Here is a 56,505-nt window from a genome sequence, read left to right on the forward strand (position 1 = left end):
GAGCTGCGGGAACTCCTTCTTGATGGCGGAGAAGTGCTTCTCGTAGTACTCGACGCCGTAGTCCGGGTGGTGACCGCCCTGGAACATGATCTGCGTACCGCCGAGTTCGACGGTCTCCGCGCACCGGCGCAGGATGTCGTCCAGGTCGCGGGTCCAGCCCTTGGCGGTGTCCTTGGGGGCCGCGTAGAAGGCGCAGAACTTGCACGCCGTGACGCACACGTTCGTGTAGTTGATGTTGCGCTCGATGATGTACGTCGCGATGTGCTCGGTCCCCGCGTACCTGCGGCGGCGTACGGCGTCGGCGGCGGCGCCGAGCGCGTGCAGCGGGGCGTCGCGGTAGAGGTCGAGCGCCTCCTCGGGGGTGATCCGTCCGCCGGCCGCGGCACGGTCGAGCACTGACTGGAGGTCGGCCTTCTCGGTCACCGGGGCGTCCCTTTCGTAAGGGTTGTGGACAGACCGAACCAGCCTACGCCAGGCGTTTTACGGGACGGACGTCAGGCCGCGCACGCGCCGCGACGTCAGGCCATGCACGCGCCGGGGCATCACGCCGTGTAGGCGCCGATGAGAAGCCCGGCGTACGCGCCCGCGATCAGGAAGGGCCCGAACGGGATGGCCGTCTTGCGCCCGGCCCGCCGCGCGACGACCAGGGCGCCGCCGTACAGCGCCCCCAGCAGGAACGCGGCGAAGGTGCCGAGCATCACCGTCGGCCAGCCGTACCAGCCGAGGACGGCGCCCAGGCCGAGCGCCAGCTTCACATCGCCGAAGCCCATGCCACCGGGGTTGATCAGGAACAGCACGAGGAAGCCGCCGCCGAGGGCGAGGGCGGCGAGAAGCGCGGTCAGCCAGTCCCCGGCATGCTCAGGAAGCAGCGTGACCAGGCCCAGCAGCACCAGCGCGGCGGCCGCGAGCGGCAGGGTCAGCATGTCCGGCAGCCGCTGCACCCGGAAGTCGACGACGGCCAGCAGCACTCCGGCCGGCGCGAGCAGCAGCCAGACGGCGACTTCCGGCCGGGGCCCGGTGGCGGCGGCGAGAGCGGCGCAGAGCAGGGCGGTGACCAGGGCGAGGAGGGGCGTGCTGGGACCGTACGCGCCTCTCGTCCCCTGCTCGGGTACTACGACGGCTCCGCTGTCCTCGGCCGGGAGCGCACCGCCGCACTCCCCGCACCGCGCTCGGCCGACCCAGCCGACGACCGGATGCCCGCCCGGGCAGGTGTCCCGCCAGCCCTCCCCCGACGGGACGGAGAACCGGTAGGCCGCCCGGGGCAGCAGCGTCCCCGCCGCCGCGCCCCACAGCGCGGCGGCGGTCACGAGGAGGCCGGTCATCCGGCCGCGGTGACGCCGCCCCGCCACGTCGGCAGCAGCTCGTCGAGCAGCGCCTCGGTGCGCGGCGGCAGGCCGCGGGCCCCGCCGCGGCCGACGAGGTCGGCGGCGAGGGCCTGGAGCCGGTCGGTGTCGTCGGTGGAGTGGGTGGCGCGCAGCAGCTCGTTCCACAGCCGCTCGTCGTCCGGGGCGGTGCGCACCGCCGCGTTCAGGGCCTCGATCGCCTTCTCCGCGCGGTCCTTCTCCAGGTGGAACGCGGACAGCGCGAGCCCGATGTCCGCGACGAGCAGCGGGAGTTGGGCGTCGACGATCTCATGGGTGAGCCAGCGGTAGCGGCCCTCGGGGCGGTCGGCGAGCAGCGGCCCGCGCACCAGCACCAGCGCGTCGGTGAGCAGCCGCCCGCGGACGGCCCGGTTGTCGACGCCCCTGCCCTGGGTGGCCTCGTGGTACAGCGAGCGCAGCACATCCAGGTCGGAGACGACGGACTTGGCGAGGGTGAGCCGGCCGGACGCGTCGGCGGTGAGCCGGGGCGAGCCGTCCGGGTCGGTGCCGAGCCAGGCACGCAACCGTTCGAGGAGTGCCTCGCGCACATCGTCCGTCACGCCGCGCGGCCACAGCGCGGAGGACAGCACCCGCGGGTGCACGCCCTCGCGGTGCAGGAGCAGCAGCGCCAGCGCCTCGTGCAGCAGCGCGCTGCGCTCGCCGTCCGGCGTCTCCAGGCCGATGATCTCGTACGGGCCGACGAGACGCGCGTACACCGCGGGCCGCCCCTGCTCGCTGATGTCGACCAGGAACGGCGGGGTGTTGGTCGGCCCGTCGGGCCCCTGGTCGGGGTCGGCCTGGACGAACAGCTCGACGACGGCCTGCTGCTGGGCCGCCGGCAGCAGCTGGGCGTCGAGTTCGAGCCCGAGGAGCGGGGCGAGCAGCTTGCCCTGGCCGGTTATCTCCATCTCCCAGGCCGCGCCGGGCAGATCGCCGGTCTCGGTGCCGACGAGGTAGCCGATGCCGAGGCGGGAGGCGTCGGCGGCGAGTTCGGCGAGCTTGACGGCGTCCTCGGCGGACGGCTGGGCGGCGAGCAGGACGAGGTGCGGGGCCCAGCGGGTGTGCTGGGCGGGCCCCGTACGGCCGGTGAGAACGGAGTCGTGGCCGGCGGCCCCGAGCGCGCCGCGCCGCTGCCGCGTCTCGGCCTCCATCGTCTCGAGGAGCGCCTCTGTGTCGTCGAGGTGGCGCAGCCGGTTGGGCGCGAGCGGAGTCAGATCCTCCCCGAACCCGACGAGCGTGATGGTCATACGGTCCGACCAGCCGTTGGTGGCGAGTTCGGCGGCGACGGAGGCGAACACGGCGGCCCGGTCGGCCTCGCGGCCGCTCAGGGAGACGATGCCGGGCACGGCCTCCAGGTTGAGCAGCAGGCGCGAGTCGTCCATGGTGCCGAGGCTGACGAGGCCGGGGTACGGGGCGGCGGTGTCGGTGTCGCCGTACTGCTCGGCGTCGCTGCGGGCCAGCAACCAGAACGTCTGGTCCTGCCCGAGCTGCCACGGAGCCGGCGGCTTGCCGGACGGCTGGGCGAGCTGGAGGTGCAGATCGCCGTTGCTCATCCAGGCCGCGTAGACGGTCGGCAGCGGGCGCGACTCGGCGGCGAGGGACGCGGCGAGCCCGCGCAGCGACCGGTCGAGCAGTCGTACGCCCTCGGGGTCGGCGCCGACCAGCAGCGCGTCCTGCACATCCAGGGCGTCCCCGGTCGGCGTGGGCGGCTCCATGCCGCGCCGCCCGCCGACGGCCCCGAGCGCGGACTGCCAGAGCGCGTGCCGCCGCCGGCGACCGAGGGCACCGAGGAGACCTGCGGCGAGGAGGGGGGCGCCGATGAGGGCTTGGGGCAGCCCGAAGGCACTGCTCTCCTGCGCGCTGCCGGCGTGCTGCTGATTCTGTTGCTGACTGTTCTGCTGCCGGTTCTGCTGCTGGTGCTGATCGGGGGCGGGCCGCTGCTGGGGCAGGGAGACATGCGAGGCGCCGGCGCCTGCGCCTGCGCCGCCCTGCTGACCACCACCGCCCTGGGCGTGATCCCCGGTCTTGGCATAGTCGTGGATCTGCTGCTGCACCTGCTGCGAGACGTTGGGCGCCTCGTCGGGCATCTCCACGAGCTCGCCGCCCCGCGCGTCGCCGGGCATCTCCATGATCCAGCCGGGCCGGATGAGGCTGGCCTCGGACAGCCGGGAACCGTCCGGCTGCACACGGTCCTTGTTGAGCTGGAAGATCTCCTTGTACCGGCGCCCGTCACCGAGGTGCCGGTCGGCGATCTCCCAGAGGGAGTCGTGGTGACGCCCCTCGGGCGGCTGGATCCGGTAGTACTTGGTGTCGCCCTTGGCGGTGCCGGCCCCCGCGTCGGCGTGGGCGGCGGCCTGGGAGGCCTGCTCGGCAAGCGCGGCGGCGGTGCTGGCGGCCTGCTCCTGCTGCTGGGCGAACAGACCGGGAGTCTGCTGGGCCGCGGCAACGGTGGGCTTCTGATTCCCCTCCAGGCTCTGCCCGAGCTGCGACAGCCCCGGAGTCAGGCTCGCGGCGGTGGCGCCGACCAGCAGCAGCGCGGCGACGAGCTGCCGGGCGAGCAGCTGACTGGGCCCGGCCCCCGGAACCCGCCCCGGCACGCCCACACCCGACAGCGCGGCCTTCACCTCGACGAGCACACACGCGGTGAACTGGGCCCACGCACACCAGACGACGACGGTGAGGATATGCAGGAAGGTACCGACGGTGACGTCCTGCTTGAGCCAGTCCATCGGCGTGAACTCGCTCGGCAACGGCCACCCGACGAGCACGGCGAGCGCCCCCGGCACACCGATGACCAGAACGAGCAGGGCAACGAAGGCGAAAAACGCCTTCACGAAGTCCCCGAAGCTGCGCCGCCGGACACTGACCGGCTGCGGTGTCCGGTTCCTCGGGCTCGCCGAGCTTCCCGTCGAGCTTGAAGTGCTGCGTCGCGCCATGGCGGGTGTCCTGGGTCGTGTGTGGAAGGGGTGGGTCAGGGGGGTGTGTTGAGCCTACAGAGATCTTAGGGACTGCGACTGACAGCGTCGAAGGTTGGGCGGGGACGGGCCTCGCAGCCACGCCCGCATCCTCATCTTCTGCCCGAGAAGCCCGAGTTGCCCCTGAAGTCATCGCGCCTGCACCCGCAGAATCCCGCCGTTCGCACCCGCGACGCCACACCTCTCACACTCCCCACACATTCCCCCGCGGTTGCTCAACGGCCCCTCTACCGTGCCCTGATAGCTTCGTTCCCTGTCGCATACACGAACCACGGGGGGGAGATCGACTGTGGCCTGCCGCGCCCAACACCGTCGTTGCGAGTGCTGCGGCGTCGGCATCGACACCGTCCGGCGCGAAGCGTCCGGAGATCACTCTCCCCGACAACTTCCAGCTCACCGGCTGCTAGCGATGCGGGCTCGTCGCGAAAGTCAGGGCGCCTCCGGCAACTGCGACGAGGACTGCCAGTAACCCTTCACACAGGGCTCACCACTTCACGCCTCCAAGGAGCGAACCCCGTCATGCCCCGCCCCGCCCCCACCCGCGCGACCCGCAAGAACCTCATAGGCCTCGCCACCCTCGGCATGGCTGCTTCGGCCGCCGCCCTCACAGGGTGCACCGGCGGCACCGACGACGCGGCCGAGCCGACCGCCTCGCCGAGTGCCGCTCCCAAGGGCGCCGTAACCCGCCAGCAGGCAGCGAAGATCGTCGACTTTACCGACTGCTGCGCTGTCCGCAGCGATAGTGAACACCGTTCCGTCCAGTCCGCCTCCCGGGCGCGTCCGCAGCACGAGACGGCGATGGGACACCCTGGTAGGACCAGAGCTGGAAGGGCCGCTTGAAGTGGAGGGAAGCTTCCCCTCTCGGCCCAAGACTTGCGATTGCACTGCGGCTCGCCCCCCTCGAAGGAACTGGCGACGACTTTTCCATTCTTGCGCTAGATGACCCGGGCTTGCACGGAGACGGGGGCGTTCTTGATCTGCGAACAGTTCCTTCATCACCCCAACTGGCATCCTCTGGACCCTGCCAACCTCACCCGCTGGTTCCGCAGCTTCCTCGACCGGGCCACTTCCCTCAGCGGTAACCGGCCACTGACGTTGCCACCAACGTTACCGTCAAAGCACCAGGATGCCCGCCGAGAGAACCATCGGCGGGCTCCTGTATTAGCTATTCGGAGGCGACCATGAAAGCCACGACGCGGCCACTGGTCGGCACACTTTCGGCGAGTGGCCCGAGGGAATCTCCCTTGATAATGACCGTCTTCCCGTTCTTTGCAGTAACGACTCCACGAGCAAAAACAGTCAGAAACACCTCTACTGTCACCGCATTCCGCCCATCTCCGCGAATAGGCGCAAACTGATGGAATGCATCCTCTTCTAGACCGGAAAGCCAGTCACTCTCGGAAGCTACAGCAATCCAGTCACCTTGCCGCGTGATTTGCACACCGGAAACGCCGAGTAGAAGCGCCTCCAATGCTATTTGTGAGGCAACCTCCACGGGGTTATAAACCCCACCTCTAAAGAAACGAGACTGCTCTCGCCGGATATACTCCAGCACGTCAACAGTGACCAGATCCTCAGGGTGAAACACGGACACCACCACTGGCTCGCAGCTGATTGAATAGATCGAATGCTGATGTCGGGATGTGAAACTCCTCGCCCGCGAACGATGGCGATTTCGGACTCGTTGGGATGGATCGCGTAACAGCACCCGCGTCCCGCAACTGAGCCATCGCATCATCAGTGATGGTGACCCTAACCATGGCTCCACGACCATTCCTCACGGCGAAGAACTCGGCATCACTAGCATGTGTCGCCACGAAGAAACCTCCCGGGCCATCCGTGTGCTTGGCAGCTGCTTTACTCGCGTCCAAGCCATTATTCAGAATGTCGACGAGGGAACTGAGGTTTTCGCTTCGGGGTGACGTCATGGCGGGGCCAGGGTGAGGCCGGTCTCGGTAATGAAGCCGTCGAGGAGGTCGGCCCGGTACTGCATCTTCTTCAGCCGGGTGCGGGTCAGGTCGGCGAGGGCGTCGACAGTGCAGGCTGCAAGGTTGCCCAGGTCGTTCTTCAAGTTCGCCCACACGCCTTCAGCCGGGTTCAGGTCCGGGGCGTAGGCCGGCAGGCGGAAGACGGTCAACCACCGCTGCCGGGCGGCCAATAACTCGCGCATCAGCGTGTGCTTGTGCTGAGTGGAGTTGTCCCAGACCAGCACGATCTTTCCGCCGAGCTGCTGGTGAGCGGCCTCCAGCAGGTCAGCGAAGTCCTGCTCCCTGAAACCGTTCTTCTCACGGCGCCGTCCGGGGTGGTGAACGAGCATCCGGTAGATCAGGCGGGTCCGCTCGCCCGGCTTCGCGCAGACCATCCCGGCCACCGACACCCTCCCCGATCCCTTCCCTGACACCCTGACCTGCGGCGACACTCCGATGCGGGACCAGGTGCGGGCCTTGGGCGGACGCAGCGCCTGGCCCGACTCGTCCTCGAACACCAGCCACGCGTCCTGCTCCCTCACCTTCTTTCCACGCGCGCCCACGTCTCCTCCCGCCACACCCGCACCTGCTCCTCGTCCCGCTCCGCGGCCCGGTGCACGGGGACCTGGACGGAAAAGCCCATCTGCCGCAGGATCCGGGACAGTTGCGGCTGGCTGAAGCGCACGTGGAAGCGCCGGGCGACCAGCACCGAGATCCTCGCCAGCGTCCAGCGCTGGTCCTCACTCCAGCCGTGCACGGCCGGGCCCTGCTCCAGCGCGCGGGCCAGCCAGGCCCGCCAAACCGGCTTCATCCGCGAGGCGACCCCCGAGGGGCCCTTGGACCGCAACGCGTCCATTCCGCCCTCCCGCCAGGCCGCCTGCCAGGCGTACGCGGACTTCCGCGACACCCGTAAGGCCCGCGCGACCTGCGGAGGCTTCAACCCCACAGCTAACAACTCGGCGGCCTGGAACCGCACCTGCTCCCGCCGGGCCCGCTCCACCGCGGTCAGACCGCCCCCATCGGGATACCTCATCCCACCGGCATACACCCACTGCCGAAGTCACCCCACTCAAAGCCGCCCGCGACCACAGCCCCGCCGCCTGCCGTGTCCAGCACCCTGGCCATCCCGCAGGCCCGATGCACCGCGACACGAGGCACGCCGGACCGCCTACGTCAACGGTCGACCTGGCGAATCGGCCTGGTGAGTTTTCCCAGGGCCTCGTCGGGTGTGGAGGCCAGGAGCCTGACCGAGTCCATGCCTGCGTAGACCGCGCCGTCCTCCGCCATGGCCACGTACTGGTTCCGGCGGTCGATCATGCCGAGGGGATAGAGATCGGCTCCCGCCTGCTCGCCGAGGTCGTCGAGGATCTCGGCGTCCCACATCGCCAGGAGCGGGTCCAGCCGGAACTCCGCCCATGGCATCGAGTCCAGTGGTGCACGGAACGGGACTCCCACGTAACCGAATTCCGCGAGAAATCTCCGTGCGGCGTCGTGGATCTCGTATTCGCCAGTCTGCAGGAGAATGTTCTCCCACGTCCCGGTGGGGATCGACCGGCCAGGGGCCCAGCCTGCTGCCCGCAACACACGATCCGTGTCCGCGGGCCAGCGCCGCCCGGCATCGTCACCGGTTTCCACGACATCGAGCCGCCGCCAGAACGCGTGCGTACCCACCGGTGCGTGCAGTACCCCGGAGGTGGCAGAGGCGCTCTGGGTCGACACCAGCCGGTCCAGGGCCTGATCCGGGGTCTTGGCCAGCAGTTCCACGCGATCGCGGGCGATATAGAGCGCGCCGTCCTGGGCGATGCCGAGGTGACTGCTTCCTTCGTCCGCCGTGCCCACGGGGTACAGGGGCGTTCCCGCGTCCCGGCTCATCCTCGCGAACGTCTCGTCCTCCCACTCGGCTTGGAGGGGATCGAACCTGACGGCCGACCGGGTGGTGACCGGGTCGGCGGGCCAACCGTACGTGATCAGCCCACCGAATTCGGAGAGGAACCGCCGAGCGGCCTCGTGGGGCACGAAGGTCCCGCGCTCGCGCAGGATCCACTCCCACGCCTCCGTCGGCACCGACCGACCGGGCCGCCAGCCGGCCCGACGCAGCACACCATCGGTCTCCGCGGACCAATGCTGCATTTGATCAGGGCTCATCACATAACCGCCCGAACACCCAACTCATCAAGAACATGTTGACAGGACGCGCAAGGCGCCTTCGGAACACCGTGCATGGGATTGCCTTCTCGCGCACGTTCACGGCCGCCATGACCCCGCCTCGGGGGTCCACCCCGGCCTTCATGGCCTTCGACAGCGCTTCGGCCTCGCCGCACTTCGAGTGTGCTCCGCCGACGCTCTCCTTGACGGCCTCCGGGACCCGATCATAGGCAGCTTGCACGTCAGGGTGCAGGTCATGACTGCCACCGCCCTTGATACTCGCACCGTGGAACGGCTCGCCATGCCCCGGCACCGACAGCCTGCCGTGCTCGTCGGCCTGGTCTTCTTGTTGGAACACCGCTGCGGACTTGCCCACCCACTCCAGCATCGCGTCCTCACCGGTCGTGTCCCGCGACGTGGTGTAGGGGATCAAGCACTATGCATTCCGGTTCAAGGCTCATGTCGAAGTGCGTGGGGCGGCAGCCCACGAAGCCTCCTGGTAAGGGGAGTTGGACACCCGATCGGGCCGAGCCGCCGTCCCTGACCTGCGGATTCCGCTGTCTTGATCCCCTGCACCACCTGGCGGGACGCCATCTCCTCACCGGCCATCCCATTGACCAGACCCAACGCCTCCGACACATCGTCCGCGAAGTCATGCAGCCGTCTTCGCCAGCGACCGCACCCGGTCCGGATCACCGGGCGTCGGATCCCCCTCCAGATCCAGCACATGCCAATCCCGCGGCCGATACCCCGCCATACCCCAACCCCCGTCACACGCGCACCGTCAACAACCGTATGCACACGCGAACTTACAAGGCACACCCGTTAGACGGAAAGGTCAATGTGCACAACTGCCGGTCGACACGCCCGCCGTCCACAGCCACCAGCCCTGCCGAGTGCCAGTGGCCCGGACACCTCGGCCGGCGGTCGCTGATCGGGCGCTCGATCGCATGCGGCCCGGCCAGCGGATGAGGCGGCGCCCCTACTGCAAGAGGTCGTCCGAGAAGGGGTCGGCCTGCTCTCCCCATTGGAAGCTGTAGTTCCCCCTGGTCTCGTCAAAGGCAACATTCAGTCCACGATCCGGGAGTTCGAACTCACGCCTGAGCCAGCCGTCCATGGCCAACGCTGCAACTTCTGATCGGAAGTGGGCGAGCGGGAAGGTGAGCGAAGTGACTTTGACGAGCAGACCCTCGGGATTCCGCGAAACAAGATCGGAGGCGTGGGCCGCCAGCCCGAAAGAAAGCCAGGCTGCGTCCCGCCAATTTACGCCCCTGGGCAGAGCCAGGCGCACATTCCGGTCAACCTGCAGGAAGAACTCCTCGGCAGCGCCCAAAGAGACGGACTCGGCTGCCAGGTCTGCAGCGAGACCGCCCAGTGGACTCCGGAAGCGATATTTGAACGTGCTGCTCACGTAGACCCATCCTAGAACTTCAATAGGTGGAACACCGACTTGCTGAAGATATTCTCCGCCTGCCCCATTCCCGTGGGGGCTCGGACATAGTCATAGTCATGTGGAAGTCCATCACCCCAGAGTCGGCTGTGTTTGTCCGCGAATTCCGTCGCGGCGTCCTCCCCGATCTCATGGAGGTCGATCTTCTTCATGTTCTCAAAATCACTCGCACTCACCCTGAACGGCATGACTTCCACTACGGCGCCCCGCCCGCGCAGCCGTTCAGCGTATCGCTCGGCATCCGCACGAGACTCCCATGAATAGACGCCTTCTCCGTAGTGTCCACGGTTCTCGGCCGTAGGCCACGGCGTACCGTCACCGCGTAGACGCGCGGCATTCTCGGCGTCTTGCACGGTGTAGAACTCATGGTAGTCGGGCGCCAGTCCGAGGCTGTCGGACCGGGTGTGCGGTGTGGTGACGTAGGCGATCGGGTTCGGCGCAGGTTCGAGGCCAAGCGGATCAGGGGACAGGTATCGGGCACTCTCAGGGTCGTAGTGCCGGAAGTAGTTGTAGTGCAGTCCGGTCTCGGGATCGAAGTACTGGCCGGGAAAGCGGAGTGGGGTGTAGGTAGTGCTGTCGGCCGCCCAGGCCGTACTGCCCCATACCGTGCTGCGCATCCGCCATGCGATCTCGCCTGCCTCGTCAATGAGCTCTCGCGGTGTACCTATCAGATCGGTGACGATGGCGAAGAAGCGCACGTCGACGTCTTCCTGCGAGCTTGCGGCGCCCGCTGCCGCCGTGATGCGCTCCGTCTGGCCAATGGGGCGGCGGCCTTGATGGTCCCAGGTGAGCGTGATCCGATGAGGCAACTCATCACTGGTGGTGGTCTGTTCGCAAAGGGTCGTTCCGTCCCAGGTGAAGTCGGTGCGCTCGGTGACTGTTTCGCCGTCGGCGGCCATGCGCAACTTGGCCGTTCGACGTCCCAGGGGGTCGTAGGTGTAACGCCAGGTCGTTCCGTCAGGTGTGCGGATCACCGTCAGACGGTCCTCCGCATCCCATCCGTAATGCCAGGTGTCGGGCTTGCGGGACAGACGGGTCTTCTGCCGCAGGACGACGCGGCCAAGTGCATCGTGTTCGTACCGTACTCGGCCGGCACTGGTAATCCTGGTTCCGTGGTAGGAGCGCGGGCCAGTCGCCTCGTGATTGGGGTGCGCGGCCGGCCACATGGCGTGCGTCTGGTTGCCAGCCTCGTCATAGGCGTACGTCTCCGACCAGTTCGACGCGTGAACCGCCGTAACTCGGCCCGTCGCGTCCAGATCGAAACGTTGGCGACCGCCGAGCAGATCATCGATGCCTGCCAAATGGCCGTCCGTGCGGTACGTGTAGGACCGATGCTGAACCGATCTGCCGTCACGTCCAGTCACTGACTGGGCGGTGATCCGCCCCAGCGAGTCAAACGTGTGCGCCAAGGTGACCGCATCACCGATGTGCCGGGTGATCTCGCGGCCGACAGGGTCGTACGCGAAGTCGATGCTGCGGCCCGACGAGGTCAATCGGACGGGATGGCCGACCTCGTTGTAGGCCCACGAACTCGTCGCCCCCGTCGGTGTCGTGCGGTGGGTGCGACGTCCCAACTCGTCGTGGATGTAGGTGACGGTACGGCCGTCCACGGTCTCGGACACGAGGCGGCCCAAGCGATCGCGCTGCAGCACAACCGTTGCATCGGGGCCCACCGCTTCGACGAGTTCGCCGAAGGGGTCGTAGGTGAATGTCGTCACCAGACTGTCCACGTTCTTGCGGGTGACCCGTCCCATGACATCGCGCTCGTAATGGACGGTCTGGCCCAGGGTGTTGGTTCGGGTGGACAGGCGGCCGGCGGCATCGTGCGTATAGGTCAGGACCCGGTCGTCGAAGTCCTTCTCCGATATCAGGCGCCCGACCGCATCGTAGGTATAGGTCCACGTCAAACCGTGCGGACTGGTGACCTTCGTCAAGCGCAACCCGGCGTCATAGTCGAACTCGTGGCGAACGCCGTCCGGGCCCGTGCGGGCGGAGAGAAGGTCAAAATGGGTGTACTCGTATCGGGATACGGAGCCGGTCGCGTCGACGTGGACGGTGCGGTTGCCTTCTGCGTCGAATTCCCATGCCTCAGCCGAGCCGTCCGGGGCAGTACGTTGCACAAGACGCCCTTCCACGGTCCACTTCAGCCGGGTCACAGCGCCCGTCGCGTCGGTGATGGCGGTAGGTCTGCCGAAGGCGTCTCTCACACAACTTGTCACCCCGCCCAACGGATCGATGGTCGACACGGGCAGTCCCGCCGGGTCGCAACGAACCGCCGTGACGTTGCCCAGCGGATCGATGACCGAGGTGAGGCGCCCGTGAGGGTCGTACGTGAAGCAAGTCGTCTTTCCTGCGGGGTCGGTCACTGATGTCCGGTTACCACAGTCGTCGTATGTCAGGCGATGGGTTAGGCCGTCGAGGCTGACGACCGCGATAGGACGCCAGAGTTCGTTGTACTCCACACTGGTTTCGCAGCCGTCAGGACGGAGGACACTGACGGGTTGATCACTCTCGTTGCTCACGATCTGTGTGGTGTGACCAATGGCGTCCGTCCAGGACAACAGACGGTGGTGCTCGTCGCGTTCGGTCGTGGTCACTGCTCCCAAGGCGTCGATTTCGGCGACTACCTGGCTGTTGTCGTTGACTACGAAGCGGGTGACCGCCCCTTCGGCGGTCGTCAGGGTGGTGACTCGGTAGCCGGGCCATGCGGAGTCGATGCCGTCGTAGTCGAGGCTGATCGTGATGTGCCCCGCCTCGCCGCCCTCGGCGATACAGCGGTCGTGGTGATCGTAGGCATAGGCGTAGCGGCTGTTGTTCGTGTCCGTCCAGGACGTGATGCGCAGGCGCTCGTCATAGGTGAACCGCAGCGGGAGCCCACTGGAATTGACAGTCTCGGTGAGATTGCCGTCGGAGTAGCCGTAGCGCTTGATGATGACGTCCGAGCCGTCCTCGGCTGCCCCGGTCAGGCTCAGGGCCTTCACGCGGCCGTCGCCCGTCGCGAGCTTGAGGTGGTAGCCGCCGGAGTGGCGGATGGCGAGGGGCGTACCGTGCTCATCGTAGTCGAAGGTGATCGTGTGCTGGTTGCGATCGGTGATCCGGGCCAGCAAAGCGATGCCCTCGGCGGGGCGCGTGAAGTGGCGGGCGTGACCCGTCAGCGGGTCGTCGATACGGTAGCCGCCGTCATCCAGGCGGATCAGCGGCAGGCGCGGGCCGGTCTGTGGCAGCACCTCGCTCTCCGGGGTCGTGGGATGGGGGTAGGCGAGCAGCAGGCCGTCTTCGGTGACGAAGACGATGCCCTCGGCGTCGATCTCCAGGCGCTGGTCGATGGTGGAGGCCCAGGTGGGGCCGAACCACCAGCCGCACCGGTAGTCGGAGGCGACGCGACGGGTGAAGGCCAGCGACAGCAGGCCCGGCAGCTCCACGTCAGTCTGCGGCAGGTACATGGCACCAGTAGCCATGTCGACCGGGTCGCTGCCCTTGGAGCGGACGACGCTCTTGACCCGGTTGTAGGCCCCCTTGGCGCCGTCGGCGAGCATGCCCCGGGCGTTCTTGCCCAGCCCGCGCACCGCCAGGCCCATGCCCTTCAGGCCGCCTCTGATGCCCTTCATCGCCGCCAGGCCGCCCTTGAGCCCCTTGGCAAGGCCGCCGAGCGTGGTCAGGCCCTTCATGCCCGGGATGCAGTCCAGGGCGGCGAGTCCCACGTCCCACAGGGATGCCCGGCCCTTGGAATACTTGTAGAGCGTGTCGGCCAGGACCACGAGCGCGGCGATCAGCACGATCGCCCCCAGGATCGGCCCACCGATGATCATCGCGACGATCCCGACCACCGCCACCACGATCTTGCACGCCGCGACGATGGTGTCCCAGTTGTCGCTGAACCAGTCCCCCACCTCCTCCCACCACGACCGGTTCTGGATCCCCGCATCCGACGCCTCGTCGATCTTCGACTTCGCGTCCCGCGCCGCCTCCTCCCGCATCATCCGCGCATCCGCAGCCATCTTCTTCGCGGCGTCGAGAGCGTCCTGCGCGTCGTTGACGTCCGACTGCGCCTTGGCGTGCGCGGAGTTGGCCTGCTGCGCATCCCGGGTCGCGGCCCGCACCTTCACCTCGTCCGGCTTCTCAGCCGTGGACTTGCTGCCGGTCGGATCGTCCTTGTACTTGTCCGCCTCCTTGTTCGCCCGCGTCACCCACGAATCCGCCGACGACAGACGGGACTGGGCAGAGGACAGATCCGCCTGCGCCTCCCGCGCCCGGGCCAGCGCCCGGTCCGCCAACGCCTGCGCCCGCTCCAGCTTCGGCCAGAAGTCCGCCAGAGCGTCCCCGCACAACTCATAGGACTTCTTCAGCTTCTTCAGATTCTTCGGCACCCCGGAGAACTCGTCCTGGAACACCGCAGCGGACTTGCCCACCCACTCCAGCATCGCGTCCTCACCGGCCATCCCGTTGACCAGACGCAACGCCTCCGACACATCGTCCGCGAAATCGTGCAGGGTCTTCGCCAGCGACCGCACCCGGTCCGGATCACCCGGCGTCGGATCCCCCTCCAGATCCAGAACATGCCAATCCCGCGGCCGATACCCCGCCATACCCCAACCCCCGTCACACGCGCACCGTCAACAACCGTATGCACACGCGAACTTACAAGGCACACCCGTTCAGCGGGAAGTTCATTCGGTGAACCGGAACGTCGAAGTGATCGCGTCGAAGATGTCGAAGAACGACTCCGCCAGGTCCAGCACCTGGCTGCTGCCCGCCACCAGTGCCACCTTGCCCTCCTGCCCGGGCACCGGGATGAACGTCTGCATCAGCACAGCTCGGATCGTGCGGTTCAGCTCGTCCCCGGGTACGACGATGTCCTCGATGCCGTACGTCCGCGCCGCCGGCCCCACCCCGGGAATGTCGACGGTCGTCACCTTCCGCCACGCATCCCCCTCCCGCTTCGCCTCCTTCACCGCGAGCTGACTCGCGATCACGGCCGGATCCGTCGACAGCGGCTCGCCCCGCTGCGTCCGGCCTCCGACCAGCGACACGGTCACCGAGCCGGTGATCGGCGTGTCCCCGCCGAAGCTCTCCGCCATGCAACCGCAGTACAGCGCGCCCGACTTCCACGCGTCCGCCGCCGCCTTCTGCAGGAAGGAGGTGTAGAGGTCCCGGTACTGAGCCAACTCCGGCCGCTGCTTGAGCCGTTCGTTCACCATGCGTCGTATCGAGTCGTCCCGGGACTCCGGACGGACGTCGAACTCCCACCAGGACTCGGGCACCTTGATCCGGAAACCGCCGCGCTCGACCGTGAGCGCCTCCATGTAGCGGGCCATGACGTCGACCTTCCCCCTTCGTCATTCGCTCGATCACCCGTACTCACACCGATCCGTTGTACGGTGCCGATCAGACTACGAGGCACGGACGGGGGACGGACACATGGGCAAGGGCAAGAGCGACCTCTCGCTGCCGCTGGGCGAGCTCGAAGGCTACGGCCGTCGGCTGCGCTCCCTCAAGACCCGGCTGAATCACACCAAGAAGCTCTTCGATTCATACAAGGACGACGTCGGCCACGGCAGTGTCAACGACGCGCTCGACGACTTCGAGTCCAACTGGGAGGACGGCCGCGAGGACATCACGCAGCAGCTCGATGCCCTGGCCGACATGTCCGACGCCGTCGTCCGCGAGTTCAAGAAGCTCGACGACGAACTCGCCAAGCAGGTCAACGAGAAGATGAAGACGGAGGACAAGCGGGGCGGCAAGGGGGGCAAGGGAAGCGGCAACGGCGGCGGCAAGTAGGCCGCCCGCGCCCCGCTCAGCCCACCTCGTTCTCCGCCACAGCCTGCCCGTGCACGACCACGTCCCCGCCGTAGAACATCCCTGTGAACACCGGCGAGTACGTCAACTGGACCTCGACCTCGACCTGTTGGGCGTCGGCGACCACGCAGTGGGTCGCGGCGATGTCCGCGCCGGACATGTCCATCTCGCGGGCGAAGGTCTTCACCCGGGCGTTGCAGTTCTGGAAATTGATCGGCGCGGGGCCGCCCTCGTTGTCGTAGAGGGCCTCCCTGTCGATGTCCTGGGCGGCGAAGCGCGCCGCCTGTTCGGCGATGTCCGCCGCACGCTCCCGTTTGGAGATCGACAGCCCGCCGTCGATGACGAAGGCCGAGAGGGACAGGAAGACCAGCGCGAAGATGATGACCGCGCCGGCGCCCGAGCCGCGGTCGTCCAGCTGTGTGCGGCGGGCGCGCCACCAGGTCCGTACGAGATCCCTCACGCCGTCCTCCGGTACGGGTCCAGTGGCGAACTGAAGCTCGCCGTCAGCCTCGTGGGGACGTCCAGTCCGAGCATGGCGAGGCCGCGCACCTGGCAGCTCACCTCGACGGTGAAGATGGTGTCGGGCTCGAAGCCCGCGCTCGTCTGCGTCACCGACACCGGCCCCGTGCACACGTCCTCGAGATTGGCCTCGGCCGCCTTGCGGGCCTCGGCCATCGCCGTCGCGTGGTCCTTCTGGATCGAGCCGGCGCGGGCCGCGTCCCGGGCCGCGCCGTCGAGCGCGCCACGGCCGTCGACGAGCTGCCCGAAGGCCACCAGGACCAGGATGAACAGGATCATCACCGGGGCGAGGATCACCACCTCGACGGTGGACAGGCCCCGGTCGTCGCGCCGCCGGAGAAACCTCTCCGCACGGCCGTTCATGTACGAGAAATCCATCAGTCCTACCTGTCCCGCACAAACCGCTCCACCGGCCCCGACGACTGCGCATGCACCGTCAGGTCCAGTCCGGGAAACACCGACGGCACCCGTGCCGTGATCTCGACGCCCACCGTGTTCTGCTCCGGCTGCAGCGTCGTCACGTTCGGCGACAGCACCAGTTGCGGGCCCAGTTGGCTGATGTAGCTGTCCACCACGTTCCTTGCCTCGCCCCGCCAGGCCCCCGGCTGTTCGTCGGCCGTCGCGCGGGCCTTGCGGGCGCCCGCCTGGGCCGCGGCCTGGGCCACGTGGTCGGCGAAGAAGTACAGCGCGAACTGCACCGTAGCGAAGATCATGAAGAAGAGGACGGGAGTGAGCAGCACGAACTCGATCGCGGTCATGCCGGAATCACCGCGGGTGGCCGCCTCCTTGCGTGCGGTCTCCACCCTGCGGCGTACCCATTTGTCTCCGCGCACGAGCAACCCCGTCAACCCCCGTCAGCCCCGTTGTCCGTGCGATCAGCAGGTGCCGCTCGCCTTGGCGCCCTTGATGCAGTCGCCGACCTTGTTGGCGCCCTCGCTCAGCGCGGCGTTGATGATCGCGGCCACCACGCCGACGATCGCCACGACGACCGCGGAGATGATGACCCACTCCACCGCGGAGGCACCGCGGTCGAGTTCGCCGGAGCGGGCGCGCTGCACCCGGCCCTGGAGGAAGGTGATCAGGAAGTCCACCCCCGGGATCCCGGTGCTGAAGTTCCGTCCGTTCATGGTGTGTTGTCCTCTCGGGAAGAAGGAGTCGTCGACATCAGACCTGGAAGACCCGCATCGCCGCGGGGAAGATCAGGAACACCAGGAAGCCCGCGCACAGCAGGAGCTGGGCGACCAGCATCGACTGGGACTTCTCGCCCGCGCTGCCCTCGATCTCGGCCAGTTCGCGGTGCCGCATCGTCTCGGCGCGCGAGGCGAGCGACTCACGCACCTTGGCGCCGTCGTCGGCGACCAGGGCCAGGGAGGCGGAGAGGTCCTTCAGCTCCTCCACACCCAGCTCCTCGCCCAGCGAACCCAGCGCCTGCCACTGGCTGATACCGGTGATACGGGCGTCGGCCAGGGCGTTGCGGATACGGCCGGTCGCCCAGCCGTCGGAGACCTCCGCGGCGGCCATCAGCGCCTCGGGCAGACCCCGGCCGCCGGCGAGGCTCATGGAGACCAGGTCCAGATACGCGCCGATGACGCGCCTGAGGTCGCGTCGCTTCGCGGCCGCGTCCCGCCGTACCTCCAGGTCCGGCAGGAAGAAGAAGATGCCCGCGCAGGCCAGCGCCAGCCAGACCGGGATGATCGGGCTGCTGCCGAAGCCGAGCGTCCACACGACCGCGAACAGGAACGGGCCGAAGAACAGGCCGGCCGTGCCCAGCAGCACCTTGGTCGCCAGGAACTTCTCCCAGCTGCGGTCCAGGACCGCGAGGTCCGCGCGCAGCGAGCGCTGCTCCCAGCCCTGCTGCAGGTAGAACTCGGCGACCCGCAGGCCGACTTCGGCACGGAAGGAGCCGAAGCGGCCCTTGTCCCGCGCCCCGCGCGACGACTCGTACGCCGCTCCGCGCGCCCGCATCGCGTCGATCCGCGCGACCTGCGCGACCGCGCTGCGCTTCGACGGCATCAGAGCGCGGACGAGGACGTAGACGCCGAGGCCCAGCACGGCGCCGACGACGATCGGCATCGTCAGATCGTTCACCGTCGTACCCCCTCTTCCTGCGAAGCCGCCCCCTGCTGCTGAGGCATCCGGGGACGTACGAACTGGACCGACGACTCGTCGCGCACCAGGAAGCGTTCGGGCGTCTCGATGGTGGACAGCTTGCGCAGCCACCAGAAGCCGAGTGCGAACAGGCCGCAGACGACGGCGAGGACCAGCTGGCCGACTGCGGTGCCGTACGGCTCGACGAACTCCCGGTTGAAGACGGACAGTCCGAGGACGAACGCGATCGAGACGGCCACGACGATCTGCACCGACCGCCGGGTCGACGCCCGCTGCGCCATCACCCGCTGCCGCATGTCGACCTCCTCGCGCGCCGACTTGGCCAGCGCGCCGAGGACTTGGCGCAGACCCGGGCCGCGCAGCCGTGCGTTGAGGATCAGCGCGGCGACTATGATGTCGGCGGACGCGTCGTCGATCTCGTCGGCGAGCAGCTGGAGCGCTTCGGGGAGCGGGGTGCGGGAGCGCAGCCGGTCGACGAGCGCGTCCAGGTGCGGCCTGAGGACGGGGGCCGCGGCCCGCGCCGACGCCGGGATGGCCTGCTCCAGGCCGACCGCGCCGGCGATGGTGTCGCGCAGCGACTCCGTCCAGGAGGCGAGGGCCTCCACACGCCGCATGGCGGCCCGCTCCTCCGCGGCGCCGCCGAAGAGGCGGTCCCAGAAGAAGACGAGGACGCCGGCCGCAACACCGGCCACCGCCCAGCGGGTGAGCAGCAGGACGACGAGGCCGACGATCGCCGCGAGCGAGCCGCGCTGTCCGGCGAACCGGATCAGTTCGTTCGCGCGCTCGCTGGCCTTCTGCTTCTCATGGTCGGGCTTGGCGGGCAGTCCGCGTACGGCGACCATGAACAGGGCGAGTCCGCAGCCGACGGCGACGCCGCTCGCGATCGAGTACAGGACGGTGGCGGAGAACAGGCCGCCCATGGAGCCGAGCGAGCCGAGAGCGATGGGCATCATGGTCACCCCCACGTCCCGGCCGGCCGGTAGCCGTGGGCCATCAGGTCCTCCACGCTGGCTATGGGCGCGTGCGGCACGATCCGGCCGTCCGGCGCCTCGGCGAACACTTCGCTGGACAGGACGCGGCCGTCGACGCCGTTGACCTCGCGGACCGAGGTGACCATGCGTTGAAGGCGGCCGCCCGTCTGGTAGTTGTTGCGCCGCTGGATGAAGACGACGAAGTTCACCGCGCCGGCGATCAGCATCTGGCTGGCCTCGATGGGCAGCCGCTCGGACGCCTGCAGCGCGTAGGTGGAAATACGGTTGAAGACTTCGCTGGAGCTGTTGGCGTGGATCGTGGACAGCGAGCCGTCGTTGCCCTGCGACATCGCGTTGAGCATGGTCACGATCTCGTCGCCGAGCACCTCACCGACGATGACACGGGAGGGGTTCATACGCAGCGACCGGCGGACGAGTTCGGCCATGCTGATGGAGCCCTGCCCCTCGGAGTTGGGCAGCCGCTCCTCGAACGCCACGACATTGGGGTGGAGTTCGGGGAACGCGTCGAGACCGAGCTCCAGCGCGCGCTCGACGGTGATCAGACGCTCGTGCGGAGGGATCTCGTTGGCGAGCGCGCGCAGCAGTGTCGTTTTACCGGCGTTCGTCGCGCCCGCGATCATGATGTTCTTCCGGGCGCGGACCGCGCAGGCCATGAAGTGGGCGACCTCGGGCGTCACCGTGCCGTTGCCGACGAGGTCGGAGATGAAGACCTTGCCCATGCGCGCTCGACGGATGGACAGGGCCGGGCGCCGGGCGACGTCCATGACGGCAGACAGACGCGAACCGTCCGGCAGCCTGAGGTCGAGCTGCGGGTTGGCGGAGTCGAAGGGGCGGGAGGACAGACCCGAGTAGGCGCCGAGCACCTGTATGAGCTCGATCAGCTCCTCGTCGGTCTCGGCGACCGGATCCCCCTTGACCTCCCGTCCGTCGGCATAGCCGACGAACACCTGGTCGCACCCGTTGATGTCGATGTTCTCGACCTCGGGGTTGTCGAGCAGCGGCTGGAGCCGGCCCACGCCGAACAGCGCGGCGTGCACGGCGGCCGCGTACTGCTCCTCGGTCTCCGCGTCCAGCGGCGTACGCCCGGAGTTGATCTCCGTACGGGCGTAGTCCTCCAGGATCTGGGCGATGACCGCGCGGGCGTACTGCCGCTCGTCCTCGCTGGACATCGGCGTGACGCCGTTGACCTGGTCGAGGCGGCGCTGCTCGGCGATACGGTCACCGGCGTCCTGCCGGAACCGCTTGACCAGCTGGTGGTCGACAGCGGTCATCGGCCGGCCCCCGCATGGCCCTGCTGCGCCTGCGCGGATACGGCCCAGGCGGCGCCGTACTGCTGGTAGAGGTCCGCGGTGACCTTGCGGGCCGAGCGGATCAGCAGCGACTTCTCCAGCCGGCCCCGCTTACGGCCGGCCAGCTGGTCGGCACCGGCCGGGTCGTCCGCGATCGTGCCGACGACGCGGGCACCGGTCTGGGCGTGTACGAGCATGTCGTTGACCTGGCCGGACAGCTTGGCCGAGTTGGCCGGGTCGGCGACCAGGACGACACCGATCAGTGGGGTGCCGAGGCTCGCGGCACCGCGCGGACCGCCGTGCAGCTTGGTGGACAGGGCCGCGGCCCGGTCCCGGACGCGGGCGATGGCCTCCGGCTCGGTGCGCGAGACCAGCAGCACGAGCGCGGCATGCGGGAACAGTTCCACGGCCGGCGGGTCCCCGCTGATACGGCCGCAGTCGGCGATGACGTCGGCGGGCGCGTTCGGGGAGTCGGCGAGGGAGGCGAAGGCGTGGCCGAGCGTCGGCCACAGCCCGGCCAGCCCGGCCGCCTGCTCGGCGTTGCCGAGACCGACGAGAACGTCCAGTCCGCCGCTCAACGGCTGGACGTGGTCCCAGAGTTGGTCGGGTACGAGGCCGCGGCGGGCGGTGGCCGCTATGGAGAGCATGCCGGTGTTCGGGTTGAGCGGCCCGCCGTGCGCCGCGGCACTGCGGTAGACGAGGTCACCGCCCGCCGGGTCGGCCTCGGCGAGCAGAACGCGACGCGGCCAGACCGCCGCGAGAGCGACGGCCGCGGTGGTGACGCCGGGGGAACCCTTGTCGGCGGCGAGAGCGATGAGCGCCATGGGTGTGCTGCCGCCTCTAGTTGCCGGGAACGAGAACGAGGGCCACAGCGCCGTTGGAGGCGGCCTGCGCGAGGTCGGCGGCCTTGGTGGCGTCGACGGTCAGCGTCACCGCGAGGTTGGTGCTGCTGACGAGCTCGTCGCCCTTCTTGCCCGGTACATACGTGACGGTCGCCTTGTCGACGATCAGTGTGCTGTTGCCGGCCGTCGAGGAGGAGTCGCTGTCGCCGGAACCGGAGCCGGAGCCGGAGCTGGAACCGGTGTCGCTGCCGACGCGGTAGGCGGCCACCACGGCACCCGGCTTGAGACCGTCGGTGGGGTACTGCCCCTCCTTGAGGGACAGGCCGACCGTGGCCTTGCCCGCGGCGACGCCGCTCTCCTCGCCGAACATCTCGCCGACGGCGACGACGCCGCCGGGAATCGTGTTGCGGGCCTTCAGCTTCTTCAGGCTGTCCAGCTGGGACCACTCGACGTAGTGGATGCTGCTGTCCTCGGCGACCAGGACGGAGGTCGCGTTGCTGTCGTCGACCGACCCGCCGGCGGGGATCTCCTCCGTGATCTTCACGACCTCGATCCGGTCACCGGCCTGCAGCACGAGCATCGTCGCGCCGAGCGCACCGACCAGGATCAGCAGCACCGCGAGCGCGGCGAGTGCCGGTTTGCGCTCGCGAGGCTGGGTGGGAAGCCGGTCACCGACCGACGGTTGAGCCGGAGCCCCGGAACGCCCGTGACCCGCCCCCGTACGCTCTTGGATCTTCACGCAACCGCTCCCCGTACACCCAAGAAAATGTCTGTCAAATTCTCTGCAAATACAGACACTTCACCCCCGACCGCCCCTGTGGGACGTGCTGGACTTACCGCCCGACCTGGCCGAATAGCCGTCGCTGGGGTGAGTGTCAAGCCATGGCACCGTATCAGCCGCACATAAGCCCCTCAAGGCGCGTCCGGCGTCACGGGGCTCACCCTGCAGGCTGTTACTCATCTGCAACTGAGCAGGTACAGAACCCGGTTGATTGCCCCACCGAGGTGGCCGGTTCACTGTGCGCGAGCGAACGCGAGGCCGGTCCGACGCACCGCCGCGGAGCGGGTGTTCGTCACGCGTCGGCCATGATGCCTCCACGAATCGCTCACGAGGTGCGGCGGGGGCCGTGCCATGATCTTTGCTCGCCGCAGGTGATGGCGGCGGCTTACGGGGAAACGGGGTTGAGGCAGTGACGGGGAATCAGGCGGGGCTGCTCCCGATCGGCGGGGCGACGCTGGCGTCCGACGCCCGGGTACTGGAGGCGGTCCGCGCCATCGGTGCCCGAACCGGCGTCGACTACACGGACGATGCGGCGGTCAGCGCGTTGCTGAGGGAACACCGACGCGCAATGGACGCGACCCAGCGTGGGTCCCTGGTGTGGCTCGGCGGCCTGGCGCTGACGGTCGGCGTGATCTGGCCTTTCGTGGCGATCGAGTACGTCAGAGCCGTCACGTCGGCGCAGGAGGCGGGGGCCCAGGTGCCGGAACTTTCGCCGGTGCTACGGAAGCTGTTGGACGCGTAGCTCCGTCCCCCACATACATCGCTACTGCCGAGCATCAGTACTACGAGGAGTCACCCCATGAAGCGAGCCGCGCTGTGCGCGACCGCCGTATCCCTGTCCCTGGCCGCACTGACTGCCTGCTCGGGTGGTGACGCGGACGCCAAGCCGGAGCACTCGCCGGGGTCCTCCCCCGCCCGCGCGAAGCAGGTTGGCCCAGCGGAGAGGTTGGCGAAGATCATGGTGACCCAGAAAGACGTGTCCGGCCGCACGGTCAAGGAGATGAGCGACGACTTCCTTTTCGCCAAGTCCCCGGACGAGGTCACGGTCGACAAGGCGGCCTGCGCCCCGCTCGTGCACGCCATGAACCAACTTCCACTCGGGGAGCCGCAGGCCGATCTCACTCGGGTCGTCTCCACGGAGAAGTACGGCGACGAAGATGTCTATATCACGCTCACCGCGTACGCGGCCGGCAAGGCGGAGCCGACCATGGCCGCCCTGTCCAAGGGCGTGGAATCCTGCGGCCCGGGCTTCACCGCGAAGGCGAACGGCAACACGAGCACGTACGACTCGATCGCGGCGGAGGACCCGGCGGCAGCCGCCGGTGACGAGACCGTCGCCTTCAAGTCCACGATGACGTTCCGCGGCGTCACCCACACCCTGCACACGGAGGCCGTACGCCGCGACGACGTCATCGCCGTCTGCTTCTCGGTGAACGGCCTCGCCATCGTCAAGAGCACGCCGAGCGACGCCAAGCTGCCGACGGCGGTGGTGAAGGCGCAGAACGCGAAGCTGGGCTGACGGTCGGCCCGTCCGCGACGGACGCGTTCCACATCACCGCAATGGGTGAACCACCGGCATATGCCAGGCGGTCCTGGGGGCACCACCCCTACCGTCCGCCACATGGTCAGCTCATCCCACGAGGCGATGCACCGCCTGACTCCAGCCGAGGCGAGGGCGCTGCCACGCGGCTCGGCTTCAGACACGCGGACGGCCTCTCCGCCGAAGGCGAAGAGGCCACCCTCGCTTGCGCCGCCTACCGGTTGACGGACTGGATCTCCTTGACCGTCACGTTCTGTTCAAACGTCGACAGACCGTCCGGCAGCGCCGGCTGACGCGCCGGGCCGTCCGGGTCGGCCGAGTCCGTCCAGGTGACCTTCCAGGTGATCGAAGCCTTGAACGGGTACGTGCCGGTGCCGGAGGAGCGGCGGTACGTGACGTTGCAGCCCGCGTCCTTGCTGTCGACCGTGTAGCCGCCATCGCCCTTGACCAGGTCGTACGTGCAGGTCTGCGGGTCGGCGTCAGCGGTACCGGCGTCGACCTTGAGCGCCACCGGGGTCGCCACGGTGGTCGCCGCCATCGCCACGCCCTTGTAGCCGATGCTGGCGGTCGTCCACACGCGGTCGAAGTCGCCCGCGAACTTCACGCGGGTACCGAGGTTCACAATGAGCCGGTCGGCGCTCGGGCTCAGCACCACCGGCGGGGTGGGCAACTTGGTGGAGTTGTACGCCAGTTCGGAGAGGATCTCCGGGGTCAGCTTGTTCGGGTCCGGCTGCGGGTCGGCCGGCGGGACGAAGATCTCCCAGTTGTCGGTGGTGACGGGGCAGGCCTCGGTGTAAGTGTCGTTACGGAACTTCACCTGCCACCACAGGCCGTCGTCGCCCTTGTGGTACTTCTGCTCGTCGCGCTTCTTGGCGTAGTCCGCGGCGGGTTTCTGCGCGCCGCCGTAAGCGTCCTTGATGAACTTCTCGTACTCCTCCGGCGAGTACATGGGCTCGTACCAGCAAACCGGGGGCTTCCAGTTGGCGTTGGAGGAGGTCGCGTTGGAACTGGAGCCGCTCGAACCGGTCTTGCTCTGGCTGATCCGGATGTGCGCGCCGATGGTCCCGCTACCGGAGTCGGCGCCGGAGTCCTGGTCCGGCTGCGTGCCCCCTGTGGTGCCGCCGTTGCCCCGGGTGTCGTCCGCGTACGCCGGGCCGGAGGTCCCCAGCGCCATGACGAGCCCGACAGCCGCGACCGCCCCGAGAACGGGACGTACGCCTCTTGCCCGGGCCGCGGCCCGTATCCCTGCTCTTGTGCCTATCCCTGCACGCACGAGGCGTCCCCCTTCTTCCAGGACTGCTGCGTCACCTGCCAGTCGCCGGCGGCGTCCTTCGCCACCTGGAGCGTGTACAGCACGTAGCTCTTGTCGCTCGCCTTGGTGCGCAGCACCTTCTTCGACTTGATCTCCTTGCTGAACGCCTTGCTCTGGTCCTCGCAGTACGTGGCCGCCGCCGTCTTGGCGTTTGCGACGTCCGTGACCTTGAAGTCGTAGTAGCGGTACTCGCCGGTGAGGGTCAGCCCGTCCTTCTTGAAGTCCGCGACCTGCTGTGACCAGTAGGTGAAGGCGGACCCGCCGAGGTAGCGACTCAGGTTGGCCGACTTCGCGTCCCCCTTGGCGAAGGCCTCGATGTTGGCCTGTGCGGAGTACGCCGCGTCCCGCAGGATCGCGTCCTTCGTCGCGTCCCCGGTCTGGTCCCGTTCGACGCTCACGCGGAGGTCCGACGGGAAAGCGAATGTGGGCGCGTTCTTCTCGGCCGGCTCCGAGGCCGTCGACGACGGGGAAGCCGACTTCCCCGAACCCGCCCCCTCGATCTTCTCGCCGCCCGAGCCATCGTCCGAATCGCTGCTGCAACCGGTCACAGAGATGGCGACGGCAACGAGAAGTCCGGCCGCGGCCGTCCTCTGTCGCGTGGTCCGCATGGAGTTCGTCCCCCGAGGTAGGTAATCGGCGTGCGATCGGATGATCGCACGAGTGGCGTGCGCGAGACCAAGAACCCGATGGGACTGATGCGACTCTGTGAACTTCGTGAAGTCCCCTTCACGGAAGGGACACTTGACGCCCGCGCAACGGGGCCGTTAGTCGCCTTGCGGGTGCACACGCCTCGAACGGGAGCGCGAACGCGCGTCTGTGGCTTCAAGGCGTCGGCAACGGCCTGGCAGGCCTGCCTTCATACGGCCACTGGCACCCTCGGTGATCAATATTGGCCAAGTCCCGACTCAGCACCCGGCTCACTCCGGACCGGCTGGATGGGCACCGGTGCGCTCGATCGGGATCCTCAACAGCTTGGCGCGCACCGCCCTTCGCGGAAATCCGCGCACCAGAAGCGGGCGCTCCACCACACAACGAGAAACGAAAAGACGGCTCCCGAACCCGAGCCTCCCGAGTCCACGGACGCGTCTGATGCCAATGGCAGAGGCGGTCAGGGCAACCCCGCAGAACAGCCAGAGGAAGAACAGCATGATGCCACCGCCCGAAATCAGTCCACCAGGCAGAGTGTTTCGAGTATTACCGCTGCCGCGCAGCCCGACTCCTGCCCTTGCCCTTCTTGCGAAGCTTCCGCATCCGCTCGCGCTCCTGCGCCCGCCGCGCGTCAACCACCGCGCCGTGCCAACGACGCCAGAGCCAGCCGAACACGGCGGACACCCCCTACGAACGCCAGAAACGCCGTACCCGTACCAGGGACGTAGACACAACTCGAATCGTATGAACGGCAGTTCTTGGCGGGAAGACCACTGAGCAGGTACATGAACGGCCCGAACGCAGCCCCCCAGCAGACCGCGCTCCCCGCAGCACGTATCCCTCGCATCAGTCGCGTCGTATTCGCCGTGTGCAAGTTCCTGAACCCGAACTCCACGCCGCTGACCCACCCAAGGACACTGACCAGTCCCAGAACTCCGCCAACCGTCCAGGACCCGCCCGGAAGATCGAGGAGCACCGGCACCGTTTCTCGCGCGAACCGTCTGCAGGTGCCGAGAATCAACAGCAATGCGGCCATGCCCGCCACGAGAAACACAACGAACCCGGCGATCCCGAACCCGTCACGCACCCGAAAGCGGCTGCCAGCCTGATCAACCACGCGACGCTTCCTCCGCCCCGTACTCACGATCCCAACGACTATGCCGCACACCACCGAAGTACCCATCGCCAAGGCCGCGACGAAGAGGAGGACGAGCAAGCCTCCGTATGCCGTAAGAAGCGCCGGTTCTACGGCCAGGTCCAGGTACCGAATGTCCCGTCCACCGACGATCTCCCGGTCTCACCCCGAGGTGTAGCTCTCCGCGATGGCGAAACAGAGTCCCACGACGATGGCCGCGAACGCAGCACGTCAAGGCGTCCGGCGTCATGGCCTGTTCGATCACGGTCAGCACACGGAGCGCAGCCGGCAATGGACCATATGCACGTAGATAACCACCTTCTCGGGGAAGTTCGTTCTGGCGAAACCAGGAACCCCACCGATAGCGTCAGACCTCTTGACTGAACATCTGTCTCACGGGGAGTCAACTGTGAAGCGCCGCACTGTGCCCGCCGCGCTCGCCGCTGCCGCAGCCCTGCTGCTCACGGCCTGCGGAGGCGAGGACGACAAGTCCAGCGACAACGACAAGATCGCCGGCGCCGACCAGGGTGCGAGGACGCCGAAGGAGTCGGCGGAACCGTCGGCGACGCGGGCGGAGGACAAGCCAGACGGCGTGGACGTGTCCCTGCCTGCGGACATGAACCTGGTCTTCGACTGGGACGAGCCGAAGAACAAGAACGAAGCGGCCGCCATGGACGACGCCGCGAACTATGTTCGCGCCATCTACCGGGGCGTCGACAAGCGCACGAGCAAGGACGCGGCCGTAAGCGCCTACGCCACGGGCGAGGGTCTGCACTACGCGAAGACGCAGATCGACAGCAGGGTCGATGGCGGCTGGACAGCCACCGGCACCAGGCGCCACTACCAGGCCACCACCCGGTCCGCCCCGAACGGCAACTCGGTGGAGATCGCGTTCTGCGTGGACTCGAGCAAGTTCTACGGCAAAGAGGTCAAGACCGGCAAGGTCCTGAAGAGCAAGCCCAGCATCGCGGACTTCGACTACTTCAAGATCGTCATGGTCAAGTTCCCCACAGGCGAGGGTCTGTGGCAGGCATCCAAGGTGTTCGTCGAGACGAAGGCGGAGAAGTGCCGGTGAACAGGTCACGGCGTACGACCCTCAGCACCAGCACAGCTGCCCTGACGCTGGCCCTCAGCGTCCTCCTCCTCGCGGAACCGGCCTACGCGGCAGAGCAGACGGGCAACGACAAGGGCGCCAGCACCGACCAAGGAGGCGGCGGCGACGAGAACGGCATCTACGCCGCCGCACGCGTCCAGTACTCCGGAGCTGTCGCCAAAGGTGGCAGCTCCGGCAACGTGACCTTCTCCGACGTCAACTGGACGCCACCGCCCTGCTGGTACGCCCCCTACCTCGGCGCCGAGGACTTCAAGGAGAAAATGTCCAAGGACATCGCGACCGCAAAAAACTCGCCCGGCGGCCTGACTGGCACTCCAGGCGCGGCGATCGGCGAGGTGGAGCGCCACTACGAGGACGAGTACGGCTGGACCGACACCCCTGGCTACAAGAACTACAACGTCGAGAACAACGGCAAGGGGATGTTCTGGGCCGGTGTCGAGAATCCCAACGAGCCCGATCCGCTCAAGCGGAGCTCGTGCACCGATCTCCCCTTCTGGGTCGACAACGGCGAGGCCCCGCCGCCCCAGTACGAAGAGGCCATCACCCCGGAGATGCTCGCCGCCCTCGCCTACCAGCACATGCAACTTCCCGACACCGAGGTCACCCTCGCTCCCAAGGCGACCACCAAAGTGAACCTGCCGACTTGGGCCTGGCTCGACGAGGCCGTCTTCGACGAGGTCCAGGCGACGGCGGCCATCAACGTCCCCGGCTTCAACATCCAGGCCACGACCACCGCCAAGCCGGTGTCGCTCAAACTGGAGCCGGGCACCGAGGACGCCGAGACCTACCCGGCATCCGGCGTGTGCACCATCAACGCCGACGGCTCCATCGGCGAGCCCTTCGCCAAGGGCAGGTCCGACGAGACACCGCCGTGCGGCCTCAAGTACCTGCGCTCCTCCGGCGACGGCACCTTCAAGCTTCGGGCGACCATCACCTGGGAGATCGCCTGGACCGGAACCGGCGGTGCGGGCGGTGACCTGCCCAACGGCACCTTCGGCAACAGCCAGGACGTCACTGTCCAGGAAATCCAGGCCGTCAACCGCTGAGATCGGATGCGACCGCGCCCCGCGCGCACCCACCGTTTCTCTGAGAAGACCGGACCACGACTAGGGACGCGCGCCGTCGAGCGTCGACTTTCCCGGGGAGGGGGTGCCACCCTCCGTCAGATTCATCCGGCTGGCCCGAAGAGGCTCCCGCCCCCCACCCGCGCTCGGCTGGATTCCCGAACGCACACTCACGGAATCACCAAGCGACGGCTGCTCCCGCACGCAGTGACCACGGAGGCATGGCTGTCACCTTCGCCACGGATGGGACACAGAGCACACCCACTGGGGTTCCGTATGACCGGAATTACCCCTGTTCACAGGGAAGTTCACGCTGGCGAAACCGGGAACCTCACCGATACCGTCTGTGCTCTTGACTGATTCTTTGTCTCACGGGGAGCCCACCTTGAAGCGCCGCCCATTGCCCACTGCTGCCGCGCTCATCGCGACGGCCGCCTTGCTGTTGACGGCCTGTGGCAGCGAGGACAAGAAACCTGACGACGAGATTGCTGGAGCCGACGCCGGCGGCTCAACCGCGTCGGCTACAGCATCACCCAGCACCGCGGACGACAGCAACCGTCCCGATCTGTCTCTCCCCAGCGACGTGCAGGAGGTGTTCGAGGGCTGGAAGACGGGCGACCAAGCCAAGGACGCCGTCCTCGCGGACGCGGGACGCTCCATGACGGCCGTCAACCGGGCCATCACCGACGGCGACGTCCACTCACCCGCCCTGGCCTACTACTACAAGGGCAAGGCGCTGGCAGGCTCGGCGAAGTGGGTGCAGACGTTCGTGGACCACGACGCGACCATCACCGGCACTACGCGCTACTACTCTCCCACCGTCAGCCTGTCCGGCAAGACCACGGCAGCCGTCACGCTCTGCGCGGACGAGAGCAAGGCCTTCAACAAGTTCCGGAAGACCAAAAAGGTCGACCGAAGCGCGCCCTCGGACGATTCGTACGTGTACTACGTCAGCCGCCTCGAACAGAACTCCAAAGGCGTCTGGCTCACCAGCGAGGTCGTGTCGAAGCGGGGGAGCGAGAAGTGCCTGCCATAAGGATTTCGAGGCAACTCGCCCTGACCGCACTCATGCTGGCGGCAAGCGCGTCGCTCACCGTGGGGACCGCACAGGCGGAGACAGGGTTCGGGGGGTCGCGCGGCGACACCACCAGCGGTTCCAAGGACCGCACCATCACTTCTCAGGTCACCTTCAGCACGTCAGACAACGGCAGTGGAAAATCGACGGGAACGCTGGCTCCTGTCGGGTCCTACGATCCGCCTGCCTGTTGGTACGAGCCGCGGTGGACGCCGGAGGAGTACGAAAAGGAATTCGAGCGGCGCTGGGACATCGGGCACTTCAGCGGCGCCGCCGAAGGATACGCGGCGGAGAAGTCCCGCTACATCGAAGGAGAGCCCTACAAGGACTTCAACAAGGACAAGTCCGGCGAGGGGATGTTCTGGGGAACCGTCTACGACTGGGACCGCCTCGAAGGCGGCGACTACCTGGCCTGCAGCCAAGCGGACTTCTGGGTCGACAACGGCGACGATCCCCCCGTCGACAACGCCATCGACACCGAGACCCTGGCCAAGCTCGCCTACAACGAGATCCAGGTCCCTGACACGCAGATCAGCCTCGCCCCGGAGGGAACCACCAAGGTCAACCTGCCCACCTGGGCCTGGCTGGACAAGGCGGACTTCCACAAAGTCTCCGTCACCGCCTCCCTCAACGTGGGCGGCTGGAACCTCTCCGCCACGACAACCGCCAAGCCCGTCTCCCTGAAGCTGGAGCCCGGCACCGCCGACGCGACCACCTTCCCCGCCTCGGGCGAGTGCGCGATCAACAGCGACGGCTCCATCGGCGAGCCCTGGGCCAAGGGGAAGTCCGACGAGACGCCGCCCTGCGGCATCACGTACCTCCGCTCGTCCGACGGCGGTTCCTACAAGCTGAAGGCCACCGTCACCTGGGAGATCACGTGGGAGGGGTCAAACGGCGAGTCCGGAACCCTTCCGAACGGGGTTTTTGGCAGCGAACAAGACGTAGCCGTTCAGGAAATCCAGTCCGTCAACCGTTGATCGGGCTCTGCCCGAAGCAAAGAAGATACAGGCGGGGAAACTCAATGTCGGACCTGATTGTCGACTTCGCTCTGCTCAGCAAATCCGCAAAACAACTCAGTGAGATCCAGGCGGAGTTCAAGAACCTGGGCGAATGGAAGGACGACATCACTTCGGTGGTCGGAGCGTCCGAACTCAAGGAAGCCATGACCGACTTCATAGACAACTGGGATGACAACCGAAAGCGCCTGCTGGAGTCATTGGAAGAAGTCGGAAAGCAGGTGGAGGGCACACGAGACGCTTTTAAGGGCCTTGATGACGAATTGGCCAAGACCGGCAAGAAGAAGAAGTAAGGACAGCCCGCTCGCCTACCGAACTGCTGCTTTCTAGGGGAAAGAATGGCACGGCCCAAGGATTGGCATCCGCTGCGCGAGAGCGACCCCGTACCCGGTGACCCGGTGGGTATTCGCGGCCAGGTTACGCATATGAAGAAGATCGCCGAGTACCTGCGCACGCAGGCCGCGGCGCTTACCGCCATGGCGGATGCTGACAACCTCAAGGGGGAATACGCGGAGGACCTGGCCGAGAATGCGCGGGGTCTGGGGCGCAAGCTCGACCTGGCAGAGGACCGATACCGTGAAGTAAAAGATCATCTCTCCAGCTGGGCCACTGAGCTCGAAGAGTTCCAGAAGAAGGCGGACAGGGCGCTCAGCGACGCCAAGGATGCTCAGCAGGTGATCGACAGCCGCTCCTCCAAGGCTGACGACAAGTCGGGATCCGCGAAAGAGAAGGACGAAAAGTCGGGCGAGTCCACGGACGAGGACCCGATCCTCAAGCAGGCCAAGGAGGACCTTGAGGACGCCCGCAAGCGTCTCAATACGGCGGAAGGCGACTACAACGAGCGTTCCGGCCACTTCGCAAGCAAGGTCCGGTCGTCCATTGACGACGACATGAAGGACAGTTGGTGGAACGACTTCAAGGGCTGGGTCGCTGACGCGGAATGGCTGGGCACGATCGCCGACTGGGCGAGTTGGGCTGCCACCATTGTCGGCGTCGTTGCCATGTTCTTCCCTGCGGTGGGCATCATCGCGCTCGTCCTGACCGTAGTTGTGGCCGCCATCCATCTCACTCAAGCCGCCACGGGGAACGGCTCATGGTTCGACGTTGTCATGGATCTGGGCGCCCTCAAAATGGCACGCAATGGCATAAAAGCGGCGAAAGCCATCAAAGCCCTGCAACAGAGCTCCAGGAAGACCGCGGCCGGGCTGGCGAAGGACGGGGCGGCCGCTCGCGCCGCACAAGCCAATGAAGGAGCCCGAAAGACTGCCGCACGGGCCGCAAGGAAGCGCGGCGGCACATCACGCAAGAACCGTGAGGCCGCCAATGCCCGTCGTCTGCGGATGGAGGGCGAGAACCGCGCCGCGGGGAAGCGGGCGTCCAACGAGGTACGCGACTCCGAAATGCCGCAGATCTCGGCCCAGGAGAAGGCGGGTGTGCTGGGCGACGCGAAAGTGGGTCAGCAGATCAAGGACATCAAGAAATGGCGGGACGCATACCCTGACAACACCGGCCTCGCGGACAACGCCCGCCAGGCCGAACGCCACAAGGACGTGCTCCAGGGGTCGTGGGCCGTAAGTACCGGGCTCGATGCCGCCGACAAGACCGCGGACTACGTCACGGACGACGGGTACAGCAGGATGAAGGACCGCATGACAACCCCGGTTCCCGGGACGTCGCAATGGTGAAGGAAGACCATCCATGACCGATCAGGGACGAGCCGTGGGGGCCGACGAGAGCAGTCGACGAACCCGACGTATCGCTTACGGAGTGGGTGCCGTCAAATGGATCTTCGTGCTGGCACTTCTCCGTTTGTTCGCGGCTCCGATGAGCAAGGATCTCCTCGGCGAGGAAATCCTCCCCATGCCTACCTGGGAATGGTCACTGTGCGCCCTGACCCCGGGGATTCTGATGTATGCATCCCGGCGCCCCGAGGACTGGCAACGCCTGCGCGGCGAACGCACCATCCTCAAGTGGGCACTGGGGTTCTACCTCGTCTACGCCCTCGTCTTCGCCATCTCTCAGGGCGAGTGGGTGCTCTGGATTGCTGTCCTGGCCGGCATCGGCGGCTTCGCCGGTATCAAGTACCTCAATCACCAGGAGGTGACGCATGCCCGTTGAAGAATCGGCTGCGCCGACCACACAAGCCGGGCCTCCGGTGACCGGCTATCGCATCCTCCTCCCCAGCCAGTGGGACCAGGTGCCGCTGCGGCACGGTACGGAGGCAGCCGTCCGGCGCATCCTGGACGCCGCCTTCTCCCGTATCCCCGACGGCGCTCCGCCGGACAAAATAGGCCCGTACAAGCGCGAACTGGAGCGGCGCTTCCGTGGCGCTGTCGCAGAGGTGCAAAAGGGCGATGCCCTGGACCTCTACTTGCCGGTCAAGCCTACGGACGATGTCAATCTGGGCGCGTCGATCGTTGTCTCGGAGAGCCTTCTCCCGCGGCGGCCGCAGGGCGGCCCACACGGAGAACCGACCGAACTGGCCGTCCAGCTCTTGTCCCGGGACGGGGTGGAGAACGCCGATCTGAGCTCCGGGGAAATCGACGGAGCACTCGCGGTACGCCGCGAGCATGTCGCCGCGGCAGATCCTGGGACAGGGGCCGAACTCGCCTCCCGCCGGGTGGAGTACATCGTGTCCGTACCGGATGACCCCAACCGCTGGTTCGTAGCCGCTTTCTCGACCATCGGTGCCGGGGACCCCAGGGACGAGTTGGCGGACGCCCTCGTCGAGTGGTTCGACGCCGTCATGGCAACCTTCCGCTGGAGGCGTGGATGAACGAATTCTTCCCGGTCATCGATATCGAGGACGTGGACCCGTACCCGTGGACCGTCCTACCGCCACGCTCTGGTGCCACCGGTCCTTTCGAGGAGTGGGACGACATCCAGTCCTGGTGTCGCGAGGAGGCCGAGGACCTTTGGCTGGATCGCGAACTCGATCCCGGTCCGAACGGCGTCGATTTCGTCGCAGGCACCCTGGCACGCTGCGCCGAGGCCTTCTCCCCACCGGGCACTGACCACTGGCTCTTCCTGCACCGCGACCACCCGACCGATCTTCCTCTGCCGGTTCTCGCAGCGATCGGACCGTCGTCGCGGCCCCGGGAGGAGACCCTGCGCGCACTGACCCTGGCGGATGACCCAAGTTCTGTGGAGCCTCCAGTCGTCAAGCGCTTCAAGTCCGAGCACCTCGGGGAGGGCCTCACGGTCTTCCGCTACGTATCCCAGGAGGACTCACCTCATCTGCTGGCCTGTGTGCGCTACGCGTGGCAAGTCTCTGAGGCCGGGGCCGATGTAGTGATCTGGACTGCGACGGAGGACGTTGCACGGATCATGCAAGCTGCTGAGGACCTGGAGAATCTCGCAAGATCACTAGGGATCTTCATGCCCTGAAGAGCAGCCTCATCCGACCATGCACATCTGGGCTTCTCCCGGTCGTGGGGTGCCACGGTTGCGGTAGGAGGGTCGCAGAAGGCTGATGCCACGGGGGGCGAGGAAGCGGTCGAGTTCGGCGGCGACCACGGGCCTCCCGCCTGGGCATAAACCTCTGTGCCCTGCCAACGACATCAAAGCCAGGAGACTCTTGACGTGACGTCCAGGAGCAAGCACCGCGTCATAACCGACCGCCTCGGTATCCGCGCCGAAGCGGGGGAATGGTGCACGATCGACAAGATCCCGCAGCCCCCGGCGGAAGTCCTCCAGGCAGTCGGCACATCTCGGCTTCGGCCCGGAAGGCTGCGGCCGTTGGGCATGGTCGGTGCCGTGATCGCTGTGCCGTTCATGCCCCCCCTCATGTTGCTGACCCTTCTGTCCAACGTGGAAGAAGCCGTCAAGCGCTCCCTTGCCACGAAGGACGAGAAGGAGCGGTTGCGGGCCAAGGACGAGGATGACAGGCGACGGGACGCCACCATTGCCGAGCAGGGCCTCGACCGGGTTTTCGACGGCAACTGGCACGGCAGCGCCGGGCAGTTCCTGCTGCGCTGGTACAGCCACTCCACGCACCATCAGCGGCTTGTCCTCGCTACGCAGGACGAGATCGTGTTGGCAGCTCCGCCCCAACGCGTCACTGTGGGAAGGGAGAAGCACATGAAGATCGTCGCGCGTCTTCCCACCGCCGAGGCAACCCTCGTCGACCCGTTCTCCGGTGAGTTCGAGACGAGGATGGTGCTGCTGCGCTTTCGTGACGGGTCCTGGCTGCGGGTCGAGACGGAAGAGCCCCGCAGCGATCTCCACCTCTATCTCCTCCGCCGGCCCCTCCCCGACAGCTGAAGGGGCCCGGCCGGGCGCCCGCCCGGTGCGTTCAGCAACCGCTGCCGCACAGGGCGGGCGCCACGCCGCCACAAAGCCGCAGGAATGGCCTACTTGCTCTTCGCCGACTTGGCCAGCTCATCATCAATCTGCTCGAACTTGTCCGCGGCCATGGTCAGGTAGTCGCCCATGCCGTCGAGACCGTCCAGCGTGTCCTTCGTGCCGCGTACGAACTCGTCGAAGTTCTCGTCGAAGGCCTTCGAGGAGCTCTTGGTGACGTAGCCGGACTCGACCAGGTTGGCGATGTACTTGCGCAGGCCGTCGAGCTTCTCCTGGAGCCTTTCCTTCTCCTTCACGACATGCTTTGCCGCATCCCGCATGTCCTGATATGTGACGTCAAGGTCCTTGGCCATGAAGCCGTACTCCTCTTCAAAACGCCGCAGGGCCAACCCCCGTGGCTCCCTGTGCGCGGACCCATCTCCCCACCGTCGCACGGGACATGCGACAACCGGTGTGATCGTCCGCTCTTGAGACAGCAGCTTACGGGTGTGGCCTGAGGTGTCACATCCCCACTTGTGAACAAGGCGTCGTGAGCTCGTGCATACACCGTTGCCATCGGGAAGGATGCAGCGGTCCTGTTGCAGGGCCGTGACGAGGAACGGATATCGTCGCTTCCACTGTGGCCTGCGATCTGGAAGCGGTCACGGGGGGCCATGGGGAGGACAAGCGTGCGCCTGACTCTGACCGTCGTCGATCCGTTCGGCGGGGGCACCGCCGACGTCGTACTCGATGCCGATCCTGAGTCCACCGTGGGGGACATCGCGCAGGAGCTGGCCAAGCAGGTCGGGGCCACCGGCGCCCAGGTCATCCCGCTCGGACACCATCACCAGCTTCCCGCCAACAACGCTCCGCTGGTCTATGTGGACGGGTATGCCGTCGATCCCTCCGCCACCGTCGTGGGGTCACCGCTGAGGGACGGGGCCGTCGTCAGTCTCCAGGATCCCGCCGGATGTCTGCCCGGCGAGCCCACCGGGCTCGTCGAACTGCGCGTCGTCGGCGGGCCCCTGGCGGGCTTCGTGCACCGGCTGGGGGTCGGGCGCTACGACATCGGCAGCGGGGCGGCGTCGTACGTCCGTATCGACGATCCCGAAGTCGGCGCCCGCGCCCTGACCTTGTCAGTTGCAACCGATGGCACCTGCCAAGTCGCCGTGCACGGCGACGAGAAGGACAAGGAGGCCATCACCCTCGACGGGGCGCCCGTCGACGGGGACGAGTGGCCCCTCGGCGGGCAGATCGCCGTCGGCAACTCCCTTCTGGAGCTTGCCCGTTACACCCCGCCCAACGCCGCCCTCAAGTGGTCCGACGACGGCATGGCCCTCGACTACAACCGGCCCCCGAGGCTGCGGCCGCCGGAGCGGCAGACCACGTTCCGGCTGCCCTCCCCGCCCCGGGAGTACGAGGCCCGGCCGCTGCCCTGGCTGATGGCGCTGACGCCGCTCGTCGGTGCCGTCGTGGCGGTGGTGATCTTTCAGCGCTGGTACTACCTGATCATGGCGGGTCTGAGCCCGATCCTGCTCTTCGCCAACTACTTCAACGACAAGAAGCACGGGCGCAAGTCCCATGCCAAGCAGGTCAAGGAGTACGAGGAGCAGAAGGAGCGGATCGAGAAGGACGCCCAGGACGCCCTCGTCGCCGAACGGAACGACCGGCGGCACGCCGTTCCCGATCCGGCGAGCGTTCTCTCTCTCGGAACGGGCCCGCGGACCCGGCTGTGGGAACGGCGGCGTACCGACCGCGACCACCTCCTCCTGCGCGTCGGCACCGGGCAACTGCCGTCCGAGGTCGTCCTCGACGATCCCGAGCAGGACGACCACCGACGCCAGGTCACCTGGAAGATCGAGGACGCCCCCGTCGCCCTGTCCCTGCGCGGACTCGGTGTCATCGGCATGGCCGGCCCGGGCGATTCGGCGCGGGCGATGGGGCGTTGGGCCGTGGGGCAGACCGCCGCCCTGCACAGCCCGATGGACGTGCAGTTCTACCTGCTCAGCGAGAACAGCGCGCAGGTGAGCTGGGACTGGATGCGCTGGCTGCCGCACGCCAAGCCCGGCAGCGGTCAGGACGTCAACATTCTCATCGGCACCGACGCCGAGACCGTCGGCGCCCGCATCGGCGAGCTGACCCAGATTCTCGACGCACGCAAGAAGGCGGCCGAGCAGAACCGCGGGCAGGGCACGTCGTTCAGCGACCCGGACATCGTCGTCGTATGGGACGGGTCGCGGCGGCTTCGGTCCCTGGCGGGTGCCGTACGGCTGCTGCGCGAAGGCCCCTCGGTCTCCATGTACGCCATCTGCCTCGACGCCGAGGAACGGTTCCTGCCCGGCGAATGCCAGGCGTTCGTCGTCGCCGAGCCGAGGGCCGAGGAGTACGACGCCCAGGCCTCCTCCGTCGCCCAGCCGCAGCAGGCCGTCGGCGGTTTTCCCTCCTTCCAGGCCTGGCACACGGGGGGCAGTGAGCCCGAACAGCGCCAGCAGACCGAGAAGTTGCGGCTGCGTGTCGAGGAGGCGGGCGCCGAGCGCATCAAGGAGGTGCGGCCCGACTTCGTGTCCCCCGCCTGGTGCCTGCGGCTCGCCCGTTCGCTCTCCGCGCTCCGCGACATCAGCGGCGAGACCGAGGACTCCGCGCTCCCGGCCGCGAGCCGTCTCCTCGACGTCCTGCAGCTGGAGCCGCCGACGGGCGACGCGATCGTGGCGCGCTGGCGGATGGGCGGGCAGTCGACGATGGCGGTCATCGGTGAGTCCTACGACGGCCCGTTCGGCATCGACATGCGCAAGGACGGCCCGCACGGTCTGATCGCCGGTACGACCGGTTCGGGTAAGTCGGAGCTGCTGCAGACGATCGTCGCGGCGCTGGCGGTGGCCAACACGCCGGAGAACATGACCTTCGTCCTCGTCGACTACAAGGGTGGTTCGGCGTTCAAGGACTGTGTCAAACTCCCGCACACCGTGGGCATGGTGACCGACCTGGACGCCCATCTCGTCGAGCGTGCCCTCGAATCGCTCGGCGCGGAGCTGAAGCGGCGCGAGCACATCCTCGCGGCCGCCGACGCCAAGGACATCGAGGACTACCAGGATCTGGTGCGCCGGGACCCGTCCCACGCTCCCGTGCCCCGGCTCCTCATCGTCATCGACGAGTTCGCGTCCATGGTCCGTGACCTGCCGGACTTCGTCACCGGTCTGGTCAACATCGCCCAGCGAGGCCGTTCGCTCGGTATCCACCTCCTGCTGGCCACCCAGCGGCCGAGCGGTGTCGTGTCCCCCGAGATCCGCGCCAACACCAACCTGCGTATCGCGCTGCGCGTGACGGACGGCGGCGAGTCCAGCGATGTGATCGACTCGCCCGAGGCCGGCCATATCTCCAAGAGCACGCCGGGCCGGGCGTACGTCCGCCTCGGCCATGCCTCCCTCGTGCCCTTCCAGTCCGGCCGCGTCGGTGGCCGTCGGCCCGGGGCGGCCGATCCGCAGGTCCTCATGCCCTGGGTGGGCGCGCTGTCCTGGGAGGACCTGGGGCGGGCGGCGCTGGTCAAGCCGAAGGCCGAGGCACGCGAGGAGGAGGAGATCACCGACCTCAAGGTCCTCGTCGACGCGGTGCTCGAGGCCAACCAGGAGCTCGGTATCCCGGCCCAGCACAGCCCGTGGCTGCCCGCGCTGGCCGAGACGCTGCTGCTCGACGAGATCGAGATGCCCGCCGTCGCGCAGGGGCCGGGGAAGCTGCCGCCGGCGCCGTACGGTGTCGAGGACCTGCCTGCCGACCAGGCCCGCCGCCCGGTCGTGGTGGACTTCTCGACCTTCGGTCATTTGATGATCGGCGGTGCGCCGCGCAGCGGCCGCTCGCAGATCCTGCGCACCCTCGCGGGCTCCCTCGCCCGCACCCATTCCACCGCCGACGTCCATCTGTACGGCATCGACTGCGGCAACGGCGCGCTGAACGCGCTGACCCGGCTGCCGCACTGCGGCGCGGTCGTCGGCCGTAACCAGACCGAACGCGTGATCCGGCTCGTCAACCGGCTCAAGGGCGAACTCTCCCGCCGTCAGGACCTGTTGGCGGAGAAGGGCTACGCCGACATCGGCGAGCAGCGGGCCGCCGCCCCCGAGGACGAGCGGCTGCCGCACATCGTGGTGCTGCTCGACCGCTGGGAGGGCTGGGTGCCGACGCTCGGTGAGGTCGACCACGGTGCGCTGACCGACGAGCTGACCACGATGATGCGCGAGGGCGCGAGCGTCGGCGTCCATCTGGTGCTGACCGGTGACCGCACGCTGCTGGTGGGCCGTATCGCGACCCTGACGGAGGACAAGTACGGTCTGCGGCTGGCCGACCGCAGCGACTTCTCCACGCTCGGCATCCCCGCGCGCAAGGTGCCGGAGGAGATCCCGCCGGGCCGCGGCTACCGCAACGAGTCCGGTACGGAGACACAGTTCGCGCTGCTCTCCGAGGACACCACCGGGCAGGGGCAGGCCGCGGCGCTGTCCGCGATCGGCGAGGCCGCAACCGCGCGCGATGCCGGTGTGGCCCGCTCCCGGCGCCCGTTCCGGGTGGACAGTCTGCCGAGCCGGATCTCCTTCGGCGAGGCCTGGGAGATGCGCGACCCGGAGGCGTCCGGCTCCCGGCTGTGGGCGCTGGCAGGTATCGGCGGCGACGAGATCGTCGGCTTCGGCCCCGATCTGTCGGCGGGCGTCCCGACGTTCGTCATCGCGGGTCCGGCCAAGTCGGGACGCTCCACGGTCCTGATGAACTTCGCCCGGTCGTTCCTGAACCAGGGGATACGCCTGGTCGTCGCGGCCCCCCGCCAGTCACCGCTCCGCCAGCTCGACGGCACGGACGGCGTGCTGAAGGTCTTCACCGGCGACGACATCGACGAGGACGACTTCGAGGAGCTCATCGACCAGGCGTCCCTGGAGGAGCCGATCGCCGTCCTCGTCGACGACGGCGAGATCCTCGAGGACTGCGACGCCGAGAGCCAGATGAAGCGGATCGTCTCGCGCGGCGCGGAGCGGGGCCTTGCCCTGGTCATCGCCGGTGACGAGGAGGACGTCTGCAGCGGCTTCTCCGGCTGGCAGGTCGACGCCAAGAAGGGCCGCCGGGGCATCCTGCTCTCCCCGCAGGAGTCGTCGAGCGGCGACCTCATCGGCGTACGGCTGTCGCGGAGCATGGTCGGCGGACAGGTCGCGCCGGGCAAGGGCATGCTGCACCTGGGCGACGGCGAGCTGCGTACGGTCGTCGTTCCCGGGTGAGCCGGGGGAGCGGGAGCATGGGCGGGGGATCGGCCCGGCCGAGGCGGCGATAGGCGTCGGGACCTTCGCTGCGCCACGAGCAGGCTCGGGGCGACCGGCGGCCCCGGCGCGGCGGCGGCCTGAATGGCTTCGACGAGGGTGCCCCGTGCTGGGTCCATGTGCAGTACCCGTACGTCTGGGCCGCCGGGCTCGCCGGCACGCTCGCGGGAGCGGCGCTGGTCCTTCCCTGGCTGCTGCGTCTCAAGAGGCGGGCGCGGCCCGCTACTCGACCCTCGACATCCGCGCTTCGGGATTCCCCTCCGCCGCACTCTCCGACTGGTACGTGAGGTCGTCGCCCTCGGGTGTGAGGCGGACCGTGTGGGCCGCCGGGTTGCAGCCGTCGTGGTTGGTCTTCGCGCCCACCGATGTCGCGATGAGCTGTGTCTTCGTCACCTTCTTCAGGGTGAGTACGTCGTCGCAGACCCCGCCGAGGATGTCCGTCTGGCGCAGCTTGCCCAACTCCTCGCCCACCGCCGCCCGGTGCACCGTCAGCCGGAACGTGCCCATGGGGACGGTGCCGTCGAGGCCGCTGCCCTGGCCCTCCCAGGTGCCGAGGTAGCGGGCGGGGACCTTCGCCGGCAGGTCCGCGGCCTCGCTCGACGTCTGGGAAGGAGGGGAGGGAGAGGTGGAGGGGGCGGAGTCGGCGTTGGAACCGCCCGTGTCGTCGGCGCCGATGCCCGGCAGCAGGTCGAACACGAACACCGAACCGACGGTCACCGCGGCCAGCGCGCCCGCGACCGCGAGGGCCACGGTGCAGCTCAGCCTGCGGCCGCGGCCGCCGTCCCCGGGTACGGAGGTCGCCGCCACGCTCACGGCGACCTTGCCGGGCGTCCGCTCGTCGAAGGGGGGTGCGGTGGCATCGGGCCGCCGCGGCTCGTCGCGCGGTTCGGGGAGGAGAGGGGAGCCGGAAGGCGCGGGCGTGGAAGCGGGCATGACCGGCGGCGGTCCGAACGCGCCGCCACCCTCGCCCACCGCGAACTCCCGAGCCCCGGCGTCCCCGCGCACCGCGCCCTCCCCCACCGAAGGACTGCTGAACCCCACCGGCCCCGACGCCACTTGCCCCGCCGACCCCGCCGCCTCCAGGTTCAGCAGCTGTACGGCCGCCCGGCTGACCTGCTCGACCAGCGGGCCCGGCAGCCAGCCACCCGTGACCAGGCGTGCCGCGCCCTCGGGAGCGAGCCGTCCGGCCACCTCGGCGGGGGTGGGCCGCCCGCCCGGTTCCTTGGTCAGGCACGCCTCCACCAGGTCCCGCAACGCACCGCTCAGGGCGCCGAGTTCGGGCTGTTCGTGGACGACCTTGTAGAGCAGCGCGGCCGAGGAGTCACCGGGGAACGGGGACTCGCCGGTCGCCGCGTACGCGAGGACCGCGCCCAGCGAGAAGACGTCCGCCGCGGGCGTCGCGCCCTTGCCGAGGATCTGCTCGGGGGCCATGTAGCCGGGGGAGCCTATGGAGACGCCGGTGGAGGTCAGGGACGCCGTGCCGTCCGTGGCGCGGGCGATGCCGAAGTCGATGAGCAGCGGTCCGTCGAGGGTGAGCAGCACGTTGGACGGCTTCACGTCCCGGTGCACCAGGCCCAGTTCGTGCACCGCCGCCAGCGCTTCCGCGAGGCCCGCGCCCAGCGCCCGTACCGTGGCGGGCGGCAGCGGGCCGCCGTCGGTGACCGCCGTGGTGAGGGAGGGGCCGGCCGCGTAGGCCGTGGCGACCCAGGGGATCGACGCCTCCGGGTCCGCGTCCAGGACGGGTGCCGTCCAGGCGCCGCCGACCCGCCGCGCGGCCTCGACCTCGCGCCGGAAACGGGCGCGGAACTCCTCGTCGAGCGCGAAGTGCGGATGCACGATCTTGACGGCCACCGTGCGGCCGCCGGCGCTGCGGCCGAGGTAGACGCGGCCCATTCCGCCGGAGCCGAGCCGGCCGAGCAGCCGGTAGGGCCCCACGACGCTGGGCTCGTCGACTCCGAGCGGCTGCATGGCGTCACCCCTCCCCCGTAAGCACTCCCCGCACACCCCTACTGCTGCAGCGTAGTGCCCGCCCTCACGCCTCCAGCAGATCCACCTTCACATCCGCCGGAAACCCCGCCGTCGGCCCCACCCGCCGCGCGAACTCGGCCACCGCCTCCAACTGCGGGCCGCCGAAGCGGAAGTCGAGCGTCGTGAAGTAGCGCTCGAGGATCCGTTCGTCGAAGGCCTCCCAGCGGGCCGCCTGTTCGGCGACCTTCGCAACCTCCTCCAGGGAGAGATTGCGGGAGGCGAGGAAGGCCTCGTGCACCCGGCGGGTGATGACCGGCTCGCGCTCCAGATAGTCGCGGCGGGCCGCCCATACCGCGAAGACGAAGGGCAGGCCGGTCCAGTCCTTCCAGAGCGCGCCGAGGTCGTGCACGGCGAGGCCGTAGCGCGGTCCGTCCAGCAGGTTGGCCCGCAGTGCCGCGTCACCGATCAGCACCGCCGCCTCCGCCTCCTGCATCATCAGGCTGAGGTCGGGCGGACAGGTGTAGTAATCGGGCTGGACGCCGTAGCGCTCGGCGAGCAGCAGCTGGGCGAGGCGGACGGAGGTGCGCGAGGTCGAGCCGAGGGCGACCCGGGCGCCGTCCAGCCGGTCCAGCGGGACCTGCGAGACGATCACGCAGGACATCACCGGGCCGTCGCAGCCGACCGCGATGTCGGGGAAGGCGACCAGGTCGTCCGCGTTCTTCAGGAACTCGACGAGGGTGATGGGCCCGATGTCGAGGTCTCCCTGCACCAGCTTCTCGCTGAGCTTCTCCGGGGTGTCCTTCGTGAGCTCGAAGTCGAGGAGCGTGCCGGTTCTCGCGAGCCCCCAGTACAGGGGCAGGCAGTTCAGGAACTGGATGTGGCCGACGCGCGGCCGGGTGCGAGAATTGTCCACATCGCGAGGCTAGACCCTATGAGGTACGGTGCAGCCTTCAGGGTGGCGCGTCGCACCGTCAGCCGCGACACGGGGCATTCAAACGTCCGAGTGACGTGATCTTGACCTCTATTGCTTTCGGCTGCCCGCGTGCTAGGCTCGCCGCAAGTTGCAGTTTGGTTTCCCTTGCAGTACAGAGCCTGCGGAGCATGTGACCGCGGGCTCTCGTCGTTTTCAGACGTATGCAGTTGTGCGGCATCTTGTTTTCACACTTGCAGGGTTCTGGAGCAGGGCAACCCTTTGGGCCCAAGGAGGGCTTATGGCTACCGGAACCGTGAAGTGGTTCAACGCCGAAAAGGGCTTTGGCTTCATCGCCCAGGAAGGCGGCGGCCCCGACGTCTTCGTCCACTACTCCGCGATCAACGCGAGCGGCTTCCGCTCGCTGGAGGAGAACCAGCAGGTCTCCTTCGACGTGACCCAGGGCCCGAAGGGCCCGCAGGCGGAGAACGTCACCCCCGTCTGATCATTCGGTCTCGGAGCCTGGTGCTTTGATCCGGAACAGATAGCAGTACCCAAGGAGCCCCGCGCCGTAAGGCAGCGGGGCTCCTGCCTTTCCCGAATGCCTCTCACATGTGCTGCATGATCAGCACGAACCTCGTCCCCGGCGCCAGCGCCTCGTATGCGTGCGGTACGTCCCCGCGGTACGCCATGTAGTCCCCGGCGCCCAGCTCCACCTGCTCGCCGAGCGGCCCGGCCTTCACCCGTCCGGCGCTGACCACGAGGTGTTCCACGGTCCCGGGAAGGTGCGGCTTCGAGTCGCGTACGGTGCCCGGCTCCACCCGGACGGAGTAAATATCGCGCCGAGCTCCGGGCGGGCTCGCCGAGAGCAGCGCGGCCGTGTAGCTCGAATGCTCGGAGTGAACCGCGGGTCCTTCACCCGCCCGGATCACCTGAACGGCCGGTGCCGGCGGTTCGACCAGTGTGCTGAACGGCACGCCGAGTGCCACGGCCAGCGCCCAGACGGTCTCCATGCTCGGGTTGCCGCCGGCCGCCTCCAGCTGCGACAGCGTCGACTTCGCGATCCCGGCGCGTTTGGCCAGCTCGGACAGGGAGAGTCCGGCGCGGGTCCGTTCGCGGCGCAGGGACACGGCGATCCAGTCGAGGGGCAGACGGGCGGGCGGCACGGCGGCATCGGACATGTCGTTCGCTCCAGAAGTACGATCGTTCGCCTTGACGAACAGAGCCTCTGCTGTCCAGCATAGAGAACATGCGTACGACAGAGCGAACACCGAACCTGTCGCAGCTGGTCCGGGACGCCTCGCTTTTCTGGCTCGCGGGCGGGGTCGTGGGGGTCTCCTTCGGTGCGATCGCCGTCACCGGCGGGCTGCCGGTGTGGGTACCGGTGGTGATGTCGCTGGTGGTCTACGCGGGCTCCGCCCAGTTCAGCGCGGTCGGTGTCCTGCTGGCCGGGGGCGGCCCGGTCGCCGCGGCGGCCGCCGGACTGCTGCTCAACACCCGCACGGCCGCCTTCAGCCTGGCCGTCGCCGACATCATCGGCCGGGGCCGGCTCGCCCGCTTCATGGGGGCGCACCTGGTGACCGACGAGACGGTGGCCTTCGCTCTCGCCCAGCCGGATCCGGTACGGCGGCGGGCGGCGTTCTGGGTCTCCGGGACCGGACTGTTCGTCATCTGGAACGCGGGCGTCCTGGCGGGGGCGCTCGCCGGGGACGCGCTCGGCGACACGGCGACGTACGGCCTCGACGCGGCCTTCCCCGCCGTACTCCTGGCACTGGTGCTGCCCGCCCTGCGCGAGGACACGCGGATACGGCGGGCGGCGCTGCTCGGCGCCGCCGCGGCACTGGCGGTCACCCCGGCCGTCCCGGCGGGCGTACCGGTGCTGCTCGCACTGACGGGACTCGTCCTGTACGGCCGCGGGGGCGCCGTATGAGCGCGACGGTCGCCGTGATCCTGGCGCTGGCGATCGGGACGTACGCCTTCCGGCTGGTCGGGCCGGTGCTGCACGGGCGTGTGGAACTCCCGGCGCGGGTGCAGGAGTTGCTGTCCGCGGGAGCGGTCGTCCTGCTGGTGGCGCTGCTGGCCACGGGCGCGCTGACCGAGGGTGACGGCTTCGCGGGCTGGGCCCGGCCGGCCGGAGTACTGGTGGGCGGCGCCCTGGCGTGGCGCCGGGCGCCGTTCATGGTCGTGGTCCTGGGCGCGGCGGCGACGGCAGCGGGGCTGCGGGCGGCGGGGGTCGCGTAGAGGCTGGGCTGTCAGTGGGGGCGGCTAGGGTGCCCGTCCATGACCGAAGCCGACTTCGTGACCAGCACCCGTACCTTCTACGACGCCGTCGCCGAGGACTACGCCGACCGCTTCCGCGACGGGCTCGCCGCCCAGCCGCTGGAGAGGGCGATCCTCGGCGGGTACGCGGAGCTCGTGGGGGCGGGCGGGCGTGTGGCCGATCTCGGGTGCGGGCCCGGGCGGGTCACGGGGCACCTCGCCACGCTGGGGCTGAACGTCTTCGGGGTCGACCTGTCGGAGTCGATGCTCGCGATCGCCCGGCGGGAGAACCCGGGGCTGCGGTTCGAGCAGGGCTCGATGCTGGAGCTGGGCCTGCCGGACGGGGGGCTGGCGGGGGCCGTCTCCTGGTACTCGTCCATCCACACCCCCGGGGACAGACTGCCGGACCTGTTCGCCGAGTGGCACCGCGTCCTCGCGCCCGGCGGACACCTGCTGGTCGCGTTCCAGGCGGGCGACCAGCACCGGCACCACGACAAACCCTGGGGCCACCCGGTGTCGCTCACCTTCCGCCGCAGGCGGCCCGAGCGGATCGTCGGGCTGCTGGAGGGGGCGGGGTTCGCGCTCGTCTCGCAGACGGTGCGCGAACCCGATGCCGCGGAGTTCTCGCAGCATGCCTTCCTCATCGCGCGTAGGCCCACGGCGGTCTAAGCAGGTCGGGCTGAGTCCGCTGCGGTTCGGCAGCGCCCTGAAGGGGCGCGGGGAACTGCGCGACCAGCCACGATGGCGCCGCAGACGGCCGACGACGCATCGCGGCACCTCCAGCGGAGCGCTCAGAGCACTCCTGCGATGTCCCGGGCCGCGATGTACCCGAACGTCATCGCCGGGCCGATCGTCGAGCCGGCGCCCGCGTAGCTGTGTCCCATCACGGCCGCGCTGGCGTTCCCGGCGGCGTACAGGCCCGGGATCACCGAGCCGTCCGCCCGCAGCACCCGTGCCCTGGCGTCGGTGCGCAGGCCGCCCTTGGTGCCGAGGTCGCCCGGGACGATCCGGAAGGCGTAGTAGGGCGGCAGCCACAGGGGCGCGAGGCAGGAGCTGGGGAGGACTAGGGGGTCCGTGTAGTAGTGGTCGTAGGCGCTGTCGCCGCGCTTGAAGTCGGTGTCCTTCCCCTTCAGCGCAAGGGAGTTGAAGCGGTCGACGGTGGTGCGCAGGGCGGTCCTGGGGACACCGATGGCGGAGGCGAGCCCGTCCAGGGTCCAGGCCTTGTACGCCGCACCGGAGCTGTACCAGTCGGCGGGGAAGGGCAGAGTCGGCGCGATGTCCTTGAACAGGTAGCGGTTGCGGTAGTTCTGGTCGACGATCAGCCAGGCCGGGATGTCGGGCGCGGTGGCGTCGCGCTCGTACATCGTGTGCACGACGTCGCTGTAGGGCGCTGCCTCGTTGACGAAGCGGGCGCCCGCCTGGTTGACCAACAGGCCGCCGGGAAGGGTGCGTTCGGCGAGGCAGAAGTAGGGCTGGCCGGGGAGCGGGATCGCCGGCCCCCACCAGGCGTCGTCCATCAGCGCGAGGTCGCCCCCGACGCGCCGGCCCGCGCGGATGCCGTCGCCCGTGTTCTCCTTCGCGCCGACCGTCCACTCGGTGCCGATGGGCTGCTGCTGGTACTGCGTGCGCATGGCCGCGTTGTGCTCGAACCCGCCCGAGCCGACGACGACACCCCGCCGGGCCCGGACGAGTCCGGGGCTGCCGTCGCGCTCGACCACCGCCCCGGTGACGGCGCCGCTCTCGGCGTACAGCTCGGTGAGCGGGGTGCTGAGCCACACCGGCACCCCGGCGGACTGAAGCCCCGCCCGCAGCCCGGCGGCGAGCGACTGCCCCATGGTGAGCGGCTTCTGCCCCAGCAGGGCCGCCTTCGTGCCGCGCGCCAGGCACTCGGCGGCGACGGCGGCGCCCTTCAGACTGACGGCGGCCAGCGCGAGCCACTTGTAGTCGGCGCTGAACACGACCATTCCGGCGGGGACTTCCATGTACGGCGGGTTCAGCCGGGCGAGTTCGGCGCCCAGGATGTTCCCGTCGAGCTGGTCGGGCTCGATGGAGCGGCCGCCCGGGAGACCGCCGGGGAGCTCGGGGTAGTAGTCGCTGTACCCCTCCATCCAGCGGAAGCGCAGCGGGCTGTTGGCCATGACGAAGGAGATCATCGCCGGGCCGTGCGCGAGGAAGGCCCGCTGCCGTTCGGCGGGAACGTCCGCACCGACGACGGCCGCCAAGTAGGTGGCGGCCTTGGCGGGTGTGTCCGGCACCCCGGCGGCCAGGATCACCTGGTTGTTGGGCACCCAGATCCCGGCGCCGGAACGGGCGGCGGACCCTCCGAAGGTGGGCGCCTTCTCGACCACCACACAGCTCAGGCCCTGCTGGGCGGCCGTCAGTGCGGCGGTCATGCCGGCCGCGCCGGAGCCGATGACGACGACGTCGTACGTCCCGAGCAGAGGCAGGTCGGCGGCGTGCGCCGACTGCCGGGTGCCGGTGGCGACGGTCAGACCGGCGGCGGTGGCGCCGGCCAGCACGTGTCTCCGGGTCGGATGCGCACCTGACTTCACGCTTGGGGTCATGACCGCTCCCGCCCGACACGTATGGAAAAGGGAAAGTGGGTGGGGAATGTCGCGCGAGGGTCTTGTGAAGTCAAGAGCCGTGCGAGGGGCCGTCCAGCACGGTGAGGCAGTCCTGCCAGGCCGGTTCGCTCAGCAGGGGCCGGAAGCGGGTGAAGAGGGCGAGGAGGTCCGGGCCCCATCGGTCACGGAAGGCGGGGTCACGGCGGGCGAGGTCGAGTTCGTTGGCGGCGGTCAGTTCGGCGAAGTCCTGTCGGGGGCGCAGGTCCGGGATGTGGGCACGGTCCGTGAAGCGGTCGTGGAAGGCGGAGCCGGGGGTCGCGAGCGACGGGTGGCTGCGCCCACGGTCGCAGCTCGCGTAGAAGTACACGATCGCCTCTGCCTCGGCGCCGATCACGGCCGCGAGGTGGGCGCGGCGGTCGAGGGGAAGCAGGGCGGTGGGAAAGCCGTCGGTGCCGTAGAACGCGTGGCAGAGGCCGGCCAGTTGGAGAGCGGGACGGGTTCGCCAGTCCTCCAGCCGTGCGCGTACGCGGTCGAGGTGGGCGAGGAGGGTGCCGCCGGGGTGGGGGACGGCGTCGGCGCCCGACTCCCGCAGGAGCGCGTGGGCTTGAGCGAGGGCGGCGGTGGCGGTGGCGGTCGGCACGATCGGGCGTCCTTCCGGTGTTCGGGCCGGCGGTGGGTCGGCACCCGCTCCTCCCCCGCGCCTCCGTCACGGGTCCGGACCCCGGGACGGAGGGCTGGAGCGGGTTGCCGCCCGGGCCCTGCGGAAATCGTCGTCGATGCGGCAGAGTCCAGTCAATCCTTGGGTTTTGTCGCCAAACCCAAGTGCTAGCTTGGGGGTTGTGACGCTTGACGACCTGCGTGTGTTCGTGGCCGTGTGCCGGGCCGGAAGCCTCAGCGCGGTGGCCCGCGATCTGGGATGCACGCAGTCGGCGGTGAGCCAGCATGTGAAGCGGCTGGAGCGGGAGACGGGGGTCGCGCTGCTGGAGCGGCAGCCCCGCGGGGTCGTGCCGACGCAGGCGGGCCGGCTGCTGGAAGAGGCGGCCGCCGAGGGGATCTCCGGCCTCGACCTGGCGGTACGCCGGCTGCGCGCCCTCGTCGACGGCGAGAGCGGCTACGTCCGCGTGGCCACCGGGGGCGACGACCGTACGGCACTTCATGTCGGACGCGGTCGTCGCATACCGCCGCCGCCACCCCCACGTCAACCTCGAGTTCCGGACCGTGAGTTCGGGCCGCGGAAGCTTCGACGCGCTCGCCGACGGCACGCTCGACCTCGCGTGGATCACCCTCGGCCCTCCGGTGCGGGGGATCGAACAGCGGGCGGTGGTGGAACTGCCGTGGGTCCTGGCGGTGCGGTCCGACGACCCGCTCGCGGGCCGGCCGTACGCCGATGCCGGCGAGCTGCATGACGTACGGCTGATCCGCCTCCCCCCGAACTCCGCCTCGGCCGCCCATCTGGACGCGGCCTGCGCCGAGTCGGGTCTGCGGTTCTCCTACGACACGAGCGTCGCCGACTGGGACACCGCCCTGCTGCTGGCCGAGCTGGGGGTGGGGCGGGCGGTCGTCCCCGTACTGCCGGGCCTTACCGTCCCGGGTGACGGCAGTCTCCGCCTGGTACCGCTGCCTGCCCTGCGCCCCCTGCCCGTCGGGTGGGCGGTCCGCCGCTGGGACGCGCTCAGTCCACCGGCCCGGGCGTTCGCGGAGACGGTGATCGCGATGCGCCGGGGCGGCGCGACTCCGGCTCCTTGAGGGCAAGTTCGGCCCAGACCGTCTTGCCGACATCCCGCTCGGAGACACCCCAGGTGAGGGCGAGCAGCGATACGAGGAGCAGACCGTGACCGTGCTCGCCGTCCGGCGCCGTGACGAAGCGCAGTCGTCGGTCGCCGCGGGCGTCGCTCACTTCGATACGGAGCGTGTCCTCCGGGAGGATCAGGAGACGCAGCTCGAAGTCGCGTCCGGGTACGCGGCCGTGGGTGACCGCGTTCGCCGCGAGTTCGGCCACGATGTGCTGTGCGGTGCCGTTCACATCGCTGCCGTACGGGTGCCCCCAGGCGGCGAGCTGCTGCGCGGTGAGCAGCCGGGCGAGGCGCGCACCACGCGGGGTGGAGCTGAGTCGGGTGGAGATTTCGGCGTTCACATCACTGAGCGTGGCCGGTTGTATCTACCCTGACCAGGGGCGACCTGGCGACGCACGGTAGCTGTACGGCTGCGGCGGGTGTGGCGTACGGGTCGTCGGCCGGGGCCACGGGGATGTGAAGGCGGTGACGTAGGTGACGGACGAGCGGAGGCCGGAGACACCGGCGGAGTCCGAAGGGACGACGGGACTGTTCACCGCGCTGGGGAAGATGGTGAAGCTTCTGCGGGAGCGGAAGGGGCTTACGCAACGGGAGTTCGGTGAGCGGGTCGGATACGGTCCCGACGCGATCTCGGCGATGGAGCGGGGGGTGCGGGTTCCCCGGCCGGAGCTGCTGGAGAAGGCGGACGAACTGCTGAACGCGGGCGGCTTGTTGACGGCCGCGCTTCCCGAGGTGAGGGAGGCGATGTCGCGGGCGCGGACCCGGCACCCGGAGTGGTATCGGAGTTATGCGGGGTTGGAGGCGGAGGCGGTCTCGCTGTACGACTACAGCACCATGGGCGTGCTCGGGCTTCTCCAGACGGAGACATACGCACGGGCCGTGTTCACCCAGCGACACCCGCCCCTCGACGAGGAGACGATCGAGAGACGGGTCACCGACCGGCTGTCACGACAGCAGCTCTTCGAGCGGTGGCCGCCGCCGGAGTGCAGCTTCGTGATGGAACAGGCCGTGCTGGAAAGGCCCATCGGCAGCGACGAGGTCCACGCGGAGCAGCTGCGGCGGCTGTTGCGTATCGGCCGCCTGCGGAACGTCCAACTCCAGGTGATGCCGACGAAACGCCACGAGCACCCCTGCCTGGACAACTCGTTCACACTGCTGACCCCGAAGGGAAGGGAACAGGTGGCATACCTGGAGTCCCAGGGATACCCACGCCTGATCACTGACCGAGAAGAGGTGCGCATCCTCGCAGGCCGTTATGGGATCATCCGGGCGCAGGCGCTCAACCCGCACGAGTCCCTGGACCTGATCGAGAAGACGCTGGAAGAGCCATGAACATAGAGCAGTTGAGCTGGTTCAAGTCGAGCTACAGCAGCGGCGAAGGCGGTCAGTGCCTTGAGGTCGCCACCTCTCCCCGCACCATCCACATCCGCGACTCCAAGAACCCGGACAGCCTCCACGTGACCGTCACTCCCGCTACGTGGGTCGTGTTCCTGAACCTTCTGTAGCGGGATCACCTCCCGTACAGGCCCTCCGCCTCCGCTGCGAAGTCCCGCAGGATTTCCCCTCGTCGTAGCTTCATCGAGGGGGTGAGGTGGCCGGCCTCCTCTGTGAAGTCGACGGGGAGGACCGCGAAACGGCGGATGGATTCCGGGCGGGAGACCAGCTTGTTGGCCTCGTCGATGGCGCGTTGCAGGATGTGGTGCAACTCCTCGTCGTTGACCAGGAGTTCCGCCGGGACCGGGTGTTTGCCGTTCATCTGGCGCCAGTGTGTGATGCCGTCGGGGTCGAGTGTGATGAGCGCGGAGATGTAGGGGCGGTTGTCGCCGAGCACGATGCACTGGGAGATGAGGGGGTGCGAGCGGAGCCAGTTCTCCAGAGGGGCCGGGGCCACGCTCTTGCCGCCCGCCGTGATCAGCAGTTCCTTCTTGCGGCCGGTGATGGTCAGATAGCCCTCGTCGTCGAGGCTGCCGATGTCCCCCGTGGCGAGCCAGCCGTCGGGGGCGGCGGGGGTCACTCCGCCGGCCGCCGGGTCCCAGTAGCCGCGCAGCACCTGCTCGCCGCTGAGCAGGATCTCGCCGTCCGCCGCGATGCGGACCTTCGTGCCGGGCAGCGGCCAGCCCACCGTGCCCAGGCGGGGTTTGAGCGGTGGGGTGACCGTGGCCGCGCCGGTGGTCTCGGTCAGGCCGTAGCCCTCGTAGATCTCGATGCCCGCGCCGGCGTAGAACGCGGCGAGACGGCGGCCGAGCGGCGAGCCGCCGCAGATGGCGTGCCGGACGCGGCCGCCCATCGCGTTGCGGATGCGGCGGTAGACGAGGGGGTCGTAGAAGGTGCGGGCTGTTCTGAGGGCGCGGGAGGGGCCGCTCCCGGTGCCTGTCTGCTTGGCCTCGACCGCCTCGCCGTAGCGGATCGCCACCGACACCGCGCGGTCGAACGACGACTCCCGGCCGCCCGCTTCCGCCTTGGCGCGCGCGGTGTTGAAGATCTTCTCCAGCATGTACGGGATGGCCGGCAGACAGGTCGGCCTGAAGCCCGCGAGGTCCGGGAGGAGGTCCTCCGCCTTCAGGCTGGGCGCGTGGCCGAGCCGTACCCGGGCGCGGACGCAGGCGACGGCGACCATACGGCCGAACACGTGCGACATGGGGAGGAAGAGGAGGACCGACACCTCCTGGGCCGACCTGGCCTTGAAGATCGGGTACAGGAGCTCGATCGCGTTGTCGACCTCGGCGAAGAAGTTCCCGTGGGTGAGGACGCAGCCCTTGGGGCGGCCGGTGGTGCCCGAGGTGTAGATGAGGGTGGCGAGGGTGTCGGGGCCCAGCATCCCGCGCCGTACGGCGACTTCCTGGTCCGGCACGGTCTCGCCGCGTTCCACCAGCCGGTCGAGATGGTCCTTCTCCATGACCCACATGTGCCGCAGGTCGGGGAGGCGGTCGAGTTCGGGGCCGAGGGCCGCCGCCTGGCCGGTGGTCTCGGTGACCAGGGCCACCGCTCCGGAGTCCTGGAGGATCCAGCGGACCTGGAAGACGGAGGAGGTCGGGTAGACGGGGACGGTGACCAGGCCGGCGGCCCAGGCGGCGAAGTCCAGCAGCGTCCATTCGTACGTCGTGCGCGCCATGATGGCGATCCGGTCACCCGGCACCAGGCCTTCGGCGATCAGCCCTTTGGCCAGCGCCAGTACCTGGTCGGCGAACTGAGTCGCCGTCACGTCCGCCCAGCGCCCGTCCTCGGTCCTGCGGCTGAGAACCACCGCCTGCGGTGCCGCGCTCGCGTTGTCGAAGGGAAGGTCCGCGAGCGAACCGTGCCGGACCGGCGGGGCGAACGGCGGCACATACGCCTCCCGGACGGCACCGTCCAGGCGCCGGGTCTCCGGCTGTACGAGCACGGGGCCGGGAGCGTCGTCGAACGCGGCCGAGGCGGCGAAGGAGGGAAGCGGAGTGGACACGGGCGGCTCCTGGGGCGTGCAGCGATGAACTTCTCTGCTGCAAAAGACGTACGTACCTCGCATACCGAGGCGTTCACCGTGGACCCGGAAAGGGGTAACCGCCGGTTGGCGTACCGGATGGTACGGCCTGGGCGTGTGGGGCTTGTGCGGGTTCCGGGATGGTCCGGAGCCAGGGCTGTGCAGCCTCGGGGGGTGCAGGTGACGGGTTGCGCCACATGACGTTACCTCCGGTAACCTTACTTTGAAGTCAGTACCTTTCACCCCGCCGGGAGTTGGACATGGCCGACCGCGCAGTGGCGATCAGAACGCTGACCGGCGTCCCGGCGCTGGGCCCCCTCCTCGCACGCGGCGCGCTGCTGTCCCCCTTCAAGCGGCCCCGGCCGGACGCCGGATTCCCCCGCACCCGCCTCGTCCTGCCCGGTCTGCGCATCGATCTGGCCCGGCTGGCCGCCTATGAGCGGGTGTGCGGCTTCGCCACCGGCGACGACGCACTGCCGGTCACCTATCCGCACGTCCTCGGGTTCCCGCTCGCCATGCGGCTCATGAGCAGGCGGGACTTCCCGCTGCCGCTGCTCGGCCTGGTCCACACCTCGATAGAGATCACCCGGCACACCGGTCTCGCGGCCACGGGAGAGTACGAACTCGCCGTGCACATCGAGGGCCTGGCCCCGCACCGGCGCGGGACCGAGGCGCGCGTGGTCACCGAGATGTCGGCGGGCGGGACCGTCGTATGGGAGTCGCGCAGCGGATACCTGTCCCGGCATCGCACGGACGGTACTCCGCGTCCTCCCGAACCAGCGCTGCGGTACCCGCTCCCCGCCGTGGCCGACTGGCGTCTCGGCGCCGACATCGGCCGCCGGTACGCCGCCGCGTCCGGTGACCGCAACCCCATCCACCTCCACCCCCTCACCGCCCGCCTGTTCGGCTTCCCGCGCGCCCTCGCGCACGGGATGTGGACGATCTCCCGCTGCCTGGCCGCCCACGGCACACCCCAGAAGGTCCGGGTCCACGCGCAGTTCCGCTCCCCCGTGCTGCTGCCGGGCTCGGTCACCTACGCGGCGCAGGGCGGACGGTTCGAGCTGCGCGACGGCGGCGGGAACCGCGTCCATGTGGCGGGGGAGGTGCGGCCGACCACGCGATGAGGGATGCCGGGAACCGGAGAGCCCTACCCGCTCACCTCATGAGACGGCTCCGGCGCCGACCACGGGCGGCCCTCCATCAGGTTGCCCAGGCCCGCCCAAGCGAAGTTCATCAGGGTGGCCGCCGCCTGGCGGGCCGTCGTGCCCGGAGTCGCGTTGGACCAGGCGGCGAGGGACTCCGCGGCACCGACCAGGGCCTCGGCGAGGCAGGCCACCTCGCGGTCTGGCAGGTCGGGGTCCCGGTGGGCCTCACGGGCGGCCACGGCGATCAGCCTGGTCACGAGCGAGACGATCTCCTCGCGCATCGCCGTGACCTCGGCGGCGAACGGCTCGCCGTGGGTACGGGCCTGGAGGTGCAGCACCGACCAGCCGTCCGGGTTCCGCGAGGTGTGCGCGAAGAACGCCCGCAACCCCTCCCAGAGTTGGCGGTCGGCGGGCAGTTCGGGGTGGACGCCCGCGCGGACGGCCTCGACCAGCGCGTGGGCCTCGCGGCGGATGCAGGTGGTGAAGAGGTCTTCCTTGGAGTTCAGGTACAGGTACACCAACGGCTTGGACACGCCCGCCAGTTCGGCTATCTCGTCCATCGAGGCGGCCATGTATCCGCGCTGCCCGAAGGTCCGCACGGCGGCATCCAGCATCTGCTGCTCACGGACGGCACGCGGCATCCGTTTGGTCTTCACGGCACCCATGGGCGGAAGCCTAATTGCGTGCCGTGGCAGGGGGTCTTAAAAAGGCCACGTCAGGAGGTCTGGCCCCGGACGTGGTGCGAGTCGTCCGCGTCGTCCTCCTGGCCGCGGTTCGCGTCCAGGTTGGCCTTGACCCGTTCCACCTTCTGCACGATCTTCACGGAGGCCCGGTCCCGCTCCTTGCGCAGCACCACCCAGCTGATCGGCGCCGAGAGCACCAGCGCCAGCAGCAGGACCCACAGGAAGTTGGAGTCGCCGAAGCCGCGCGGGAAGAGGCCGGCGTAGACAGCGCCCCAGACGACCACGAAGCAGCCCACGAAGATACCGAGGCGCATCAGCGTGTAGCGGAGCATGTCAATCCACTCTTCCGTGTCCGGGGGTCTCCCTCCGGGGGAGGTCACAACGTCCCCAAAGGGGCACCGTCCAGTGAAGCACGACAGCGGCCCGATCTTGCAGGGGGGTGCGGGCACTCATGGCCCTTACGTCAGCGTGAGCAGCATGGACACGTCGTCCCGGTCGTCGCCCGGCGCGACGCGGAGGGCGCCGGGCACCCGGCCGACCTCCTTGTAGCCGCACGAGCCGTAGAACCGCTCCAGGCCCAGCCCGCTCCGGCAGGTGAGGTGGACCGCCTCGATGCCGTCGAAGGTGCGGGCCGACTCCTCGGCGGCGGCCAGCAGGTCACGGCCGTAGCCCTTGCCCTGGTGGCCCGGGTGCACCATGACCGTGTACAGCCACACCCAGTGGGTCATCAGCCGGTGCGTGTTGAAGCCGAAGAACGCGGTCGCGGCGACCCGCCCCTGCGCGTCGTGCCCGGTGAGGAGCCGCATGCGCCCCTCCGCCATCGCGGCGAGGTGTCTCACCAGCTCCGGCCGTATCGCATCCCGCGTCACCGGGGGCACGAAGCCGACCGCGCCGCCCGCGTTGGTCACGTCGGCCCACAGGTCCAGGACGCCGTCACGGAGGTCGGGAGTGACGGCGGGGTCGAGAGTGAACGTAAGGGACACAGCGGCATTGTATCCCTTACACTCCAGCACGGTCCCGCACACCT

At 68.7% G+C, this 56,505-nt stretch carries 55 protein-coding genes and 2 pseudogenes (1 of these 57 cut by a window edge); 23 read left to right on the top strand and 34 right to left on the bottom strand.

The genetic code is table 11. The features are described 5' to 3' along the window. The 3 genes from mqnC to F7R91_RS22625 all read right to left on the bottom strand — a co-directional run. Positions 1-423: the beginning of a cyclic dehypoxanthinyl futalosine synthase gene (gene mqnC, locus F7R91_RS22615; protein ID WP_150950924.1), read on the bottom strand. 777 nt of this gene lie to the left of the window's left edge; 423 of the gene's 1,200 nt are visible here — the first part of the coding sequence; the start codon lies at positions 421-423; the stop codon falls past the left edge of the window. Between the two features lie 119 nt (positions 424-542). Next, positions 543-1,322 (bottom strand): prepilin peptidase, encoded by a 780-nt coding sequence (locus F7R91_RS22620; RefSeq protein ID WP_150950925.1) that lies wholly within the window; start codon positions 1,320-1,322, stop codon positions 543-545. After that, positions 1,319-4,297 (bottom strand): bacterial transcriptional activator domain-containing protein, encoded by a 2,979-nt coding sequence (locus tag F7R91_RS22625; protein ID WP_150950926.1) that lies wholly within the window; start codon positions 4,295-4,297, stop codon positions 1,319-1,321. Before F7R91_RS22625 ends, F7R91_RS22620 begins: the two co-directional genes overlap by 4 nt. Before the next feature lie 558 nt (positions 4,298-4,855). Here F7R91_RS22625 and F7R91_RS22630 point away from each other — a divergent pair. Next, a complete protein-coding gene (locus F7R91_RS22630) occupies positions 4,856-5,176 on the top strand; it encodes a hypothetical protein (protein WP_150950927.1) in 321 nt (106 codons plus the stop codon). Between the two features lie 325 nt (positions 5,177-5,501). On the opposite strand, the gene F7R91_RS22635 is transcribed toward F7R91_RS22630, so the two are convergent. From F7R91_RS22635 to F7R91_RS22670, 7 genes are all read right to left on the bottom strand, one after another. Continuing rightward, positions 5,502-5,924: a hypothetical protein gene (locus F7R91_RS22635; protein ID WP_150950928.1), complete on the bottom strand. Its 423-nt coding sequence runs from the start codon at positions 5,922-5,924 to the stop codon at positions 5,502-5,504. 336 nt (positions 5,925-6,260) lie between these two features. After that, positions 6,261-7,336 (bottom strand): IS630 family transposase gene (locus F7R91_RS44510; protein ID WP_456243070.1). Its coding sequence is split into 2 segments (ribosomal slippage): positions 6,261-6,847 and positions 6,847-7,336, totalling 1,077 coding nucleotides; the frame shifts between segments, so codons are not numbered across the junction. 140 nt (positions 7,337-7,476) lie between these two features. Next, a complete protein-coding gene (locus tag F7R91_RS22650) occupies positions 7,477-8,433 on the bottom strand; it encodes an SUKH-3 domain-containing protein (RefSeq protein ID WP_225320746.1) in 957 nt (318 codons plus the stop codon). Between the two features lie 4 nt (positions 8,434-8,437). Further along, positions 8,438-8,881, bottom strand: coding sequence for a hypothetical protein (locus F7R91_RS22655; RefSeq protein WP_150950931.1), 444 nt, complete (start codon positions 8,879-8,881; stop codon positions 8,438-8,440). A gap of 549 nt (positions 8,882-9,430) precedes the next feature. Further along, complete coding sequence (locus F7R91_RS22660) at positions 9,431-9,859, bottom strand: hypothetical protein (protein WP_150950932.1); 429 nt, start codon at positions 9,857-9,859, stop codon at positions 9,431-9,433. A gap of 11 nt (positions 9,860-9,870) precedes the next feature. After that, complete coding sequence (locus F7R91_RS22665) at positions 9,871-14,484, bottom strand: DUF6531 domain-containing protein (protein WP_150950933.1); 4,614 nt, start codon at positions 14,482-14,484, stop codon at positions 9,871-9,873. 81 nt (positions 14,485-14,565) lie between these two features. After that, positions 14,566-15,213, bottom strand: a complete 648-nt coding sequence (locus F7R91_RS22670) for a hypothetical protein (RefSeq protein ID WP_150950934.1) — start codon at positions 15,211-15,213, stop codon at positions 14,566-14,568. 103 nt (positions 15,214-15,316) lie between these two features. On the opposite strand from F7R91_RS22670, the gene F7R91_RS22675 reads away from it, so the two are divergent. Then, positions 15,317-15,676, top strand: a complete 360-nt coding sequence (locus tag F7R91_RS22675) for a hypothetical protein (protein ID WP_150950935.1) — start codon at positions 15,317-15,319, stop codon at positions 15,674-15,676. Positions 15,677-15,692: 16 nt separating this feature from the next. Here the strand turns inward: F7R91_RS22675 and F7R91_RS22680 are convergent, their stop codons facing one another. From F7R91_RS22680 to F7R91_RS22720, 9 genes are all read right to left on the bottom strand, one after another. Then, on the bottom strand, positions 15,693-16,154 hold the full coding sequence (locus F7R91_RS22680) for a TadE/TadG family type IV pilus assembly protein (RefSeq protein ID WP_150950936.1): 462 nt from the start codon (positions 16,152-16,154) through the stop codon (positions 15,693-15,695). After that, complete coding sequence (locus F7R91_RS22685; RefSeq protein ID WP_225320747.1) at positions 16,151-16,591, bottom strand: TadE/TadG family type IV pilus assembly protein; 441 nt, start codon at positions 16,589-16,591, stop codon at positions 16,151-16,153. The genes F7R91_RS22680 and F7R91_RS22685 overlap by 4 nt, the downstream gene beginning before the upstream one ends. A gap of 5 nt (positions 16,592-16,596) precedes the next feature. After that, on the bottom strand, positions 16,597-16,971 hold the full coding sequence (locus tag F7R91_RS22690) for a TadE family protein (RefSeq protein WP_161063856.1): 375 nt from the start codon (positions 16,969-16,971) through the stop codon (positions 16,597-16,599). Between the two features lie 117 nt (positions 16,972-17,088). Beyond that, positions 17,089-17,340, bottom strand: a complete 252-nt coding sequence (locus F7R91_RS22695) for a hypothetical protein (RefSeq protein ID WP_150950938.1) — start codon at positions 17,338-17,340, stop codon at positions 17,089-17,091. Between the two features lie 37 nt (positions 17,341-17,377). Then, positions 17,378-18,286, bottom strand: coding sequence for a type II secretion system F family protein (locus F7R91_RS22700; protein ID WP_150951047.1), 909 nt, complete (start codon positions 18,284-18,286; stop codon positions 17,378-17,380). Between the two features lie 11 nt (positions 18,287-18,297). Further along, entirely contained in the window at positions 18,298-19,275 is a 978-nt protein-coding gene (locus F7R91_RS22705; protein ID WP_150950939.1) for a type II secretion system F family protein, read from the bottom strand. Between the two features lie 2 nt (positions 19,276-19,277). Then, positions 19,278-20,585 carry a CpaF family protein gene (locus F7R91_RS22710; protein WP_150950940.1) on the bottom strand — a complete coding sequence of 436 codons (1,308 nt, stop codon included), beginning with the start codon at positions 20,583-20,585 and terminating at the stop codon, positions 19,278-19,280. Further along, complete coding sequence (locus F7R91_RS22715) at positions 20,582-21,427, bottom strand: hypothetical protein (RefSeq protein WP_150950941.1); 846 nt, start codon at positions 21,425-21,427, stop codon at positions 20,582-20,584. The genes F7R91_RS22710 and F7R91_RS22715 overlap by 4 nt, the downstream gene beginning before the upstream one ends. A 16-nt stretch (positions 21,428-21,443) precedes the next feature. Continuing rightward, positions 21,444-22,184 carry a hypothetical protein gene (locus F7R91_RS22720; RefSeq protein WP_150950942.1) on the bottom strand — a complete coding sequence of 247 codons (741 nt, stop codon included), beginning with the start codon at positions 22,182-22,184 and terminating at the stop codon, positions 21,444-21,446. A 451-nt stretch (positions 22,185-22,635) separates the two neighbouring features. On the opposite strand from F7R91_RS22720, the gene F7R91_RS22725 reads away from it, so the two are divergent. Together F7R91_RS22725 and F7R91_RS22730 are read left to right on the top strand one after the other, a co-directional pair. Continuing rightward, the gene (locus F7R91_RS22725) at positions 22,636-22,968 is read left to right on the top strand and encodes a hypothetical protein (protein ID WP_150950943.1); all 333 of its coding nucleotides are present in this window, start codon (positions 22,636-22,638) and stop codon (positions 22,966-22,968) included. A 57-nt stretch (positions 22,969-23,025) separates the two neighbouring features. After that, the gene (locus F7R91_RS22730) at positions 23,026-23,745 is read left to right on the top strand and encodes a hypothetical protein (RefSeq protein WP_150950944.1); all 720 of its coding nucleotides are present in this window, start codon (positions 23,026-23,028) and stop codon (positions 23,743-23,745) included. 235 nt (positions 23,746-23,980) lie between these two features. Here the strand turns inward: F7R91_RS22730 and F7R91_RS22735 are convergent, their stop codons facing one another. From F7R91_RS22735 to F7R91_RS22745, 3 genes are all read right to left on the bottom strand, one after another. Continuing rightward, positions 23,981-24,940 carry a hypothetical protein gene (locus F7R91_RS22735; protein ID WP_150950945.1) on the bottom strand — a complete coding sequence of 320 codons (960 nt, stop codon included), beginning with the start codon at positions 24,938-24,940 and terminating at the stop codon, positions 23,981-23,983. Positions 24,941-25,023: 83 nt separating this feature from the next. Beyond that, complete coding sequence (locus tag F7R91_RS22740; RefSeq protein WP_150950946.1) at positions 25,024-25,686, bottom strand: hypothetical protein; 663 nt, start codon at positions 25,684-25,686, stop codon at positions 25,024-25,026. Positions 25,687-26,357: 671 nt separating this feature from the next. Then, positions 26,358-26,942, bottom strand: a complete 585-nt coding sequence (locus F7R91_RS22745; RefSeq protein ID WP_150950947.1) for a hypothetical protein — start codon at positions 26,940-26,942, stop codon at positions 26,358-26,360. A 328-nt stretch (positions 26,943-27,270) separates the two neighbouring features. Here F7R91_RS22745 and F7R91_RS22750 point away from each other — a divergent pair, with 328 nt between their 5' ends. The 9 genes from F7R91_RS22750 (at position 27,271) to F7R91_RS22790 (ending at position 34,517) form a co-directional block, all read left to right on the top strand. Beyond that, positions 27,271-27,936 carry a hypothetical protein gene (locus tag F7R91_RS22750; RefSeq protein WP_191971591.1) on the top strand — a complete coding sequence of 222 codons (666 nt, stop codon included), beginning with the start codon at positions 27,271-27,273 and terminating at the stop codon, positions 27,934-27,936. Then, complete coding sequence (locus tag F7R91_RS22755) at positions 27,933-29,021, top strand: hypothetical protein (protein WP_150950948.1); 1,089 nt, start codon at positions 27,933-27,935, stop codon at positions 29,019-29,021. Before F7R91_RS22750 ends, F7R91_RS22755 begins: the two co-directional genes overlap by 4 nt. A 403-nt stretch (positions 29,022-29,424) precedes the next feature. Next, positions 29,425-30,075, top strand: coding sequence for a hypothetical protein (locus F7R91_RS22760; protein WP_150950949.1), 651 nt, complete (start codon positions 29,425-29,427; stop codon positions 30,073-30,075). 32 nt (positions 30,076-30,107) lie between these two features. Then, entirely contained in the window at positions 30,108-31,091 is a 984-nt protein-coding gene (locus F7R91_RS22765; protein WP_150951049.1) for a hypothetical protein, read from the top strand. Positions 31,092-31,135: 44 nt separating this feature from the next. Continuing rightward, the gene (locus F7R91_RS22770) at positions 31,136-31,423 is read left to right on the top strand and encodes a hypothetical protein (protein WP_150950950.1); all 288 of its coding nucleotides are present in this window, start codon (positions 31,136-31,138) and stop codon (positions 31,421-31,423) included. A gap of 132 nt (positions 31,424-31,555) precedes the next feature. Beyond that, positions 31,556-32,815 (top strand): hypothetical protein, encoded by a 1,260-nt coding sequence (locus tag F7R91_RS22775; protein ID WP_225320749.1) that lies wholly within the window; start codon positions 31,556-31,558, stop codon positions 32,813-32,815. Positions 32,816-32,828: 13 nt separating this feature from the next. Continuing rightward, positions 32,829-33,248, top strand: a complete 420-nt coding sequence (locus tag F7R91_RS22780) for a hypothetical protein (RefSeq protein WP_150950952.1) — start codon at positions 32,829-32,831, stop codon at positions 33,246-33,248. Further along, on the top strand, positions 33,238-33,906 hold the full coding sequence (locus F7R91_RS22785; RefSeq protein ID WP_150950953.1) for a hypothetical protein: 669 nt from the start codon (positions 33,238-33,240) through the stop codon (positions 33,904-33,906). The genes F7R91_RS22780 and F7R91_RS22785 overlap by 11 nt, the downstream gene beginning before the upstream one ends. After that, positions 33,903-34,517, top strand: a complete 615-nt coding sequence (locus F7R91_RS22790) for a hypothetical protein (RefSeq protein WP_150950954.1) — start codon at positions 33,903-33,905, stop codon at positions 34,515-34,517. The genes F7R91_RS22785 and F7R91_RS22790 overlap by 4 nt, the downstream gene beginning before the upstream one ends. Before the next feature lie 30 nt (positions 34,518-34,547). Here F7R91_RS22790 and F7R91_RS44515 read toward each other — a convergent pair. Continuing rightward, positions 34,548-34,643, bottom strand: a pseudogene (locus F7R91_RS44515) (IS982 family transposase); the annotation flags it as partial. Positions 34,644-34,712: 69 nt separating this feature from the next. On the opposite strand from F7R91_RS44515, the gene F7R91_RS22800 reads away from it, so the two are divergent. Then, a complete protein-coding gene (locus F7R91_RS22800) occupies positions 34,713-35,393 on the top strand; it encodes a hypothetical protein (protein WP_150950955.1) in 681 nt (226 codons plus the stop codon). An 89-nt stretch (positions 35,394-35,482) separates the two neighbouring features. Here the strand turns inward: F7R91_RS22800 and F7R91_RS22805 are convergent, their stop codons facing one another. Then, positions 35,483-35,785 (bottom strand): WXG100 family type VII secretion target, encoded by a 303-nt coding sequence (locus tag F7R91_RS22805; RefSeq protein ID WP_150950956.1) that lies wholly within the window; start codon positions 35,783-35,785, stop codon positions 35,483-35,485. A gap of 315 nt (positions 35,786-36,100) precedes the next feature. Between F7R91_RS22805 and F7R91_RS22810 the strand changes: the two genes are divergently transcribed. Further along, a complete protein-coding gene (locus F7R91_RS22810; protein ID WP_150950957.1) occupies positions 36,101-40,660 on the top strand; it encodes an FtsK/SpoIIIE domain-containing protein in 4,560 nt (1,519 codons plus the stop codon). Between the two features lie 261 nt (positions 40,661-40,921). On the opposite strand, the gene F7R91_RS22815 is transcribed toward F7R91_RS22810, so the two are convergent. Both F7R91_RS22815 and F7R91_RS22820 read right to left on the bottom strand, forming a co-directional pair. Next, entirely contained in the window at positions 40,922-42,667 is a 1,746-nt protein-coding gene (locus tag F7R91_RS22815) for a serine/threonine-protein kinase (RefSeq protein WP_150950958.1), read from the bottom strand. Between the two features lie 64 nt (positions 42,668-42,731). Further along, positions 42,732-43,580, bottom strand: a complete 849-nt coding sequence (locus tag F7R91_RS22820; protein ID WP_150950959.1) for a menaquinone biosynthetic enzyme MqnA/MqnD family protein — start codon at positions 43,578-43,580, stop codon at positions 42,732-42,734. A gap of 298 nt (positions 43,581-43,878) precedes the next feature. On the opposite strand from F7R91_RS22820, the gene F7R91_RS22825 reads away from it, so the two are divergent. Further along, positions 43,879-44,082, top strand: coding sequence for a cold-shock protein (locus F7R91_RS22825; protein WP_003992177.1), 204 nt, complete (start codon positions 43,879-43,881; stop codon positions 44,080-44,082). Between the two features lie 103 nt (positions 44,083-44,185). Here F7R91_RS22825 and F7R91_RS22830 read toward each other — a convergent pair whose 3' ends face one another. Beyond that, on the bottom strand, positions 44,186-44,758 hold the full coding sequence (locus F7R91_RS22830; protein ID WP_150950960.1) for a helix-turn-helix domain-containing protein: 573 nt from the start codon (positions 44,756-44,758) through the stop codon (positions 44,186-44,188). A gap of 68 nt (positions 44,759-44,826) precedes the next feature. Between F7R91_RS22830 and F7R91_RS22835 the strand changes: the two genes are divergently transcribed. Genes F7R91_RS22835 through F7R91_RS22845 form a run of 3 tightly spaced genes read left to right on the top strand, consistent with a single transcriptional unit; the run spans position 44,827 to position 46,505 of the window. Next, on the top strand, positions 44,827-45,507 hold the full coding sequence (locus F7R91_RS22835; protein WP_150950961.1) for an AzlC family ABC transporter permease: 681 nt from the start codon (positions 44,827-44,829) through the stop codon (positions 45,505-45,507). Further along, on the top strand, positions 45,504-45,818 hold the full coding sequence (locus F7R91_RS22840) for an AzlD domain-containing protein (protein ID WP_150950962.1): 315 nt from the start codon (positions 45,504-45,506) through the stop codon (positions 45,816-45,818). The genes F7R91_RS22835 and F7R91_RS22840 overlap by 4 nt, the downstream gene beginning before the upstream one ends. A gap of 39 nt (positions 45,819-45,857) precedes the next feature. After that, positions 45,858-46,505: a class I SAM-dependent DNA methyltransferase gene (locus F7R91_RS22845; protein ID WP_150950963.1), complete on the top strand. Its 648-nt coding sequence runs from the start codon at positions 45,858-45,860 to the stop codon at positions 46,503-46,505. Between the two features lie 122 nt (positions 46,506-46,627). Here F7R91_RS22845 and kstD read toward each other — a convergent pair whose 3' ends face one another. Together kstD and F7R91_RS22855 are read right to left on the bottom strand one after the other, a co-directional pair. Continuing rightward, positions 46,628-48,400 (bottom strand): 3-oxosteroid 1-dehydrogenase, encoded by a 1,773-nt coding sequence (kstD, locus tag F7R91_RS22850; RefSeq protein ID WP_150950964.1) that lies wholly within the window; start codon positions 48,398-48,400, stop codon positions 46,628-46,630. A 70-nt stretch (positions 48,401-48,470) separates the two neighbouring features. Then, a complete protein-coding gene (locus F7R91_RS22855) occupies positions 48,471-49,040 on the bottom strand; it encodes a DUF6817 domain-containing protein (RefSeq protein WP_191971592.1) in 570 nt (189 codons plus the stop codon). A 199-nt stretch (positions 49,041-49,239) separates the two neighbouring features. Here F7R91_RS22855 and F7R91_RS22860 point away from each other — a divergent pair. Beyond that, a pseudogene (locus tag F7R91_RS22860) lies at positions 49,240-50,146 on the top strand (LysR family transcriptional regulator). On the opposite strand, the gene F7R91_RS22865 reads toward F7R91_RS22860, so the two are convergent. Continuing rightward, positions 50,073-50,534: an ATP-binding protein gene (locus F7R91_RS22865; protein WP_225320750.1), complete on the bottom strand. Its 462-nt coding sequence runs from the start codon at positions 50,532-50,534 to the stop codon at positions 50,073-50,075. The pseudogene F7R91_RS22860 and the gene F7R91_RS22865 sit on opposite strands and share 74 nt — an antisense overlap. A 133-nt stretch (positions 50,535-50,667) precedes the next feature. On the opposite strand from F7R91_RS22865, the gene F7R91_RS22870 reads away from it, so the two are divergent. Both F7R91_RS22870 and F7R91_RS22875 read left to right on the top strand, forming a co-directional pair. After that, complete coding sequence (locus F7R91_RS22870) at positions 50,668-51,525, top strand: helix-turn-helix domain-containing protein (protein WP_150950966.1); 858 nt, start codon at positions 50,668-50,670, stop codon at positions 51,523-51,525. Continuing rightward, the gene (locus tag F7R91_RS22875) at positions 51,522-51,698 is read left to right on the top strand and encodes a DUF397 domain-containing protein (RefSeq protein ID WP_150950967.1); all 177 of its coding nucleotides are present in this window, start codon (positions 51,522-51,524) and stop codon (positions 51,696-51,698) included. The genes F7R91_RS22870 and F7R91_RS22875 overlap by 4 nt, the downstream gene beginning before the upstream one ends. Positions 51,699-51,703: 5 nt before the next feature. On the opposite strand, the gene F7R91_RS22880 is transcribed toward F7R91_RS22875, so the two are convergent. Next, positions 51,704-53,632, bottom strand: a complete 1,929-nt coding sequence (locus F7R91_RS22880; RefSeq protein WP_150950968.1) for an AMP-dependent synthetase/ligase — start codon at positions 53,630-53,632, stop codon at positions 51,704-51,706. Positions 53,633-53,910: 278 nt separating this feature from the next. Between F7R91_RS22880 and F7R91_RS22885 the strand changes: the two genes are divergently transcribed. Then, positions 53,911-54,774: a MaoC/PaaZ C-terminal domain-containing protein gene (locus tag F7R91_RS22885; RefSeq protein WP_150950969.1), complete on the top strand. Its 864-nt coding sequence runs from the start codon at positions 53,911-53,913 to the stop codon at positions 54,772-54,774. Between the two features lie 23 nt (positions 54,775-54,797). Here the strand turns inward: F7R91_RS22885 and F7R91_RS22890 are convergent, their stop codons facing one another. The 3 genes from F7R91_RS22890 to F7R91_RS22900 form a co-directional block, all read right to left on the bottom strand. Beyond that, positions 54,798-55,460 (bottom strand): TetR/AcrR family transcriptional regulator, encoded by a 663-nt coding sequence (locus F7R91_RS22890; protein ID WP_150950970.1) that lies wholly within the window; start codon positions 55,458-55,460, stop codon positions 54,798-54,800. Positions 55,461-55,510: 50 nt separating this feature from the next. After that, positions 55,511-55,810 carry a DUF4229 domain-containing protein gene (locus tag F7R91_RS22895; RefSeq protein WP_150950971.1) on the bottom strand — a complete coding sequence of 100 codons (300 nt, stop codon included), beginning with the start codon at positions 55,808-55,810 and terminating at the stop codon, positions 55,511-55,513. A gap of 126 nt (positions 55,811-55,936) precedes the next feature. After that, positions 55,937-56,461: a GNAT family N-acetyltransferase gene (locus F7R91_RS22900; protein WP_150950972.1), complete on the bottom strand. Its 525-nt coding sequence runs from the start codon at positions 56,459-56,461 to the stop codon at positions 55,937-55,939. Between the last annotated feature and the right edge of the window lie 44 nt (positions 56,462-56,505).

Origin of the sequence: Streptomyces luteolifulvus (genome assembly GCF_008806595.1) — a bacterium.
In the GTDB taxonomy this organism is placed as follows: domain Bacteria; phylum Actinomycetota; class Actinomycetes; order Streptomycetales; family Streptomycetaceae; genus Streptomyces; species Streptomyces luteolifulvus.

Excerpts from the sequence above, each read along its gene's own strand:
- F7R91_RS22735 (WP_150950945.1), bottom strand. The coding sequence starts at position 24,940 with ATGGCGCTGGGGACCTCCGGCCCGGCGTACGCGGACGACACCCGGGGC.
- F7R91_RS22675 (WP_150950935.1), top strand. The coding sequence starts at position 15,317 with ATGGGCAAGGGCAAGAGCGACCTCTCGCTGCCGCTGGGCGAGCTCGAA.
- F7R91_RS22665 (WP_150950933.1), bottom strand. The coding sequence starts at position 14,484 with ATGGCGGGGTATCGGCCGCGGGATTGGCATGTTCTGGATCTGGAGGGG.
- F7R91_RS22700 (WP_150951047.1), bottom strand. The coding sequence starts at position 18,286 with ATGCCGATCGTCGTCGGCGCCGTGCTGGGCCTCGGCGTCTACGTCCTC.
- F7R91_RS22785 (WP_150950953.1), top strand. The coding sequence starts at position 33,238 with ATGCCCGTTGAAGAATCGGCTGCGCCGACCACACAAGCCGGGCCTCCG.
- F7R91_RS22730 (WP_150950944.1), top strand. The coding sequence starts at position 23,026 with ATGAAGCGAGCCGCGCTGTGCGCGACCGCCGTATCCCTGTCCCTGGCC.
- F7R91_RS22620 (WP_150950925.1), bottom strand. The coding sequence starts at position 1,322 with ATGACCGGCCTCCTCGTGACCGCCGCCGCGCTGTGGGGCGCGGCGGCG.
- F7R91_RS22815 (WP_150950958.1), bottom strand. The coding sequence starts at position 42,667 with ATGCAGCCGCTCGGAGTCGACGAGCCCAGCGTCGTGGGGCCCTACCGG.
- F7R91_RS22770 (WP_150950950.1), top strand. The coding sequence starts at position 31,136 with ATGTCGGACCTGATTGTCGACTTCGCTCTGCTCAGCAAATCCGCAAAA.
- F7R91_RS22895 (WP_150950971.1), bottom strand. The coding sequence starts at position 55,810 with ATGCTCCGCTACACGCTGATGCGCCTCGGTATCTTCGTGGGCTGCTTC.
- F7R91_RS22625 (WP_150950926.1), bottom strand. The coding sequence starts at position 4,297 with ATGGCGCGACGCAGCACTTCAAGCTCGACGGGAAGCTCGGCGAGCCCG.
- kstD (WP_150950964.1), bottom strand. The coding sequence starts at position 48,400 with ATGACCCCAAGCGTGAAGTCAGGTGCGCATCCGACCCGGAGACACGTG.
- F7R91_RS22790 (WP_150950954.1), top strand. The coding sequence starts at position 33,903 with ATGAACGAATTCTTCCCGGTCATCGATATCGAGGACGTGGACCCGTAC.
- F7R91_RS22840 (WP_150950962.1), top strand. The coding sequence starts at position 45,504 with ATGAGCGCGACGGTCGCCGTGATCCTGGCGCTGGCGATCGGGACGTAC.
- F7R91_RS22740 (WP_150950946.1), bottom strand. The coding sequence starts at position 25,686 with ATGCGGACCACGCGACAGAGGACGGCCGCGGCCGGACTTCTCGTTGCC.
- F7R91_RS22890 (WP_150950970.1), bottom strand. The coding sequence starts at position 55,460 with ATGGGTGCCGTGAAGACCAAACGGATGCCGCGTGCCGTCCGTGAGCAG.
- F7R91_RS22695 (WP_150950938.1), bottom strand. The coding sequence starts at position 17,340 with ATGAACGGACGGAACTTCAGCACCGGGATCCCGGGGGTGGACTTCCTG.
- F7R91_RS22805 (WP_150950956.1), bottom strand. The coding sequence starts at position 35,785 with ATGGCCAAGGACCTTGACGTCACATATCAGGACATGCGGGATGCGGCA.
- F7R91_RS22705 (WP_150950939.1), bottom strand. The coding sequence starts at position 19,275 with ATGATGCCCATCGCTCTCGGCTCGCTCGGCTCCATGGGCGGCCTGTTC.
- F7R91_RS22775 (WP_225320749.1), top strand. The coding sequence starts at position 31,556 with ATGAAGAAGATCGCCGAGTACCTGCGCACGCAGGCCGCGGCGCTTACC.
- F7R91_RS22875 (WP_150950967.1), top strand. The coding sequence starts at position 51,522 with ATGAACATAGAGCAGTTGAGCTGGTTCAAGTCGAGCTACAGCAGCGGC.
- F7R91_RS22825 (WP_003992177.1), top strand. The coding sequence starts at position 43,879 with ATGGCTACCGGAACCGTGAAGTGGTTCAACGCCGAAAAGGGCTTTGGC.
- F7R91_RS22885 (WP_150950969.1), top strand. The coding sequence starts at position 53,911 with ATGGCCGACCGCGCAGTGGCGATCAGAACGCTGACCGGCGTCCCGGCG.
- F7R91_RS22630 (WP_150950927.1), top strand. The coding sequence starts at position 4,856 with ATGCCCCGCCCCGCCCCCACCCGCGCGACCCGCAAGAACCTCATAGGC.
- F7R91_RS22765 (WP_150951049.1), top strand. The coding sequence starts at position 30,108 with ATGCTGGCGGCAAGCGCGTCGCTCACCGTGGGGACCGCACAGGCGGAG.
- F7R91_RS22780 (WP_150950952.1), top strand. The coding sequence starts at position 32,829 with ATGACCGATCAGGGACGAGCCGTGGGGGCCGACGAGAGCAGTCGACGA.
- F7R91_RS22845 (WP_150950963.1), top strand. The coding sequence starts at position 45,858 with ATGACCGAAGCCGACTTCGTGACCAGCACCCGTACCTTCTACGACGCC.
- F7R91_RS22715 (WP_150950941.1), bottom strand. The coding sequence starts at position 21,427 with ATGGCGCTCATCGCTCTCGCCGCCGACAAGGGTTCCCCCGGCGTCACC.
- F7R91_RS22830 (WP_150950960.1), bottom strand. The coding sequence starts at position 44,758 with ATGTCCGATGCCGCCGTGCCGCCCGCCCGTCTGCCCCTCGACTGGATC.
- F7R91_RS22710 (WP_150950940.1), bottom strand. The coding sequence starts at position 20,585 with ATGACCGCTGTCGACCACCAGCTGGTCAAGCGGTTCCGGCAGGACGCC.
- F7R91_RS22670 (WP_150950934.1), bottom strand. The coding sequence starts at position 15,213 with ATGGCCCGCTACATGGAGGCGCTCACGGTCGAGCGCGGCGGTTTCCGG.
- F7R91_RS22650 (WP_225320746.1), bottom strand. The coding sequence starts at position 8,433 with ATGCAGCATTGGTCCGCGGAGACCGATGGTGTGCTGCGTCGGGCCGGC.
- F7R91_RS22835 (WP_150950961.1), top strand. The coding sequence starts at position 44,827 with ATGCGTACGACAGAGCGAACACCGAACCTGTCGCAGCTGGTCCGGGAC.
- F7R91_RS22690 (WP_161063856.1), bottom strand. The coding sequence starts at position 16,971 with ATGACCGCGATCGAGTTCGTGCTGCTCACTCCCGTCCTCTTCTTCATG.
- F7R91_RS22685 (WP_225320747.1), bottom strand. The coding sequence starts at position 16,591 with ATGGATTTCTCGTACATGAACGGCCGTGCGGAGAGGTTTCTCCGGCGG.